Here is a 57,671-nt window from a genome sequence, read left to right as displayed (position 1 = left end):
ACTCAGCATCAGCGAGCTGACGCTGACCTGCTCCGCTATCAGTAAATCCCATTACGGACGTGCCGAAGATGAGAGTTTCACCTTCGATGACTGGCTCGGTTCGGTACTGATCGAAGACCAGTCGGCGATGCAATTGGCGTTGCACAACAGCCTGAAAACCGGTGATGACTTAATCATCGAGTACCGCAATGTCTGGCCCAACGGTTCTATCAACTGGGTCGATGTACGCGCCAGAGCCATTCGTGACCAACAGGGCGCCGTGCATTCATTGGCCGGCGTGACCTCGGACATCAGTGAGCGCAAGCACGGCGAAGCGCAACTTCACCGGCTTAACGAAACCCTTGAGCAGCAGGTAGAAGAGCGCACCTCACAACTGCGACACAACGAGGAAGCCCTGCGCCAGTCACAGAAAATGGAAGCCGTTGGACAGCTCACGGGCGGCATTGCCCACGACTTCAATAACATGTTGACCGGAATTATCGGCAGTCTTGAATTATTGCGTAGACGATTATCCCGCGGTCGCACCGAGGACCTCGACAGCCTGATCGACCTGGGCGTGACGTCGGCTAACCGTGCCGCCGCCCTGACCCACCGCTTGCTGGCGTTTTCCCGTCGCCAGTCCCTCGACTCCAAACCGGTGCATATGAACCAACTGGTTGACTCCATGGGCGAACTTATTCATCGCAGTCTGAACGAAAGCATTCGCCTGGACGCGCAGATGGACGAGCAATTGTGGACCGCAGAAGCCGATCCAAACCAACTTGAAAGCGCCTTGCTCAACCTGGTATTGAACGCCCGTGATGCCATGCCTGAAGGTGGCCAACTCACCATTAGCACCTACAACCAGCGGCTGGATAAAAACTTCACCAGCACCCAGGAAAATTTGCAGCCTGGGGAGTACGTGGTCCTCAGTGTGAGTGACACCGGTTGCGGCATGCCACAAAGCGTCATCAGCCGCGCGTTTGACCCGTTTTTTACCACCAAACCGATTGGCCAAGGCACCGGCCTCGGGCTGTCAATGATCTATGGCTTTAGCAAACAGTCCCACGGCCATGTGGCGATTCAAAGCGAAGTGTCTGTAGGCACCACGGTCCGCCTTTATCTACCCCGCTTCCCCGGCGAGGAGCAGCAGGATGAACAGGTCTATCAGAGCAACGCTCCGTATGCCAAAGAGGGCGAAACGGTTCTGATCGTCGAAGACGACCCAGCGGTAAGAGTGCTGGTCAGCGAGGTGCTCAGCGAACTTGGTTACGCCTTCGTCCAGGCCAGCGATGCACACAGCGCCGTCCCCATACTCGAATCCTCACAGCGCATCGACTTGATGATCAGCGACGTTGGCTTACCGGGGATGAACGGGCGGCAATTGGCTGAGATAGGCCGGCAACTGCGTCCGGCATTGAAGGTGTTGTTCATCACCGGTTATGCGGAACACGCAGCGGTACGCGCCGGGTTCCTCGACTCAGGCATGCAACTGATCACCAAACCCTTCGTTTTTGATCACTTGACGGCCAAGGTGCGGGAAATGATTCAAGCCTGAACGCGCTGTGCGCAGTCCCGGCTTATCAGCGCCCTCTTTATCCTGAAATCAACGCAACAAACTTTTAATCTGATTATGCAAGCTGTCCATCGTAAACGGCTTGGCCAATATCGGCGCCTTAAAGGCCAGAGGACTGCCCGACTCGGTGATTTCCGCAGGGTAGCCACTGATAAAAATAACTTTCAGTTCAGGCCGTAATTTAATCGCTGGTTCGGCAATCATCACGCCGGAAATACCACCGGGCAGGCGGTAATCAGTGATCATCAAGTCCAAATGAGGTTTGGTTGCAAGAATTTCAAACGCTTGCTCGCCATTCTCAGCCTGCAACACCTTATAGCCCTCGCCCGATAGATAATCGGCCAGCAGCATTAAAATCAGCGGCTCGTCTTCGACAATAAGTACGACGTTTTCTGCATCTGAGCTCATGGGTATGCCTTTGACTTTAATTCGCTGCCATTACGACCATGCCCCGGGGCGGAGGTTGCGTCGCCTGTCAGATAATTCGTACCAAGCGTCAAAGTGGCAGGCAGACCCGAAACAAAGCCCCGGCGCCCTCCTCGCTTTCCACGCTAATGGTGCCGGCGTGGGCGGTGACGATCTGTTCGGAAATGAACAAGCCCAGACCCAAGCCAGCAATGGCGTGCTTGGCCGACACTCGTTCAAATTGCTGGAAAATTCGCTTCTGATTCTCTTTGCTGACGCCGATGCCGTGATCAAGGACATCCACTCGCGCCTGCCCATCCTGGCTATAAACCCGGATATCGATGGGTTTGCGTGCACCATAGCGCAGGGCGTTGGTCAGTAGATTGGCAATCACTTGTTCGATGCGAAACTCGTCCCATGTGCCCACCACCGGTTGATCACCGGTCAGTGAAACACTGGTTTCGGCGGCGGCGATCTGCGCCGAGAAGCTTTCCAGCAGGTTACTCACCAGTTGCGCCAGGTCGAAACGACTGGGACGGATCGACAACTTGCCGGTACGGATTCGCGACACATCGAGCATGTCCTCGATCAACCTGATCAAGCTTTGAATCTGCCGCTCGTCACGGTCGACCATCGCCCGGAGCTTGTCCAGCGTGAACGCCGCAGTATTGTCTTTGGCCAGATGCAGCTTGCGCAACTGGGTCTCCAGAATCAACCCGTTGAGTGGCGTACGCACTTCATGGGAGACGATCGACATAAAGTCATCGCGCATACGTACGGCGTGTTCCAGTTCGTTCTGCGTGGCCTGCAGTTGTTTAAGCAAAGCTTCTTGTTCCTGGCGGCTACGCTCCAGCGCCTCAACCTGACGATTCATAGCCTTGCGTTGGCGATAAAGGTCCACGAAGACGTTGACCTTGCTTTTCACCGCATGGATATCCAGCGGTTTGTGCAAAAAATCCACCGCACCACTTTCGTAACCCTTGAAGGCATAGTTCAGCTCGCGACCGGCAGCGCTGACAAATACGATGGGGATGTTTTTGGTTTTTTCTGTGCCGCGCATCAGCTCGGCCAGTTGGAAACCGTTCATCCCCGGCATCTGCACGTCAAGGATGGCCATCGCAAATTCATGTTGCAGCAGCAACGACAGCGCCTCGTCGGCGGACAGCGCCTTATAGACGGCGCGGTCTTCGCGCTTGATCAGTGCTTCAAGGGCCAGTAGGTTTTCTGGCAGATCGTCAACGATCAGCAGTTTGGCTTGGACTTCACTTAGCATGCGATTCTTTCCAACTCGACAAGCATTTGGCCAATGTTATTCAAAGACAGGATGTAATCGGGAGCGCTCAGAGCCAACGCGGCTTCGGGCATGATCGATGCCTGGGCAGTCCCCGGGTCTTGGACGATAGTGAATCCGCCTCGCCGTTTGATCTGAGCCAAACCCTGCGCGCCATCCGCGTTGGCGCCCGTCAGCAGCACGCCCGCCAGGCGTCGACCGAAGGCATCGGAGGCCGACTCGAAGAGGATGTCGATGCTGGGGCGAGAATGGTGCACCCGGTCCTCCAGGCTCAACGACAAGCTCAGATCATTCTCTACCGACACGTGATAACCGGGAGCGGCAAAATACAGCGTGCCGGCTACGATGACTTCTTTGTCATCCACTTCCTTCACCGGCATTTTCAGGTGCTGCTGAAAAACCTCAGCCAAGCGGCTATGGCGCTCGTTTGGCAAGTGCAGGACAACAATGATTGGCAGAAGAAAGACAACTGGCAGCTCTGAGAAAACCTTCAGCAAGGCCTCAACGCCGCCCGCCGATGCGCCAATGACAATCGCGTCGACAATCGGTAACGGCTTGCGCGGCAAAAGCGACGCGATCTCAGGGCTGTTCATGATTTACGGTAGATCCGTTCTTGCTTGACCAAGGCCTCGAAGTCATTGCTATAGGCCGAAAAATCGAGCGTCTCTTTACTGCCCAACACCAAAAACCCCCGGTGGCAGAGCGAGTCGTGGAACAGACCGAAAGCACGGTCCTGTAATTTTTTATTGAAATAAATCAAGACGTTACGGCACGATATAAGCTGCGTTTCGGAGAAAACACTGTCGGTGGCGAGACTGTGGTCAGCAAATGTCACATTCTCGCGCAGGGTTTTATCGAAAATGGCAAAGTCATAAGCGGCCGTGTAATAGTCCGAAAAAGCCCGCTGGCCGCCGGCCTTCTGATAATTTTCGGTGTACGCACGGATATTTCCCAGGGCAAAAATGCCCTGCTTGGCTTTTTCCAGAGAGCGAGGGTTGATGTCTGTCGCGTAAATAATCGTGCGCTCAAGCAAGCCCTCCTCGCGCAACAGGATGGCCATGGAATAGACCTCTTCACCGGTACTGCACCCCGCGATCCAGATCTTGATCGACGGATAAGTTTTAAGCAAAGGCACGACTTCTTGACGAATTGCCAGGAAATGCGTCGGATCGCGAAACATCTCACTGACCGGAATCGTCAGGAACTGCAACAACTGCAAGAACGCCGACGAGTCGTGCAATACCCGCTCTTGCAGAGCTGAAATCGTTTTGCAATCGAACTGGAGCAAGGCATGGTTCACCCGACGCTTGATTGAAGCACCCGAGTAATCGCGGAAGTCATAGCTGTACTTGAGATAAATGGCCTCAATCAACAGACGCAATTCAATCTCAGCGTTTCGTTCATGAGGCATGACATACATCCAGTGGCACAAGACTGAGGTCCATCTTAGTAGCTGCCAAATCGTAGACGTTCAATTCAGATCCGCTCCATTTTTGGCAGCCACACGCGGATCAGCGAGAACAGCCGATCAAGGTCGATGGGTTTGGCCAGATAATCGTTGGAACCCGCTTGCAGGCAGCGCTCCTGGTCATCTTTCATGGCCTTGGCAGTGACCGCAATGATCGGCAATTTACGCCAGCGTGGGTCTTTGCGAATTTCGATGGTGGCTTCATACCCATCCATTTCCGGCATCATCACGTCCATCAGGACCAGGTCGATATCATCGACTTCACCGAGTTTCTTGATCGCCTCGATGCCATTGCGGGCTATTTCAACAACAGCGCCTTTATGCTCCAGGGCACTGGTCAGGGCAAAGATGTTGCGCACGTCGTCATCGACAACGAGGATTTTCCGCCCTTCAAAGACTTTGTCCCTGCTACGAGCGGTTTTAAGCATTGACTGGCGTTCGCTGGAGAGTTTGGATTCGACTTTGTGCAGGAACAACGTCACTTCGTCGAGCAGTCGCTCCGGTGAACGGGCGCCTTTGATGATGATTGAACGGGAGTATTTGAGCAGCTCCGCTTCTTCATCCCGGGTCAGGTTGCGCCCGGTGTAGACAATGACGGGTGGAAATGCACAGATATCATCGGTTGCCATGCGCTTGAGCAAGTCGTTGCCGAGCATGTCAGGCAGTTTCAGGTCGATGATCATGCAGTCATAAACATTGTCCCGCAACAAGGCCAACGCATCCTGAGCGAAGCCAACGGCGGTGATTTCGATGTCGTCATCGCCGATCAGGCGGGCAATGCTGTCGCGTTGCAGGGCATCGTCTTCCACCAACAGGATGCGTTTGACCTTTTGCGTCAATTTCGCTTCGAGCTTGGCGAACACATCCTTGAGTTCTTCACGGGTGGTCGGTTTAACCGCATAACCGATGGCACCCATGTGCATGGCCGCTTCCTGACGATCCTCTACCGAGATCACGTGCACCGGGATATGCCGGGTGGGCGCTAGCTCTTTCAGGCGCTGCAGCACGGTCAGGCCCGAATGATCTGGCAAGCGCATGTCCAGCAAAATAGCGTCGGGTATGAATTGCACCGCGAGATCGAAGCCTTCATCTGCCGCGTGGGCCACCAGGCATTGGTAGCCCAGTTCATGGGCCAGGTCGAAGAGGATTTGCGCAAACCGCACTTCGTCTTCAATCACCAAAATACAACGTTTGTTGAACGGCGCGTTGTTTCGGTCGTCGGCGAACACCGGGATCGGCTCTTGCATCGCAACGGGAAGCACGACCGGCGTCATCACGACGGAAAGCATCGGCGCTTTGACCACTGCCGGCTGCTCGCCGTACTCAAGTTGCACCTGCTCGACGTATTGCTCAGGCAATACCAAGCTGAAGATGCTGCCTTGCTCAGGGGCGCTGGTCACGGTGATGGAACCGCCCAGCAGCTTCGCCAGGTCCCGTGAGATCGATAAGCCGAGGCCGGTGCCGCCGTAACGCCGGTTAGTGGTGCCGTCTGCCTGCCTGAACGCCTCAAAGATGCTCTGCTGCTGTTCTTCGGCAATCCCGATGCCTGAATCGCGAATGGTAAACGTGATGCCTTCGCCAGGCTGCCGGGACACGATCAAACCGACACTGCCGCGCTCGGTGAATTTGATTGCGTTGGATAACAAATTCTTGAGAATTTGCTCAAGACGCTGGCGGTCCGTGTACAGGATGGTCGGCGTACCCGCCTGCAAATCGACCTGGAAATCGAGCTTTTTGTCGTTGGCCATCGGTTGAAACATGCTGCGCAGGCCTTCGACCAGACGCGCGACGCTGGTATTTTCCGGGCGCATATCGAGCTTGCCGGCTTCGACTTTAGAGATGTCGAGAATGTCGTTGATCAGGTTCAGCAAGTCGTTGCCGGCGGAATAAATTGATTCGGCGAATTTGACCTGCTCACCGGTCAAGTTATCCAGTGGGTTCTCTGCCAGCAGCTTCGCCAAAATCAACGAACTGTTTAGCGGTGTACGCAGCTCGTGGGACATGTTGGCGAGGAATTCTGACTTGTACTTACTGGAGCGTTGCAGCTCATCGGCACGTGCTTCCAGCTCGACCTGGGCGACACTCAGTTTTTCATTGTTACGGTCCAAGGCATCACGCTGGTCTGCGATGGCCTGGCTTTGCGCTGCCAACTGTTCGTTGGTCTGTTCAAGTTCTGCCTGTTGAGTTTCCAGATGGACCTGGGACTCCTTGAGAATCCGCGACTGCTCCTCAAGCTCCTCGTTGGCGGTTTTCAGCTCTTCTTGCTGAACTTGCAATTCTTCGTTCAATTGCTGGGTTTCAGCCAACACTTCCTGTAACCGCTGACGGTAGCGCGCCGCCTCCATGGACGTGCCGATGTTGTCAGAAATAACCTTGAGAAATTCCACATCACGGTCGGTCAGTGGTCGCAAAAATCCCAGTTCGATAATGCCGTTGACCTGATCGTCGTTACTGGTAGGCACTATCATCACGCTGCGTGGCGAGGCGTCGCCTAAACCTGAACTGACCTTGAAGTACTCGTGGGGCACATCGTCCAGAGTGATGATTTTGTCTTGCTGCGCCGCTTGACCGATCACACCTTCGCCGCTGTAGATCGATTGTTCGTGCTGCTCCTGATCCCGCGAGAATCCGTAAGAAGCCACGCGCCGAAACCCGCCGTGCTCCTGCCGCACGTACATCGCCGCCACCACAGACCCGAGGTATTGAGCAAAAAACTGCAGGACATTGCGCCCTAGCAGACTCACCGTTAGTTGGCCAAGAACCTGTTCGGCCAACTCGCTCTGGCCGTTACGCAACCAGGCCACATGCTCCAAGCGCTGGGCATTGCTCACCTGCAGCTTGAGGTTCTCGCTGTAATTGTTTGATAACGTAAGCATATCGCGACGACCGATATAGGCGATCAGGCCGCTGATCAAGAGCACGAAGATCAAGTAGAGCGTGACGGTAAAAATGGTAGTCCGCGTGACGTCTTCGTTGCGCGTGGTCCGCAACTGTTGTTCGGTCTGCACCGCGACTTCGTACTGGCTACGAATCTCATCGGACAAACGCTTGCCGCGACCCGCCAGGATTGCACTTTGGTAGTCGCCGTTTTGTCGCCGCAGGGTGATCATTTCCTGGGCGAAGTCGTTCCAGTCGTTTTGCAGCGCAGACAGGCGCTGAAAGCGGTCGACCTGGGTGGGATTATCCTGGACGAGTGCTTCAAGGCCTTTCAGCTCGTTTCTTATGGCTGGCTTGGCCACTTCATAGGGGTCGAGAAAATGCTCATCGCCGGTCAGCAAGAAACCGCGCATGCCTGTTTCCATATCGACTGACAACTTGAGGGCGCGATCAGCGTTGTTGATGACCCGATCGGTGTGCTCAACCCATTGAATAACCGACAGTAGATAACTGATTAAAACGATAAAAAACACCGCACTCAACACCCCCACGCCTAATGGCAAGGCGATGTTGCGGGTCAACATTTTACGGAAGCGTTGTTCGTCAATCGAAGACGGATGGTTCATCGGGGAGGTCCGGGCGAATTCATCGAAACCGCAGAGTTTGCCGCAAATGTCAGAAAAAGACTTGATTAGTAACGTAAAAAACAAATATTTCAGCTACCAATTCCACGGTCCGGTCGATTTGCAAGGCATTAACCCATAAAACCCATGAACAACCACTCATTTGAATACAAACTCGTCTATTTTTGAACTTGTTCTCATCTTTTACTCACTGATGAATAGGCTAAACAGAGACAATTGACCACCCACTAGGCCGCCATCATCAGGAGCAACCCCATGTCCCCAGCAACCAGCACCATTCTCGTAGTGGAAGATGACAACATCGTGCGTATGTTGATAGTGGACGTGCTTGAGGAACTGGAATACACCGTGTTCGAAGCGGCCGACGCCGAATCCGCCCTGGCGCAGCTGAGCGATCAGGAAAAAACGTTCGATTTGCTGATGACTGATCAAGGCTTGCCCGACATGAAAGGCGTTGATCTTGCGCAACGGGCATTGGTATTGCGCCCTGCATTGCCAGTGCTGTTTGCCAGCGGCTATGCGGAGAATATCGACGTCCCGAAAGGGATGCATGTGATCGGCAAGCCGTTCTCGATTGATCAACTGCGTGACAAGGTCCGGGCGATTTTGAGTCAGGTGCATTGATGTCCAGGGGATTGCTCGAGACGTCGCTGTTCCGTGATTGCCAGCTAGCTGTTTGTGCGAGGGAAATGCCCTACAGGCGTTGCGCAGACTGAGACTTGTTAGTGCGCTGAAGCCTGCGCAACTTGGCACAAAAATCATGATTTCAGGGCTGAAAGTTGTGACACAACGGCCTTAGGCTACTGTTTTTGTTGGTAAAAAATTGATTGGCATGACTCTTGATGAAGACACGTCGCCCACGCAGTAGTGCATCAGGCGTGGGACCGTGTATTTATTAGTCAGGAGAGCTCCATGCCAACACCCGCATATTTGACGATCAAAGGTTCCAAGCAAGGCCTGATCACCGAAAATACATTCACCGCCCAGTCGGTTGGCAACATCTATCAAGAAGGTCATGAAAACCAGATTCTGGTTCAGGCCTTTAATCATCAAATTATCATTCCACGTGACCCGCAGTCCGGCCAACCAACCGGCCAGCGTGTTCACAGGCCGTTGATGATCACTAAAGTTTTCGACAAGTCTTCGCCGCTGATTTTCAACGCATTAACGTCTGGCGAGATGCTGGAAGAATGCAATCTGCAATTCTTCCGAACTTCTTCCACGGGGGCTCAGGAACACTACTTCACCATCGCGTTGTTCGATGCGATCATCGTCGAAGTAAACTCGCATATGCCTAACTGCCAGGATCCAGGCAACTCTCATTTCACCCACCTGGAAGATGTCTACTTCAGCTATCGCAAAATCACTTGGGACCATGAAGTCAGCAAATCTACTGGTTCTGACGATTGGCGCACTCCAGTCGCGGGCTAACCTCGACAGACGTAACGCAACGGCCGGGTTCCTGGCCGTTGTTGACAGCGTCCTGTGCTTTAATTGCCTCCCGCGTTTTCAAGAAGTTTATGTCCATGCTCTCCCTTCTGCCAAGCACTCCCACCCATGTGCTCATCATTGGTTACGTCTGGCCCGAACCGCGTTCATCCGCGGCGGGTGGGCACATGATGCAGCTGATCGAGTGTTTTCAGGAGCAAGGGTGGCAGATTACCTTCAGCAGCCCGGCAGCAGCGGGCGAACACAAGGCTGATCTTGTGGCCTTGGGGATCACCGAAGTCGGCATTGAGCTTAACAGCAGCAGTTTCGATACCTTTATTACCGAGTTGAATCCTGACATCGTGCTGTTTGACCGCTTCATGATGGAAGAGCAATTCGGCTGGCGCGTGGAGAAATTTTGCCCCAACGCCCTGCGCATTCTTGAAACAGTCGACTTGCACAGCCTGCGCGAAGCTCGTCATCAGCTGTTAAAAAATCACCTTAACAACGCCCCCCAACCCGATGATCTTACGGATTTTTTTGCCGCGTCAGAACATGCCATGTTCCAACCTATGGCTAACAGTGACGCAGCGCAGCGTGAAATAGCGGCCATCTACCGGTCTGACCTCAGTTTGATGATCTCTGACAAGGAAATTGACCTGCTGGTTGAGCAGTTCAAAGTGCCCAGCGCCTTGCTGCACTGGTGTCCATTGCTGCTGGCAACCGTGCCCACCACATCGCCCTCCTTCGTTGAACGAGCGAACTTCCTCAGCATCGGTAATTTCCGCCACGCCCCCAACTGGGACGCGGTGTTGTGGATGAAGACAGCCATTTGGCCGCTGATCCGTCAACAGTTGCCAACAGCGCAGTTACATATTTATGGGTCCTACACGCCGCCGAAAGCTACTGCGCTGCACAACCCGGCGCAGGGGTTCCATGTCATGAACTGGGCCGAAGACGCGCTTCAGGTAATGTCTACTGCGCGGGTTTGCCTGGCGCCGTTGCGTTTTGGCGCTGGAATCAAGGGCAAGCTCGTTGACGCCATGATCTGCGGCACACCCAGCGTGACCACACCCATCGGTGCCGAAGGCATGCACGGCGACCTGCCGTGGCCCGGCGCAATCGCAACCAGTGCCCGACACCTTGCTGACTCAGCCGTTGAACTCTATCGAAACGAAGCGCTGTGGGACAAAGCGCAAAGCGACTGCCGGGGGATATTGGCCGATCGCTATCCATTCAAACCGCATTGCGCGAGCCTGATTGCCAAAATTGAAGCCTGCCGAGCAAACCTGGCACACCACCGCACCGACAACTTCACCGGCGCCATGCTCCGTCACCATCACCATAAAAGTACCCAATACATGGCACAGTGGATTGAGGCAAAGAATCGGGTTTCATAATGAGTCTTGAGTTGGGCGTTTGCGGTGGCACGTAAGAAGCTGGAGGTTCCCGCGTAGGGGAATCTCCTGAAATCTGGCTCAACGCCGTACCGAATATCCTGGATTGATAAGATTACTGTGCTTTCAATCCAAGGACAGATGCTCATGCCAATGCTCCAAAGGGCATTATGCTGACTAAACGGCTGTTTATTTACTTATTGCTTGCGTCCTCGCTGCTCTGTAACGGCTGGATTTGGTTTATCAGCCCGAATCCACCTCGGCTCGACAAGGTCGTCCTTAAATATCCGATTGGAGACCAAGAAGTTATCTACGGCATCCGCACAGATGGCGGCGGCGCGACCGGCGGGTTCAGTTACCGATATTATTTGAGAAACGGTGGATCCAGTAACGATGATGAGATTCTATCGTCACTCGTCAACGCCTCCCCGTTCCTCATCACAAAGGACCCGAAAATAAGGATTGAATCCCGTGGCGCGGAATTGAAACTTTGGTTGGCCGGACGCATTGATCGGTTTCACAGCCAAGTCATTGTCCGCCGTAGCAGCGATGACTACCACGTGATGAATACCAGCCTGACATCTATCAGCGGTGAATTAGGGTCGATGCAGTAAGAGAGGCCGCGTCGGGCTTTGCCGATCAGCGGCCTTCTACTTGGCCGACGCGTCAGTCAGGTTTGCGCAGTAAATAAGTGTCCATTATCCAGCCTTTTTCACGCCGGACCGTTTCGCGAACACGCTGGATTTCTGCGCTGACATCTTTTAGCTTACCTGCGATCAGGATTTCATCTGGCGTGCCCAAATAGGCGCCCCAATAAATGTGCAGATCAGTCTCCGCGAACGCCTCAAACCCGCAGTTCGCATCAAGCATCACCACGACATTAGTGATCTGGTCCTCGCGACACTCTGCCAAACGCCGTCCAGTGGTGATCTGGATCGGCTCTCCGATACGATTCAGTGGTATTCGATGCTGTGCCACCAGTGCCTGCACGCTGGTGATCCCGGGAATGACCTGATAATCAAACAGCTGAGCGCCGCGGGCCAGTACCCGGTCAAGAATGCGCAAGGTGCTGTCGTAAAGCGACGGGTCACCCCAAACCAGAAATCCCCCCACCTCGCCCTCGCCCACTTCATCAGCAATCAATTGCTCGAACAGCACCGCGCGCTGTTCATGCCACGCCTCAATTCCTGCCTCATAAGACTGCGGGTTGCCGAGCCGCTTAGGGTCAAGTACCTGAACGATCCGGTAGTCATCATGGGTGATGTAGCGTTCACAAATGTCCGTTCTCAAACGCAGCAGATCGTCGTTTGCGTAGCCCTTATCGAGCAAAAAGAACACGTCAGTCCGATTAAGCGCATTCACCGCCTGCACCGTGATCTGCTCGGGATGCCCTGCGCCAATGCCAATTAGCAGGATTTTTTTCATTAGTAACAACTCCCTAAGTGACGCCAACCGCGAGCGTGTGGATATTGGACCACTGCTCAAGCGTACGCAAAGCAGCAGATTGACTTTATCCCCAAACAGGTATAATTTCACCCATGCCATACGGAAATGACAAGCGCCTGTACTGGGTCGCAAGCAGTAAAAAGGATTTAACCAACATGCCCGAAGCAGTCCAAGACACATTTGGTTTTGCCCTTCACCTTGCCCAGCAAGGCGGCAAGCATCCAGATGCAAGTGGTCGAGAGTCAGGACACCAACACGTATCGCGCGGTATACACCGTTCGTTTCGGCGGCACGGTTTATGTGCTGCATTGTTTCCAGAAAAAGTCCGTCAAGGGTATCCAGACGCCTCAACCGGGAACCTCCTTGATCAAGGCTCGCTTCCTGGCGGCAGAACTCCATTCAAAAGGATGCACCCATGACTGAGATAGAATCCGGCAGCGGTAACGTCTACGCCGATGTTGGCCAGACCGGCGCCAGCGAGATGCTGGTCAAAGCCCAACTGGCGGCAAAAATAGGTAGCATCATAAAGGCCCGGCATCTGACCCAGGTCCAGGCCGCCGAAATTCTCGCCATGCCCCAACCCAAGGTTTCTGAAATGCTGCGGGGCAAGTTTCGCGGCATCAGCGAATCAAAAATGATCGACTGCCTTGCACGTTTGGGCCGCGACGTACAAATTGTCGTCAAGACTGCACCGAAATCCCGGGGTGAAGGACGTGTGGTAGTAATATTTGCCTGATCGACCGTCCTGACTGTTACATCAACACGACGACCTAATAATGACAAAAACGACGAGAATCACCGATCCGTCCTACGAGCTGATGGACGACCACAATGGCCTCTCGATCATCTACCGCGAGCATGGTTTCCCGTGCCCGTTGGTGCGCTGGCATTTTCACAAGGAATACGAGCTACATTTGATTGTGGCCAGTTCAGGAAAGGTCTTCGTCGGCGATTACATTGGTAACTTTTACCCGGAGAGCCTGTTTCTGACTGGCCCTAACCTGCCACACAACTGGATCAGTCAGGTCGATGAGCATGAAGTGGTGCCCAAGCGCGATATGCTGGTGAATTTCACCGATGAGCTGTTCGAAAGCGGGAATTTGGTATTCGCTGAACTCAAAACGCTAACCCCGTTGCTGGAGCGCGCCCAGTACGGTGTGGAATTTCGCTGCAAGCGCACCATTCGTCAGGCCATGAAGTTGATGCAAAAGATCGCCGACAGCAAAGGCATTAGCCGTTTGGGGCATTTTTTCATCCTGCTGGAGCTGCTGGCCGCCAGCGACGATATTCAACTACTGTCTGGCACCCAGTCACCGCAGTTGCCCGACGAACACAGCGTCGACCGCACCAACCGCGCCGTGGATTATATTTTTGCCCACTACGCTCGCGAGTTGCCCCTTGAAGAAGTTGCCGACTATCTGGGCATGAAACCCACCTACTTTTCCCGGGTGTTCAAGCAGGCCACGGGGCGTTGCTTCGTTGAGTTCGTCAACCGGTTACGCATCAGTAAATCCTGCGAACTGCTGACAGTAGGCGATAAACCGGTGACCGACGTCTGTTTCGAATCGGGGTTCAATAACATTTCCAACTTCAACCGGCGCTTCCAACAACTCAAAGGCATGACGCCGTCCCACTACCGCCGATTGGCGGTGCAACGCATGACTGAACAAAACCTGTACTGAATTACCCCGCCCCGACGCCCTTCAAAAATGCTGAAACCGCTCTATGCTATGCAGGGGCGGTATTTCAGTGCGTTTACATTTACGTACCCAGTGCAAAAAAGTATCGGTTTGAGTGCTGCGCAGGATTTGTCATTGCGCGCTGAGACCGTTGTAATCAGTTCACAGTTTCCGTACCTCCGGAAGCTACAAAAACAATAACCGACCCTCTGTAGCCCCTGGGCACAGAAGAGGAGTAATCGATGAAGACCCCCGCAAAATTGCTACTGGCAAGCACCTGTCTGGTTCTCAGCGGCGTCGCCTCAGCTGGCACTGTGACCATCGCCACGGTCAACAACAGTGACATGATCCGCATGCAGCGTCTCTCCAAAACCTTCGAGCAAGAACACCCCGACATCAAACTCAATTGGGTAGTGCTGGAAGAAAACGTCCTGCGTCAACGCTTGACTACTGACATCGCCACCAAGGGCGGACAGTTCGATGTGCTGACGATCGGCATGTACGAAGCCTCACTCTGGGGTCAGAAAGGCTGGCTGCAAGAGATGAAGGATTTGCCGGCCAGCTATGCCCTGGACGACGTCTTCCCTTCGGTACGTGACGGCCTGTCCGTCGACGGTAAACTCTTCGCCCTGCCGTTCTACGCTGAAAGCTCGATGACGTATTACCGCACCGACTTGTTCAAGGCTGCCGGGTTGACCATGCCTGAGCGCCCCACCTGGACGCAGATAGCCGAGTACGCAGCAAAGCTGACCGACAAGACCAAAGAACAGTACGGTATCTGCCTGCGCGGTAAAGCGGGCTGGGGCGAAAACATGGCGCTGATCAGCACCGTCGCCAACTCGTTTGGCGCACGCTGGTTCGACGAACAGTGGAAACCACAGTTCGACCAGCCGGAATGGAAAAACGCGCTGAATTTCTACGTCAATACGATGAAAGCGTCTGGTCCTCCTGGCGCCTCCAGTAACGGTTTTAATGAAAACCTGGCGCTGTTCAACAGCGGCAAATGTGCAATCTGGGTCGATGCTACCGTTGCCGGCTCGTTCGTCACCGACAAGACCCAAAGCAAAGTGGCTGACAATGTAGGTTTCACCTACGCGCCCCATGAAGTGACCGATAAAGGCTCTGCCTGGTTGTACTCGTGGGCTCTGGCGATTCCAACCAGCGCAAAAAACCAGACTGACGCTAAGGCCTTCAGTCAATGGGCGACTTCCAAGGAATACGCCGCGTTAGTCGCCAAGACTGACGGCGTCGCCAACGTGCCACCCGGCACCCGTGCGTCGACCTACAGCGACGCGTACATGGCCGCTGCACCTTTCGCCAAAATCACCCTGGAATCGCTCAAAGCGGTTACGCCAAAAACGCCGACTCTCAAGCCGGTGCCGTATGTTGGCATTCAGTTGGTGACCATCCCTGAGTTCCAGGCGATCGGTACGTCCGTTGGGCAACAGTTCTCGGCGGCGCTGGTCGGTTCGAGCACGGTTGATGCAGCGCTGGCTACCGCGCAGACCGCTACCGAGCGAGACATGAAGCGCGCGGGCTATCCAAAGAAATAATCACGATTGACTGTTGTCTGTGCCGAGCGGCTTGCCCCTCGGCACCTTGTCCAGGCTTGCACCGAGTTTCGGAGTCACCATGAATACTTCTGCCATCAATCCTCATCTGGATACGTCCAGCCCGACCCCCAAAGCAAAAAGTCACCTGACTAAACCGGGCTGGTTTCTGGTGAGCCCCTCGGTGTTGTTGTTGCTGGTATGGATGATCGTACCGCTGGGCATGACCATCTACTTCTCAACCATTCGTTACAACCTGCTGTCGCCCGGTGACGAAGAGTTCGTTGGCATAGAAAACTTCGTCTATTTCGTCACCGACAGTGGTTTTATTCCAGGTGCAACCAACACGCTGTTGCTGGTGGGCAGCGTACTGGCGATCAGCGTGATCCTTGGCGTATTGATTTCCGCCCTGCTGGAGGCCAGCGAATTCCTCGGCCGCGGCATTGTGCGTGTGATGTTGATTTCACCGTTTTTCATCATGCCAACCGTCAGCGCTTTAATTTGGAAAAACCTGCTTTTCCACCCGGTCTCGGGAATTCTCGCGGCCGTATGGAGAGCGTTCGGTGCCCAGCCAGTGGATTGGCTCGCCAACTACCCACTGATGTCGATCATCATCATTGTCTCTTGGCAATGGCTGCCCTTCGCTATCCTGATCCTGATGACCGCCATGCAATCCCTGGATCAAGAACAGAAAGAAGCAGCGCGGCTGGACGGCGCCGGTCCTATCGCGATTTTCTGGTATCTGACCCTGCCGCACCTGGCGCGCCCAATTGCGGTGGTGATCATGATCGAGACGATTTTCCTGCTCTCGGTGTTCGCTGAAATCTTTACGACCACCAACGGCGGCCCGGGCTTTGCCTCGACCAACCTGGCGTACCTGATCTATAACCAGGCGTTGCTGCAATTCGACGTCGGTATGGCATCGGCTGGCGGCTTGATCGCCGTGGTCATCGCCAACATTGCCGCGATTATCCTGATTCGGATGATCGGCAAAAACCTCACCGACAAGTCATGAGGGCCTTGCCATGATGACGCTAAAACAATCTCGTCGTATGCAGAGCGTGTTGCTTGGCGCGCTGTCGTGGGCGATTGCGGCACTGATCTTTTTCCCGATTTTCTGGATGGTCTTGACCAGTTTCAAGACCGAGATCGACGCTTTCGCCACGCCGCCACAGTTCTTCTTCACCCCTACCCTGGAAAATTACATTCACATCCAGGAACGCAGTGATTATTTTCACTTCGCCTGGAACTCGATAGTCATCTCGTTCAGCGCAACCATCCTTTGCCTGATCATCGCGGTGCCGGCAGCCTACTCCATGGCCTTCTTCGAGACCAAGCGTACCAAAGGCACACTGTTGTGGATGCTCTCGACCAAAATGCTGCCGCCCGTTGGCGTACTGATGCCGATCTACTTACTGGCCAAAACCTTCGGCCTCCTGGACACGCGTTTTGCGCTGATCGCCATCTATACCCTGATCAACCTGCCGATTGTGGTCTGGATGATTTACACCTACTTCAAGGACATTCCACCGGACATTCTCGAAGCCGCACGTCTGGACGGGGCCACCACCGCCCAGGAAATCTTCCGGGTGCTGGTGCCGATCTGTAAAGGCGGTCTGGCATCGACCGCGCTGTTGTCATTGATCCTGTGTTGGAACGAGGCGTTCTGGTCGCTGAACCTGACCTCATCCCAAGCCGCCCCATTGACGGCTTTGATCGCGTCCTACTCAAGCCCCGAAGGTCTGTTCTGGGCCAAGCTGTCCGCCGTCTCGACGCTGGCCTGTGCACCGATCCTGATCTTCGGCTGGATCAGCCAAAAACAACTGGTTCGCGGCCTGTCTTTCGGCGCCGTCAAATAACAAGTTTCAGCCTCTTCAACGAGCGCAGAACGGAGGCCATATGGCTAACCTGAGCATCAGAAATTTACAAAAAGGCTTCGACGGCCATTCCATCCTCAAGGGTATTGACCTGGATGTTCGCGACCGCGAGTTCGTGGTCTTCGTCGGCCCGTCCGGCTGTGGCAAATCCACCCTGCTGCGGTGCATCGCCGGGCTTGAAGACGTCACTGGCGGCACTATCGAACTGGATGGCCGCGACATCACCGAGGTGTCCCCGGCCAAGCGCGACCTGGCCATGGTGTTTCAAACCTACGCCTTATACCCGCACATGACGGTGCGCAAAAACATGTCGTTCGCCCTTGACCTGGCGGGCGGAAAGAAAGCCGAGGTTGATCGTAAGGTCGGCGAAGCAGCGCGCATCTTGCAATTGGAACCGCTACTTGACCGTAAACCGAAGCAGCTTTCCGGTGGGCAACGCCAGCGTGTCGCCATCGGCCGTGCCATCGTGCGCAACCCGAAAATCTTCCTGTTCGATGAGCCGCTGTCCAACCTCGACGCCGCCTTGCGTGTGCAAACCCGCCTAGAGCTGTCGCGTCTGCACAAAGAACTGAAAGCGACGATGATTTACGTGACCCACGACCAGGTCGAAGCCATGACCCTGGCCGACAAAGTCGTCGTGCTGAACGCGGGCAAAGTGGAACAGGTCGGCACACCGCTGGAGCTGTATCACCACCCGGCCAACCTGTTTGTCGCGGGCTTTCTCGGCACGCCGAAAATGGGCTTTCTCAAGGGCAAAATAAGCCGCGTCGACAGCACGGGCTGTGATGTGTCGCTGGATGCCGGGGCAATTGTCAGCCTGCCATTGAATGGCGCCAGCGTCAGCGTCGGCAGCCCGGTAACACTGGGTATTCGTCCGGAGCACTTGAACATCGCCAACACCGGCGATTGTCAGATGCAGGTGATTGCGGACGTCAGCGAACGCCTGGGCAGTGACACCTATTGCCATGTCCGCACTCAATCCGGCGAAGCCTTGACCATGCGTATCCGTGGCGATCTTGCGAGCAATTACGGCGAAACGCTGCACCTGCACCTGGATAGCGCCCATTGTCATTTGTTCGACGCCCAAGGCCTGGTTATCGCCAACGCCTTGCAGGTCGCCGCTTAAGTACCCGGGAACCCTGACCATGAAGCTTAACAAGCAAAACCTGTCGCAACTGGATCCGCACATTGCTCGCCCGGCCTATTCGCCGAAGGATACCAGCCAAGGCATCGCGCACATCGGTGTCGGTGGTTTCCATCGGGCGCATCAGGCGTTTTACACCGATGCGCTGATGAACAAAGGCCAAGGCTACGACTGGTGCATCTGCGGCATTGGCCTGCGCCCGGAAGACCTTGGGGTGCGCGACGCACTGCAAGATCAGGATTATCTTTATACGCTGTATGAACTGGGTGATACCGACGACACAGAAACCCGCGTCATCGGCTCCATCAGCGAGATGTTGCTGGCCGCCGACGGCATTCAGGCGTTGATCGACAAGCTCGCCAGTCCGCAGATTCGTATCGTCTCGCTGACCATCACTGAAGGCGGTTATTGCATCGATGACAGCAACGGCGAATTCATGGCGCACCTGCCCCAGATTCGCCACGACCTGGCGCACCCTGGCGAACCAACCACCGTGTTCGGCCTGCTGTGCGCAGCCTTGGCCAAACGCCGGCAAAACGGCACGCCCGCATTTACCTTGATGTCGTGCGATAACCTGCCGCACAACGGTGCTGTCGCCCGCAAAGCCCTGCTGGCTTTTGCCGCACTGCGCGACGCTGATTTGCACGACTGGATTGCTTCCAACGTCAGCTTCCCTAACGCCATGGTCGATCGCATCACGCCCATGACCAGCACCGCTCACCGTCTGCAACTGCATGATGAAAAAGGCATCGACGATGCCTGGCCAGTGGTCTGTGAACCGTTTGTGCAATGGGTGCTGGAAGACAAGTTCGTCAATGGCCGTCCAGCGTGGGAAAACGTCGGCGTGCAGTTCACCGACGACGTCACGCCCTACGAAGAGATGAAGATCAAATTGCTCAACGGCAGCCATTTGGCGTTGACCTATTTGGGCTTCTTGCAGGGTTATCGTTTCGTTCACGAAACCATGAACGATCCGTTGTTCGTGCGGTACATCCGCACCTACATGGACCTGGACGTCACGCCACAATTGGCGTCGGTGCCAGGTATCGACCTGGAAACCTACAAGGACACGCTGATTCAGCGCTTCTCCAACCAGGCCATTGCCGATCAACTGGAGCGCGTATGCTCCGACGGTTCGTCGAAGTTTCCCAAATTCACCGTGCCGACCATTAATCGGCTGATTCTTGATAAGGGTAACCTCGACCGCGCCTCCCTGGTAGTTGCCGCTTGGGCGCTGTACCTCAAGGGCGAAGACGAGAACGGCGTGACGTTCAAGATTCCCGACCCGCGTGCCGAGTTCTGCCAGGCATTGGTGGCCGATGATGTATTGATCACCCAGCGCTTGCTAGCGGTCGAAGAAATTTTCGGTGCAGCTATTCCGCAGTCGCCTGAGTTCGTCGCGTCGTTCGAACATAACCTGAACAGCCTGCGTGAACTGGGCGTGCAAAAAACCCTGGAAAATCTGCTGGCCAAAAGCGCCTGAGGTGACCCTATGTTTCTCGGTATTGACTGCGGCACCCAAGGCACCAAAGCGATTGTGCTCGATGCCGAGAGCGGGAAGGTCCTTGGCCAGGGCTCAGGCCCACACACGTTGATCAGCGCCGCCAATGGGCGGCGCGAGCAAGACGTGTCGCAATGGCTGGCTGCCTTCCAACAGGCAACCCGTGAGGCGTTGGCTGAAGCGGGCGTCAGCGGCGCGCAGATCCAGGCCATCGGAGTTTCCGGGCAGCAGCACGGGCTGGTACTGCTGGATCAGAGTGGCGAGGTATTACGCCCCGCCAAACTCTGGTGCGACACCGAAACCACCCCTGAGAACGATCGACTGCTGGACTATTTAGGCGGCGAGAAAGGCTCATTGGAACGTCTCGGCGTTGCTATCGCACCCGGTTATACGGTGTCTAAGCTGCTGTGGACCAAGGAACAGCACCCGGATGTGTTCGCCCGCATCGACAAAATCCTGTTACCCCACGATTACCTGAATTACTGGCTCACTGGCCGCTGCTGCAGCGAATTTGGTGACGCCTCTGGCACGGGTTATTTCAACGTGCGCACCCGCAGCTGGGATTTGGCCCTGCTGGACTATATCGACCCCAGTGGTCATTTGAGTCGGGCCTTGCCGCAATTGCTGGATGCTCAGCAAAGCGTCGGCAAGATTCGGTCAGAGATTGCTCAACTGTTGGGGCTCAACCCCGAGGCGATTGTCTCCAGCGGCGGCGGTGACAACATGATGGGCGCCATCGGCACCGGCAATATCGGGCCGGGTTCGATCACCATGAGCCTTGGCTCCTCCGGCACGGTTTACGCCTATGCCGACGAAGCCCGGGTCAGCGATCAAGCCTCGGTGGCGACTTTCTGTTCGTCATCGGGCGGTTGGTTGCCGCTGATCTGCACCATGAACCTGACTAACGCCACCAGCGCCGTCCGCGAGCTATTCGCGCTGAATATCGGCGAATTCAACCTGGCCATCGCCGAGGCACCCATTGGTGCGCAAGGGGTGTTGATGTTGCCGTTTCTCAACGGCGAACGCGTACCTGCCCTGCCCAACGCTACGGGCAGTATCCTGGGGCTCGACAGCACCAACCTGAATCAAGCCAATCTTTGCCGCGCGGTGGTCGAAGGCACGACCTTCGGTTTGCGCTACGGACTGGATTTGTTGCGAGCCAGCGGAATCAAAAGCCAGGCGATCCGGTTGATCGGCGGCGGTGCAAAAAGCGCGATTTGGCGGCAAATTGTCGCTGACATCATGGATACTCCAGTCGTTTGTACCGACCATAGCGAAGCGGCAGCCCTAGGCGCAGCCATTCAGGCTGCATGGTGCTGGGGCGAAGAAAACGGACAAACATCCGGGCTCAAGGAGTTGTGCCAACGTTGCGTCAGCCTTGATGCCGCCAGCGAGACCCAGCCGATAGCTGAAAACGTGTTGGCGTATCAGCAGGTTTATGATCATTACCGTTTGTGTTTGCAGGCCCTTTGAGGCCGTTTAAGTTTTGGAGCTTTTATGTTTTTAGTGTGTGGCGAAGCGCTGTTCGATTTTTTCAGCCAGCCGGAAGGCGGCAATCACAGCAATCGGGTGGACTTCCAAGCCGTTGCCGGCGGCTCGCCATTTAACGTCGCGGTCGGATTGAGCAGACTGGGCATTGACTCGGCGCTGTTTGCTGGTCTTTCCTCTGACTATTTGGGCCATCGCCTGCGCACCGTACTTAAAGACGAAGGTGTGCGGCCTGATTACCTGGTTGATTTCGAAGCGCCCACGACATTGGCCATGGTCGCCGTGGGCGATGACGGGTCGCCACAGTACAGCTTTCGTGGTGAAGGCTGTGCAGACCGTCAGTTACGGCTCGAGCATTTGCCGGTGCTGGACGAACAGGTGCGTGGCCTTCACATTGGCTCGTTTTCCTTGGTGGTGCGCCCGATAGCGGATACGTTGCTGGCCTTGGTCAGGCGCGAAAGCTCACAACGGCTGATCAGCCTGGACCCTAATATTCGCCTCAACCCAGAGCCGGACATTCAACGCTGGCGCGAGCAGATCAGTGCCTTTGCCGAGCACGCGCACTTGATCAAAGTCAGCGACGAGGACCTTTCGTTGTTGTACCCGGACCTTGACCCACAAACCGTCGCCGAAGGCTGGTTAAACCAACGCTGCCAATTGGTGTTCCTCACCCGCGGCGCTCAAGGGGTCAGCGTTTTCACCCGCCAGCACGGCACGTGGTCGGTTCCCGCCCGAGAAGTCATCACCGCCGATACCGTCGGCGCGGGCGACACTTTTCAAGCCGCCTTGATCACCTATCTCACCGAACACCAACTCGACAGCCCGTCCGGCCTGGAAGCCCTGTCACGGGAACACATCACCGAGATGATGCAATTCGCCGTGGCAGCAGCGGCGCTGACCTGCACCAAGGTCGGACCGGACCTGCCGTATCGGGATGAATTGGTTGGGGTCGACATGCCAGAAAATCGCGGATAACCCGGCCTCATGGCGGCATTTGGGAATGGGGCGTACCTGACACACCGCCTTCGCGAATGAATTCTCCCATTACAGTCAGTTGCGCGATGCCTAAGACCCGGAGGACGATGCACGTCCTTAAACACCCTGTTGAATCTTTCGAGGAACCAGCATGAGCCTGTCTTATTACCAATTATCCGTCCCGGTTTTTTTGCGCGGCCTCGATAACCTGTCGAAGTTGCTGGATAAGGCTGTTGAACATTGCGCCGCTAATGGCGTGGCGATGGAAGAACTGTTACTGGCCCGTCTCGCTCCGGACATGTTCACCCTTACAGGCCAGATCCAGACCGCCAGCGACGCCTCTAAACTGTGTACCGCACGTTTGGCTGGCGTATCCGCGCCGAGCTATCCGGATACCGAAACGACCCTTGAGCAGCTGCGTGAGCGTATCGTCAACACCCAAGCGTTTATCCGCAGCGTGACGCCAGAACAGTACGAAGCCAATGCGGGCAAGACCATCACCCTGAAAACTCCGGGTCGGGACATGATCTTCAGCCAGCAGGATTACCTGCTGCATTTCGCCCACCCGAACTTCTACTTTCACCTGACCACGGCTTACGACATCCTGCGCCATAAAGGCGTAGCGATTGGCAAGATGGATTTCCTCGGTGGAATTTAACGCCCAGGGTAAGACTCAACAGCGACACATAACAGAATCAGGCAAGAACCGGGCAGCATTCAGATAGCATTGCTAACCGCCCGGTTTTAAGCTGAGTCCGTGCCAGTAGCAACGCTGCTGCCGTTGGCAATCGGGTCCTCAGCGCCGCTGGTTTTTTTGCTTGCTGCAGCCACTGCCGCACTGACCTTCCCGAACCTTCTTCAATGAATGTAAGGGAAGTCAACTGATGAAAAGCTTCTTGGCGGTAATCTTTACTTCGATGATCCTGGCCATCAGCGCCAGCGCCTGGGCAATGCCCAAAACGGCTATGCATAGCCGTAGCAGCGGCCAACATCTGATGCCCATCTACCTCACCCAAGTCGACAACGAACCTCTCAGCAGGCTGCTGATCAGCTGATTACCGTCGACAAATTCAGACGTTTTTGAAAGAAGAAACGCTGATGTCCCGGCGGAAAATCCTCGACTTTGGCAAACTCGACGAACCCATGCTTGCGATAGAACTCGGGCGCCTGGAAGCTGAACGTGTCCAGCCAGATTCCGATACATTCGTTTTTGCGCGCGTGGTCTTCGGCCATATGCATCAATCGCGAACCCATGCCCTGCCCTCGGCACTGGTCAGGCACGGCCAATAACTCGATAAACAGCCAGCTGTACAAGCTCCGCCCATAGAGGCCGCCGATGACCTCGTTACTTAACTCGTCACGGATCAATAGCGCGAATCGCTCGGGTTTGGCGTCACCCGCCTGGGCAACGTTATAAGCCCGCAATGGCTTGAGAATTGCCAAATACTCAGCTTCACCAGGCGCTTGCGAAACGTCTATTCGAACACTCATCAGCAATCCCTCTCGGCGGCAGTTAGCACTCAGTGTTTTACCTTGCGACGCATGAAGCCATTGATCACCACTACCACGACGGCAACCGCAATCGCGATGTATTGAAAGGTTTGTTCAGTGATCACACCGGTATTTTGCAGGTGCGACAGACCCAGCATAATAGCCAGCACCACAAGGGCGATCACAATCGAATAGCTCAAACGTTGTTTGTTAGTCATTGCGGCTTCCTGAATGTGCGTAGAAATCATCTGCTCTAAGCAAATGCGCGCTCATGGTAACGCCGTTGATCTGACCTGTCAGTCTGGCAACGCCGTGACTGCTGCTCCCTCGATCAAATCTGCCTCGGTGGAGACCGTAGCGTTTCATCTAATCAGTGCCAGACGACATTCAATGAGTCACCGTTGCATGGTCTAATGCCAGCCGTTTCCAGTAACGGAGAATCTTTCAAGGAATAAACAATGCCCCACGAAGCCAACTTGTTGCAGGCCGCGGTTGTATTTTTACTCGCCGCAGTTCTGACTGTGCCGCTAGCTAAACGTCTGCAATTGGGTGCGGTGCTGGGGTATTTGTTTGCCGGAGTCATCATCGGCCCCTCGGTTCTGGGCTTGATCGGTAACCCGCAAAGCGTCAGCGATATTTCCGAGTTGGGCGTGGTGCTGTTGCTGTTCATCATTGGCCTTGAACTGTCACCGCGACGATTGTGGGTGATGCGCAAGGCAGTGTTTGGTGTCGGCCTGGCCCAAGTGCTGGTGACCGGATTGGTGATCGGCGGCGTGGCGTTGTTCTTTTTTGACCAGCCGCTAAACAGCGCTGTGGTGCTTGGGCTTGGTTTGGCCTTGTCGTCCACAGCGTTTGGTTTGCAAAGCCTGGCCGAGCGCAAGGAGCTTAATAGCCCACATGGGCGAGCGGCCTTCGCAATCTTGTTGTTTCAGGACATCGCTGCTATTCCGCTGATCGCCATTGTGCCCTTCCTGGCCGGAGTCAATGACCACGTCAGCCAGGCCGATAAGCTGACCCATGCCGCCCAGGTGGTCGGCAGTATCGCGTTTTTGGTCGTTGGGGGTCGCTACCTGCTAAAACCGGTATTTCGCATCGTGGCCAAAACCGGCTTACAGGAAGTCTCGACCGCAACCGCATTGCTGGTGGTGATTGGCACCGCATGGCTCATGAGTCTGGTGGGTGTATCGATGGCGCTTGGCGCCTTTCTCGCCGGAATGTTGCTGGCCGATTCCGAGTACCGCCACGAACTTGAATCGCAAATCGAACCGTTCAAGGGTTTGTTGCTCGGGTTGTTTTTCATTAGCGTGGGCATGGGTGCCAACATCGCACTCTTGTTCAGTATGCCCGGCTTGGTGCTGGGCCTGATGGTGCTGTTGATTCTGCTGAAACTGCCGCTGTTGTACTGCATTGGCCGGCTGGCGGGTGGCCTCGGCAAACAGAGCGCCTTGCGCCTGGGCGTGGTGCTGGCGGCAGGTGGGGAGTTTGCCTTTGTGGTGTTCAAGATCGGCCGCGATCAAGGGCTGTTCGAGCCGCAGCTGTACGACCTGCTGATATTGACCATCACTTTATCCATGGCCCTGACGCCGTTGTTGTTGCTGCTGATTTCACGCGTACTCAAGCGCAAGGTCGTCCCTCAAGTCGTGCCTGATGAATATCGGGATATTGAAAGCGATGCACCACGGGTGGTGATTGCAGGGATGGGTCGTATGGGACAGATCATTGCGCGGATTCTGCGGGCGCAAAAGATATCGTTTGTGGCGCTGGACACTTCAGTGGAGTCCATTGAGTTCTCGCGCAGCTTTGGCCATATGCCGGTGTTTTATGGTGATCCATTGCGCCCGGAGATATTGCGCGCAGCCAAGGTCGATCAGGCTGAATTCTTCATCATTGCCACCGACGACCCCGATACCAACATCAAGACCGCTGAACTGGTACGCAAGCTGTACCCACAAATGAAAATCCTCGCCCGCGCCCGTAACCGCCAGCATGTGCATCGTCTGATGGAAGTGGACGCGCAGGCGGTGCGCGAGACGTTCTACTCCAGCCTGGAAATGAGCCGCCGCACCTTGGTCGGGCTTGGTTTGAGCCAAGCCCAGGCCGATGCGCGAATCAGCCGCTTCAAACGCCATGATGAGCAACTGCTTAACGCGCAGCATCTGGTGTACGACGATGCGGCGAAAGTCATGCAGTCCGCCGTAGAGGCACGAACTGAGCTAGCGAAGCTATTCGAGGCGGATCGATTGGAAGAGGAAAAGGCAGCGGATTAACGGGTTGATTGATAGGCTTTGGCTTTGGCTTTGGCTTTGGCTTTGGCTTTAACCCAACACTTCACTCAGTGGAATGAAGTTCAACCAATCGCCTTCAGCCACGGTGGTGCCTTCACGCACTTCAATGAGGCCTTCAGCCCAGGCCGCGCTACGCAACACGCCTGAACTTTGGTTGCTGTAATACACCACCCGCCCCTGTTCGAGTCGTCCGCGCAAATACTCTCGGCGATCGCCCGGCTTGTTCCAGGTGAATCCGGCGGGAACCGGAAACTGCATGGGCGCAACGTCCATTACTCCCTGGCGGCGCAGTAGATAAGGCCGAGCCAGCAGTGCAAACGTCACCAGGGTAGAGGCCGGATTACCTGGCAGGCCGATCACCGGTACGCCGCGAAAATGGCCAAAGGTCAGGGGTTTTCCGGGTTTGATCGCCAGTTTCCATAGCGACAATTCACCGTCTTCGCGCAATGCATGCCCGAGATAGTCCGCTTCGCCCACCGACACGCCACCCGTCGACAAAATCAAGTCAACATGGCCGAGGCTGCCCAGTGTGCTACGGGTTTTTTCCAGGTCGTCTGGCAAGATACCTGCGTCCACCACCTCGCAACCCAGACGCTGTAACCAACTGCACAGCAGGATCCGATTACTGTTGTAGATCTGCCCTGGGCCCAATGGCAGGCCTGGCTCAATCAGCTCATCGCCGGTAGACAGTACCGCCACCCGCACACGCCGAATCACGCTCAGCTCAGCCAGACCCAACGAAGCGGCAAGCCCCAATTCGATCGGCCCCAAGCGCGTACCCGCGGCCAACACCTGCTCGCCGACGGTGGTTTCCTGGCCTTGCGGACGGATGTTTTGCCCGGAACTCATTTTCTCAGTGAAACGCACCCGCTGATCGGCCCCAACCTCGGCATTTTCCTGCATCTCCACACAATCGGCCCCGGCCGGTACCGGAGCTCCCGTAAAAATGCGCGCACAGGTGCCGGGGGTAAGTGCTTCCGGGGCTTGACCGGCAAATATTCGCTGACTGACCACGAGCGGTTCGCCCGTCCAATCCGCCAGGCGCACCGCATAACCGTCCATGGCGCTGTTGGGCCATGGCGGTAAATCCAGGGTAGAGACCAACCCGTCAGCCAGCACACGCCCTTCTGCCTGTGCCAGTAAAACCCGCTCGCGCTCAAGGATCGGCGTCGCTGCAGCCATCTCCAACAAGCGCGCCATGGCGGCTTCAACCGGCATCATTGGTCGCGATTTAGTGTCGCTCATGTTCGTTTACCCGCGCGTTGCGCAGGGCTCTGCCTGCTTGAGATGAGAAACGAAGTTGCACGGACGAAACCTTGAATCAAGCTGTTCGGCGAGAATGCCGTCCCAACCGGTACGGCAGGCGTTGGTCGAGCCCGGCAGACAACACACCAATGTGCCGTTGGCCAACCCAGCCAGGGCGCGGGATTGCACGGTAGAAGAACCAATATCTGCCATGGAGATCTGCCGGAACATTTCACCGAAACCGTCGACTTTTTTGTCAAGCAAACAGCTCACCGCTTCGGGGGTACTGTCACGGCCAGTAAATCCTGTGCCGCCGGTAATCAACACCACCTGCACTTCATCGTCGGCGATCCAGGTAGCGACTTGTGCGCGGATTTTATACAGATCATCTTTGAGCAACACGCGCTCTATCAGGCTATGGCCCGCTTCGGTCAGGCGATCGACGAACACTTGGCCCGAGGTATCGGTTTCACGTGTGCGGGTGTCGCTGACGGTCAACACGGCGATATTCAGCGGAACAAAAGGTGTATCAGCCTTGGCTTTCATAGGCTCAATCCAAAGAGAGAGAAATAGCCCGCTGTTATATCACAGCACCGTTTTCCCGGCCTTCGGGTTAGCCCGTTATCGCGATTGACCTGCCGCGGTACTATTCAGGGAACTTGCCAGTGATGTATACGTCTCAAGGACGTAAGCTTCAAACCCAGCATTCCCTGACGGAGATTTGTAATGACTCAACGGACCCTAACCGCCGCCTTCCTGCTCGCGCTGAGCATGGCCAGCCTTGCCGGTTGCGCTTCGCCGACTGTAATAACGCTGAATGATGGTCGCGAAATCCAGGCTGTTGATACGCCGAAGTTCGATGAAGACACTGGATTCTACGAATTCAAACAGCTCGATGGCAAAGAAACCCGCGTCAACAAAGATCAAGTTCGCACCGTTAAAGAATTGTAAGAGTTAGCGGCTTCATGCTTTTGCAGTAGCGATCGCGACCTGCCGCGAGTGGGTGGCGGCAACGATCGGATTCATCGCCAGTTGATTTCGGGGTGTAGCGCAGCCAGGTAGCGCGTCTCGTTCGGGACGAGAAGGCCGCAGGTTCGAATCCTGTCTCCCCGACCACCATGGCAGGTCTCGACTCGCGCTGTTCAGGTCGAAACAGCGAAAAACCCGCCAAGTGCGGGTTTTTCCATTTTGCGCCAGCGCTGACGGGGCTGTGGCTTGATCAATTAGACCACTCGGGGCACCGGAATACTGAAACTGAAGGTACTGCCATGCCCCAGTTCGCTTTGCACCCACATCCGACCGCCATGCGCCTCGACAATCCCATGGGAAATGTACAGGCCAAGGCCGCTGCCCGTCGGGTTGCCTTCACGACTGGCCCAATACCGGTCAAAGACGTAGGGCAACTGTTCCGGACTGATGCCAGCTCCGGTATCCCGAACCGTGAACACCACGTCGTCATTGACCCGTTCGGCTGATATGTCGATCTTGCCGGTCATAGGGGTGAATTTAAGCGCATTACCCAATAAGTTCGAAAACACCTGAAACAGTCGATCAGGGTCAGCCAGGATCGTCAGGTTGTCTTGCGCCCTGTAGGCAAACTCGATGTGTTTGGCCGCAGCCAACGGCGATAGAATCGTGCATATCTGCTCAAGCATCACGTTGGCGTCGGTGATATGCAACGTGACCGAGTAACGCCCGGCTTCGAGCTTTGAAGTATCGAGCAAATCGTCCAGCAGGGTATTCATCCGCGAAGTGGCCTGGCGCATGGTGTCAATGGCCGAGCCCATGCGACGGCTGGCCTTGCTGTCGTCAACGACCACCATGTTTTGCATCACGCCACACTGCAAGGTAATGATGGTCATCGGTGTGCGCAGGTCATGAGACACCACTGCCACCAAGTCGTCGCGTTCGCGCACCGCCTGATGCTCACGCTGAACCTGGCGCGACAGGTCATTTTCCAGCGCAGACCTGCGCAGGTTCTCCACGGCATAAAGATCGCCGGAACTCCAGCGTCGGCAGGTGCCTTCAACCTGTTGCTTCCAGATTTCGAACGATAAACGTGGGTGCAGACGTCGGGGCCCTGAGGTCGGTTGGTCGGCATTTTTATCGGGATTACCGCTCCATTCAATGGTTGCCTTCACTTCCTCCCGGAACCACATGACTGCGTTATCCACCGGTTTGGGCAAGGTAAACCCGAGCATTCCACTGGCGACCCCCTGGTAAGCCAGCGCTGGGGGAAATTCCAGTCCCAGGCTCGTCGAATAGAAGATGCCTTTCCCTTGCTGACGCACCCAGCGGTACAACACACGGATCTCCTTGATGCTGGGGCACTCTCCGAACAGATGGAGTTGGTGGCCAATCAATACCGCCGCGCCCGTGGCGCCAGTCAATGCCATCAACTCTTCGGGATTATTGATCAAGCCCTCCAGCACATCATGGGCGGCACCGGCCATGGCCGCGACTAACTGATCGACCAAAACGGCTTTTTGCGACTGCTGCCGCCGAGTGTCCAGGTCCTCTAGCATGCTGATCTGCATGGACAGCAACTGACCAATGGATTTACACGCTATGCGCAGCTCATGGGGGACTTCCAGGGGCAACCGATTGCCGCACGTAATCAAGCCCCACAACATATCGTCCTTGAGCAACGAAATACTCATGGACGAACGCACACCCATATTTTGCAGATACTCGCAATGCCAGGGCGAAACACTGCGCAGCACCGCAAAACTCAAGTCCAGTGGCTGCAACGTGTCCGGACGAAGGGTGGGCAGGATCAAGACGGGCTTATACCGCGCGTCTGGGATTACCCGAATCCAGTTCGAGCGATACAGTTCGCGGGCCTGGGGCGGAATATCCGATGCCGGAAAAAAGTGCCCGAGATAAGGTGCCATATCCGGCGCCAGGGCCTCACCAATGACTTGCCCGTGCCCTTCATCCTCGAAGCGGTAAATCATGACCCGGTCATAACCCGTCAGCGCCTGAATCTCACTGACACTGACCTGATACAGGGCTTCAAGGGTTTTCGCCGCTTGCATTCGCCGTAACGCACGGGCGATAAGCTTCTGCTGATCAACCACTGCCGGACGTACCCGTTCCAGCTCTAGAATCAACACTTGCTGATGGCGATGCAGAAGACCGTCGAATATCCGGCCATTCAGCGTGAGTACAAGCGGCTCGTTATCATCTCCATCGAGGTCTTCCAGCCCATGCCGCAGGCTGCGCAGTTGCGTATCGCCAAGCACCGTGATCAGCGATTGACCCAGCAACAGGTCAGGAGGCAGACCCAACACTTCAAGGCTGTTGGCGCTGACCTGCATGATGGTGAGGTCAGGTTCAGCCAGCGTCATGAGCAAGCCATGGGGCTGAATCGAACCCGGGATTCGGATCGGTTCATCGGCGCATGCTTCCAGCGCAGCAGGCGGATTGTCTAACTCCATGTCGGTCATTGCAGAACCTCCGATGTTTCCAGCCATTGTTCGAAGCAGATAAACGTCTGCTGGGCGACTGCCACCGCTTGTGCAATGTCTTTGGGTTCTTGCAAAACCGAGAGGCACGCTATAAACCCTTGCCACAACGTGCGGGTTTCAGCGCCATAAACATCCATGAATTTCCCGCCGCTGGCGGAGTCGATGTGGAGTTTTTTCTTGATGATGCCGCGCAGAGCTTGTCCACCGAGGGTTGCACCCTCGACGACGTACAACGCCCCCAGCGCCTGGGCCTGGGTTTCAATGACGGGCAGGTATAAACAGCGCGGCAACGCGTCGATGCGCGCCGCCGTCAAACCTAAGGCCATTAAGTCCTGGGTTAAAGCGGAAGTCTTCAGGCGCCCCGCCCAGCCCAGGCCCGGAATGACAGACGCCGTTGCCGCCAGCAAATCCTCGAATGCCAGATAAAACCCGTAATAAGCCTGCATCATGCGGCGGTACACGGCGACATCGGTCGTAGAGAAAGGTAGACGTGCATCCAGACGTCGATGCAGGTGCGAGGTAGCAGCACGCAAATCACTGTGGATCGGCGGCACAGGTAGCGGCTGAATATTCATATGCGGTGTAAAGTAACAGCAAGTTGCCAAACAATGTAACTTCGTTCAACACATACCTAAAATAGCTGTTCAGCTCGCGTAGCCGGGACCGAAACCGAATCAGGCAGCGCTGAAAATACTTCGTTTCGCTACCATTTGAGCTCAATTTTACTCTCGAAATGCCGAGCTTCACCGGACAGCGGATCAACGAAACGCAGGCCTTGCGCCAATAGTTTCAATGGCAGGTTGAAGTCGTCCGCAGCGCTATTGATCACGTCCGGATAAAACGGGTCGTTGCAAATAGGCGCTCCCAACGCCGCCATGTGCACGCGCAGTTGATGCTTCTTGCCAGTTACCGGGTACAGGCCATAACGCCACCAGTCGCCTTGCCGTTCACTGACTTCAATTCGTGTTTCGGTATTACTGGCGCCAATCCCTTCGCACATACGGAAAAACGGTTCGCCTGCCACCAGGCGGCTTTTGTGCACCTGGGGAAATTCAACCTCTGGCAATGCTCGGGCGATGGCCTCATACCGCTTGTGGATTTCGCGGGTTGGGAACAGCGATTGATAGGCCGAGCGACTGCTCTTGTTGGCCGAGAACAACACCAGCCCCGCCGTGTGTCGATCGATGCGGTGCAGCGGCACCAGGTCAGGATTGCCCAGTCGCCGGATCAGGCGCCGCAGCAACGTCTGCTCGACATATTCGCCCGCTGGCGTCACCGGTAGAAAGTGCGGCTTGTCAGCCACCACCAAATGCTCGTCTGCATACAAGATAGTTTCCACAACCGGAATCGGTGTTTCATTCGGCACTTCGCGAAAGTAGTGCACGCGCAGGCCTTCCTTATAAGCCAGCGCCGGGGTGATGGCTAAACCATTAGCGTCCAGCACCCGCCCCCTGGCGATTCGACTCAGCCATTGCTCCCGACTGATCGCCACGAAATGCGCGCACAGACAGTCCAGAACGGTCGCCCAAGGCCCGGCGGGAAGGTACAACGTGCTGGCTTGGCTTTGAGCGGGAGAAAAGGCGGATTCAGACATAAACGGGCTCAACAACGTGACCGGCCTTGATTGGCCGGTTGCGCATTATCACGCAACGCTGGGCAGGAACCTAATGGGTGGCACGACTCGCGGTCAACCGCGAGCCAGTATTGGATTTTGTGCAGCAGCGGCATCGGTAAACTCTTTTAGCCAACGCAACACGTCGACTGCCTCCCACCGGCCAGGATCGTAAAGTGCGTAAAGCAAGCCCTGATAACCGACCACGTCAAGTTGACGGTGGTAACCAGCCCGTTGAAACAACGCTTCGATTTCCGCAAAACAGGTATTGAAATGCACTTTGGTAAACGGGGTTTTGCCTTCGGTGACCAAACCATCCATGCGCAGCTCCAGCACGGCCTCGCTGACCACCTCGGCCGACATCCGATTTACGCTGTTTTTCAGTTGTTCGACGTTGACCATATCGGTTGCTCTCTGTGTGTTCTTTACATCTGTTCAATAACGGTTTGGCTGCGTTGTCAACCGCTGGGCTGTATCAAATGCGCACAGCGCAACCACCAGGAAAACGCCGAATGCATCGCTGATGCATGGGAATGCCCTGGCTGACTGTATATGCGTACAGTAACCGAATAGAGGACTGTTGACCATTGGATTGTGGCCAGCGTGCGACCGATGGGGGACGCACATCCTGTTTAGCCAACCTGGTTGGCGAAGATCCCCGCGGTCTGCCTGGCCACCGCCTCGACCATAAACGGTCTTCAGCCGATGCAGTGAGAGGTGCCTGATCGATGTGCCTAGCGCAAAAAATGCACCACCTGTGCAGCATCGAACGGCCAGTCCAGCTCTTCACCGGTATCTACACGCCGCAGCACGGGTATCCGCAACCCATAGACGTCGTACAACGCTTCCGTCTCGCCAATGTCGATCAGTTCCACCATCAAACCGTGTTCGACCAAAGGCAGCAGTTCAGCTTCGGCGACTTCACACAAGTGACACCCGAGGGTGCTGAACAGTTGGCATTCAGGAGGCATGGATACACCTTTGCACAGCGCGTTGAGCGTGAGAAAAACCATAGTTTAGGCCGCTGCGGCCTGACGCGTCGAGATCAATCCCGCACCGGATTCAATCCTGACTGACCGAGCCGATCTTGTGAATCGACAGGTCAGCACCGTAGTACTCTTCCTCTTGACTCAAGCGCAGTCCAGTCACCATCTTGATTGCGCCATACACCACAAAACCGCCAAGCAAGGCCACTGCAACGCCCGATGCGGTGCCTATCAGCTGACTGATAAGACTGACTCCACCGAGTCCGCCCAACCCGCTTTGACCAAAGATTCCGCAGGCTACACCACCCCAGACGCCGCACAACCCATGCAAAGGCCAGACGCCAAGAACGTCGTCGATTTTCCAACGTACCTGCGCCGCCGTAAAACACCAGACGAACAGCCCGCCGGCGATGAGTCCAGTGACCAATGCGCCCACGGGGTGCATCAAATCCGACCCGGCACAAATCGCCACTAGCCCGGCTAACGGGCCGTTGTGTAAAAAACCAGGATCGTTGCGACCGACGACGAGTGCTGCGACCGTTCCGCCCACCATTGCCATCAATGAGTTGACCGCCACCAGCCCGCTGACGTTTTCCAGGGTCTGCGCACTCATCACGTTAAAACCGAACCAACCTACGATCAAAATCCATGACCCCAGCGCCAGAAACGGGATACTCGATGGCGGGTAGGCAACCAGCCGCCCATCCCGGTAGCGACCATCGCGCGGCCCCAGCAACAGCACTGCTGCCAGCGCCAGCCAGCCGCCCATGGCGTGGACCACGACCGAGCCGGCAAAGTCGTGGAAGCTGGCGCCAAAGTGCGTCAGTAACCAGGTCTGCAGACCAAAATTGCCGTTCCAGACAATACCTTCAAAAAACGGATAAACGAACGCCACGATCAATACGGTTGCGCACATCTGCGGCGCGAATCGAGCCCGCTCCGCAATGCCACCGGAAATTATCGCGGGAATTGCTGCGGCAAAGGTCAGCAAGAAGAAAAACTTCACCAACCCGTACCCATGATCAGCACTGATCACTGCGGCAGGCTGAAGAAAATTCACCCCGTAGGAAATCCAGTAGCCTATAAAGAAATACGCGAGGGTCGACATGGCGAAATCGCTGAGAATCTTGGATAACGCATTCACCTGATTTTTATGGCGAACCGTACCGACCTCAAGGAATGCAAAACCGGCGTGCATGGCCAGAACCATTACGGCGCCGAGTAATATAAAGACGGTGTTGGAGCTTTGGACTAAATGGTCCACAGCGCTGTTCAAGTTTTCCATCGATGGGCAGGCCTGCAAATATGCTTAAAAGCACCAGAACGGGTCATCCTCTTAAAATACGCCCCTAAACAGAGCCACCCCCACTCGAAAGCTGCAGGCATGAATCTATTTGGCGCGGACGAATAAGCGTGGCGATAATCCGTTCAGGGGTTTTTTAAATGATTTTTAGTGTGAGCGACAGGTCTGCGACAGGTTCGCCACCGCCTTCGCCCTTATTAAGCGCATCAACCCTCCATGGCGCACCATCTGGAAGCAAAACCTATACCAAGTGAGGTTTACACGGGAATGGCGGATGAAATGAACCTTCAGCAAACCGGTAGACTCGAAAGATCGCAAGCCACTAAACGGAGATAACCATGGCCCGCACTACAGCGCAGAACGCTCAGGAAATACTGATGGCCGATTTTCAGACATTGGTCAGCGACACGGAAAAGCTGCTCGCCCATACCGCAACACTGGCCGGAGATCAGGCCGACGAGCTAAGGGGGCAGATTCACGAAAGCCTGCTCAAAGCGCGGGAAACACTGAAACTCACCGAAGAATCCCTGAAAGAACGCGGCAAGGCTGCGGTAGTAGCCACCGAAGACTACGTGCAGAGCAATCCATGGCAGTCCGTTGGTATTGCGGCTGGCGTAGGGTTCCTGCTGGGCCTTCTGGCTACCAGGCGCTAACGGATATGGCCTTGGGCACAGAGTCAGGTCCGTCAGCTGCGGACCCTACGTCTTCACCTCGGCGCCTTGGAGCAGCGTTCCTTGGCTTGTTGCACAGTCATGTCGAGCTATTCGGCATTGAATTGCAGGAGCAAAAGTCGCGTACCGTCAGCCTGTTGTTATTTGCCGGGCTGTCGCTGGTGTTTGCCTTGCTGCTGTTCATTGGTTTATCGACACTGGTGCTGATCCTGGTATGGGACACCTACAGGCTTGCGGGCATTATTGGCCTTTGCCTGTTTTATATATTGGCGGCTGCGTTCTGCGGGATGCGTTTGAAGGCGGCAATTTTCGATGAATCCTCGCCCTTCAGCGCGACACTTGAAGAGCTGGCCAAAGACCGGGAGCGACTGGCGCCATGAGCCTGACCGAACCGCAACCCAACTCTCGCCGCGAGCTGCGCAAGGCATTGATCCGCCTGCGCATGGAGATGCACCGTCAAGAGATTCGCCATGAAACCGGCCAATTGATGCAGCCGCTGCTGCGCGTACGCGGCATGAGCCAAGACTGGCAAGGTACGCTGGGCATCAAGCATGCGCCGCTGTGGGGCATGGGCATCGTTACCCTCCTCGGCTTTCTTGGCGGCAAAGGTACCAAAGCCGGCGGACTCAATAGCGTTTCGCGCCTGGTCAAATTAGGGACGACCCTTATGCCGTTGATAAAACTGGTATTACAGGGCTCCCCGCGCAAACCCTGATTATTCTATCTGGCTGCATTCTTGCAGAGCGTTATTGACTGTTCACTTTATGGTTCGCCATGGAGTGAGCAGTCCTGCCTGCCCGGCAGACTCATTCCGGTTCTACTAAGGAGGCTCCGTGATCGATGGGCAACCGCTAGCCTGCTTTCAGCCGTTCATCGATACCGCTACAGGTCGCATTGCCGGGGTTGAGGCGCTGGGCCGCCTGCGCCAAAGTGATGGTCAGCTTCTATCCGTCGGCCCGTTGTTCGCCGACCCAAAAATCTCGCCTGCGATACTCCGCCGTCTGGACCGGGCAATTCGCGACAACGCCCTTAGCCGGATGCACGAAGTCCCCGCTGACTGGTTTCTTAGCCTCAATATCTCCCCTCGTTGGATCAGTCGTTTACGTCCGGCGCAACCTTTACCGAGCCTCAAGCAATTGCAGCGCCATGGAGTGGCGCCACAACGTATCGTTTACGAAATTACTGAACTGGTGGGTGACACTCAGCGACTGGCCGGCGTTGTAGCGCGTTATCGCGAAGCGGGCGCGCGCATCGCCATCGATGATTTCGGTGCGGGTTATTCCCAGTTGGAACGGGTACTGGCATTGCAGCCAGACATTTTAAAACTCGATATGCGCCTGTTTCAGGCCGCCGCCCGCGGTGGCCCCAGCAGTGACGTGGTCAAAGCCCTGGCGCAAATGGCGGAAAAAACCGGCTGCTGGATTATTGCCGAAGGTGTCGAAACCGAAGCCGAGCTAGACTTTGCCCTGGAATGTGGCTCGCGATACGTTCAGGGTTTTTTGTTTGCCAAAGGCGAGCTGGATTTCCCGCCTGCGGACGCATTTGTCCAACGCTTCGCCGAGTTGCGCGACCGCTACGTGCTGAAAAAAGTTGATGAGCGTGCTCGACTCATGACCCTTCGCAAGCAGTTGGGCAAGCTCATGAACCTCCTTCAAGCTTGGGCAGAAAGTAGCGCGCCCCTTTGTGACCTGCCAAAACTGCACGACTACCCCTGGTTTCTGCGCTTTTATCAATGCGACCGGCACGGCACTCAACTGACGCCCAATCTGGAGTGGCGTGACGGAGCCTGGAACGCTGACTCCAGCTACCTTGGCCATAACTGGTCGTGGCGCCCCTATTTCTATCAACTCCTGGCTGAAGGATGGGATGACCGCCGTCTGACTTTGTCCAATACGTATCGCGACGCAACCAGCAACCAATATTGCCTGACTGCCGGGCAGTTTTTCGACAATGGTCAACGCCTGCTGCTGATCGATATCGATGCCGCTGGATTGTGATACAGAGTCGCCCATCCAGCACTTGCAGCCGAAGGACTGAACCGGGAAGCTAGGCGTCTTCAACAGATGGAGTAAACGCCTTGGATTGGCACACCCTGCTTAACCGTGAACGACTTGGCAAACCTATACACAGCCCGCAAGAGCTGGGGCGCAGCCCTTTTCACAAAGATCATGATCGCATCATCTTCTCCGGCGCCTTTCGCAGGCTGGGACGAAAGACCCAGGTGCATCCGGTTACCAGCAACGACCATATTCATACCCGTCTTACCCACTCGCTGGAAGTCAGCTGCGTCGGCCGCTCCTTAGGGATGAGGGTGGGCGAAACCATCCGTGATGCCCTGCCCGACTGGTGCGAGCCGAGCGATTTGGGCATGGTCGTGCAGTCGGCGTGCCTGGCCCACGACATCGGCAATCCGCCGTTTGGCCACTCGGGCGAAGACGCGATCCGGCATTGGTTTCTGCAAGCGGCAGGACGTGGCTGGCTGGACGCCATGAGCGACGTCGAGCGCAACGACTTTTTGAATTTCGAAGGCAACGCTCAAGGCTTTCGAGTGCTGACGCAACTGGAATACCACCAGTTTGACGGCGGCACTCGCCTGACCTACGCAACCCTTGGCACCTATTTGAAATACCCGTGGACTGCGCGGCACGCGGACTCGCTGGGCTACAAGAAGCACAAGTTCGGTTGCTACCAGAGCGAGCTGCCAATCCTCGAGCAGATCGCCCATAAGCTCGGCCTTCCGCAACTGGAAGAACAACGTTGGGCACGTCATCCCTTGGTGTACCTGATGGAGGCAGCCGATGACATCTGCTACGCCTTGATTGACCTCGAAGACGGTCTGGAAATGGACTTGCTTGAGTACGCCGAGGTGGAATCCTTGCTGCTGGGTCTGGTCGGCGATGACATTCCGGAAACCTATCGACAGTTGGGCCCCACCGATTCACGTCGGCGCAAGCTGGCCATCCTGCGCGGCAAAGCCATCGAACACCTGACCAATGCCGCTGCACGTGCATTCGTCGAGCAACAGGACGCGTTGCTGGCGGGCACCCTGACTGGCGATCTGGTGGAACACATGCACGGTCCCGCCAAGCGTTGCGTTCTGGACGCGAAGGACATGGCGCGCAAAAAAATCTTCCAGGACAAACGTAAAACTCTGCATGAGATCGGCGCCTACACCACCCTTGAGGTTTTGCTCAACGCGTTTTGTGGGGCCGCGCTTGAGCAATTCGGCGGACGCACGCCGTCGTTCAAGCATCGCCGCATTCTCGACCTCCTGGGTAATAACGCCCCGGACCCACATTGGCCGCTGCATACCTCGTTCCTGCGCATGATCGACTTTATCGCGGGTATGACTGATAGCTATGCCAGTGAGATGGCAGGCGAAATGACCGGCCGTTCGAGCTCGGTTTAACCCTGTCGACAGAGGTATCGGACGCTCCGCAGATCCTCTGACGGAGCCGACGTGTTGGCGCATCTGGATCCCAGCACGACGATGAATCCGGATCGGTACAACGACCCGATGCAACCCTGGGAATGAAAGACGAGATGTAGCGCCAACATTACGTGGCTCTTGCGGCGACTTGCCTGTATTTACACGTCCTCTCATTGCAATTAGGGACGGGGACTACACACAGCTCGGAAATTTCCTATCGCCCGTGAAGCTCGGCTGCCGAATAATCGGACCTGTTTTCTGGCCCCTACCGGTCGGACTTGCGCGTATCGCGCCATCGCTTTAGCCCGGAATACCCAGATGCCAAAAAACACCCTGCGAATCCTCTTGGTGGAAGACCACCCTTTTCAGCTTATCGCTACGCAAATACTGCTTAACAATCACGGCTATTACCTATTGACCCCGGCGCTGAGCGCTGCCGAGGCAATGCTAGCCCTGGAAAATGCCATAGAGCCGTTCGACCTCTTGCTGTGCGACCAATGCCTGCCTGACCTGACGGGATTGGAATTGATTGGCCTGACCAGCCAGCGCCGCTTGATTGACCGTGCAGTGATCCTCAGTGGCCTAAGTGACGATCACCTGCTGGAGCTACAACAGCAGGCCGAACTACTGTGCCTGCCCCTGCTGGGCTGCTTGAGCAAGCCTCTACGGGTTCAGGCGCTGGTCGAGCTGCTGCTAACCAGCGTCGAGCCCGCCTCCCCGCAAGCCTTATAAACTCAATAAACGGCGATTAAACATTTCATAGAGCCGACGCACGTTAATAAACATAATCGCAAAGTAAGTTAATACCTAATTGCATGTAGGAATATTCCGAAACGCTATAAAGCGACTGTGATTTCCTGTCGATTCCACACAATATGGGCGCTCAAGATTAAACATCAGCCGTGGATTTCTGAACACTTACGTACGGAAATACGTTAATTTTTGTAGGAAACTTCCTATATCCACTTAGCGGCCCCGCAGGTTCATGTGCCAACCCAAGCTTCTGAGCTAAGGTGCGCGCATTATTCTCTACGTGTATGGAACTGAATTATGAACACCGTTTTTATCATCGACGATCACCCCGTTATTCGCCTCGCGGTGCGGATGTTATTGGAAAACGAAAATTATGAGGTCGTTGGCGAAACGGATAATGGCGTCGACGCCATGCAAATGGTCCGCGAATGCATGCCTGACCTGATCATCCTTGATATCAGCATCCCCAAGCTTGACGGCCTGGAGGTACTGGCTCGCTTCAACGCTATGAACCTACCCTCGAAAATTCTTATATTAACGGCCCAGACGCCGAATCTTTTCGCTATACGCTGTATGCAGTCCGGAGCGGCCGGTTATGTGTGCAAACAGGAAGATTTGAGTGAGCTGCTCAGTTCGGTAAGAGCGGTATTATCGGGCTACAATTACTTTCCGAGCCAAGCCCTGAGCCCTGCTTCTCGCCAAGAGGGCCCACCGTCCGAAATCGAATTATTTAAATTGGTCAATGATCGTGAATTAATGGTATTGCAGTTGTTTGCTCAAGGCCGGACCAATAAGGAAATTGCCAAGGGTATGTTTCTCAGCAACAAGACCGTCAGCACCTACAAAACACGCCTGATGCAAAAGCTCAAGGCAAAAACCTTGGTAGAACTTATCGAGCTGGCAAAACGCAACGCGCTAGTGTGAGAGGCCGGATGTCGACGCGCTTAATGGATTATCTAAAGCTGACTGCAGGCATGTGCCTGAGCATCAGTGTGCAGGCAGCAGACCTTGCGTCACAAAACTACACCTTGCTCAGCCGGTCCAGTCCCAGCCACATGGACACCCGGCTGGACAGGTCGCAATGGCAGTGGCTGCAAAACAAGCGTGAACTCAGGCTGGGCACCTCAGCCCCGGATTACCCGCCGTTCGACATGACCCTCACCGGTCACGACTACGAAGGATTCACAGCAGACTATGCCGGCATTCTCAGCCACGCCCTGGATATGCCCATCAAGGTGCTGCGCTTCGAATCAAGGGAAGCGGCGATTGAAGCCCTGACCGAGGGGCAAATCGACTTGCTGGGCAGCGCCAACGGGTTCGAGGCACAAGGCAAGAACATCACGTTGTCCCTGCCCTATGCCGTAGATCAACCGGTGCTGGTCACCCGGACCGGAGAAACCCGCGCGCTTACCGATGGTCTGGCGGGTATGCGGGTGAGCATGGTTTATCACTATCTGCCCCGTGAAGAAGTCGAAGCGCTTTACCCCGATGCTCTTCTTCAAACCTATCCGTCGTTTCAAAGCGCGATTAACGCGGTGGCCTTCAATCAGGCCGATGTCTTTCTGGGCGACACGATTTCCACCCACTATCTGATCAACAAGGGCTATCTAAACAATGTGCAGATGGCCAATTTTGGTAAACATGAAGCTGACGGCTTCAGTTTTGCCATGCGTAACGATGACGTCGAATTACTGGACATAGTCAACAAAGCGCTGAAAGCAATACCCATCTCCGAACGAGTGGACATCTCCAAACGCTGGAGCGCTGGTAGCGACTTGCTTCTCACTGACCAGAAACTGCAACTTACTCAGCGCGAGGAACGCTGGGTAGCGCAACATCCGGTGGTGCGCGTGGTGATGAACGAGGCCTATGCGCCACTGACCTTTCTGGACGCCAGCGGCAATTTTCGCGGAATTACCGCAGACGTGTTCGACCTGATACGCCTACGTACTGGCTTGAACTTCGAGGTCAGACGCGAACCGAGCATGGCCGACATGATGAAGCAGGTCAGTGAAGGTCACGCCGACGTAATCGGCACGATGATTCCGAGTGAGGAACGGGAGGCACGCTTCAGTTTCAGCCGTCCTTATCTGGACACCTCGTTTGTTCTGGTTACCCGTCAGGAGCCCTCGAGTCCGAGCCAGCTGGACGAACTCGATGGCAAGCGTCTCGCGGTCACCCGAAACAGCCCGACTCTAGCTTTCATTCGACGCGAGCACCCCGGTATTGAGCTGGTAGAAACAGACAATCCGTTTCAGGCGCTGGATGTGCTTGCCCAGCAACAAGCGCAGGGTGCCATCGTGTCGCTTCCTAGCGCCAATTACTTTCTGTCATCGCAACTGTTCGAAGACCAGTTGCGAATGAGCGCCACCGTTGGCGACGATCAGGCCCGTATTTCCATTGCCACAGCTCGGGATGCCACCGAGCTGAGTTCGATTCTCGACAAGGCGCTTTCAAGCATTGCCCCAGAAGACCTCGCGGTAATCAATAACCGCTGGCGTGCCTATGTGCCGCCTAGCGGGGGGTACTGGCGTAATTACCATGAACTGATTTCGCAAATCGTCATGGGCACCGGTTTGCTGCTGTTGGGCTCCCTGGCGTGGAACGCCTATATGCGCCGGCAGATTAAACAACGTGAGCTGACCGAGCGTGCATTGAATGACCAGTTTGAATTCATGCGCACCTTACTCAACGGCACACCCCACCCCATCTATGTACGTGATTGTGATGGACTGCTGCAAACCTGTAACGACAGTTATATAGCTGCTTTTGCCGTTACCCGAGAACAGGTTATTGGCAAAAGCGTAGCTGACGGGGTGCTGGATAACGTGTCCGAGGCGCGCGAGTTCGCGGCTGATTACGAGCGTGTCATGGCCCAGGGCACTTCGCAGATTGGTGATCGGGAGCTACAGATCGGTGATCGCCACCTGACCATTTACCATTGGATTCTTCCTTTTCGCGATTCGCTGGGCGAGGTACAAGGCATCATCGGTGGCTGGATCGACATCAGCGAACGACGCGAACTTCTGGAGCAACTACGCGGCGCCAAGGACCGCGCCGATGAGGCCAGCCGCGCTAAAAGTACCTTCCTGGCCACCATGAGCCATGAAATTCGCACCCCGATGAATGCAGTTATCGGCATGCTCGAACTAGCGCTCAAGCACGCCGATCAAGGTCATCTCGACCGGCCCGCCATTGAAGTCGCTTATAGTTCGGCCCGAGATCTGCTTGAGCTGATCGGTGACATTCTCGACATCGCCCGCATCGAATCCGGTCGCCTCAGCCTATCCCCGGAACGAACCAATCTTCGAGCACTTATTGAGTCCGTGGTCCGCGTTTTTGACGGCCTTGCGCGACAGAAAAACTTGATCCTGCTGCTTGATCTAGACAGCCGTATTAATGTCGACGTCCTGCTCGACCCTTTACGTTTCAAGCAGGTTTTGTCCAACCTACTAAGCAACGCCATCAAATTTACCGAGCATGGCCAGGTCAAGATCAGCTTGATCGTCGAGGACAGTCCCGATCCGCTGCAATTACGTGTGCAATTGCACGTTCAAGACAGCGGGATCGGCATCAGCGAGGATGATCAGCAACGCTTGTTCGAGCCTTTCGCTCAAGCCGACAATTCCGGCCAGTTGGCCAGAAGTGGCGCTGGACTTGGCCTGGTCATCTGCCGAAACCTGTGTGAAATGATGGGCGGACAGTTGAGCCTGAGCAGTCAGCCAGGCCAAGGCACGCAGGTGATGATTGCACTGACACTGACCACCCTCGAGCCGCTCAGTATTATTGCGCAACACAGCGAAACGTTAGCTGAAGGCCTCGGGCCGTTGAAGGTTTTGATCGCCGATGACCATCCGGCCAATCGATTGTTAATGGGTCAACAGCTTGGCTTCCTCGGCCACCACTTCCAGTCCGCTGAAAACGGTGCGCAGGCCTTGCAGCTTTGGCTGGACCAGCCATTCGACCTGGTCTTGGCCGATTGCAACATGCCGGTTATGAATGGCTACGATCTGAGCCGTGCAATTCGCGCACATGAACATAGCCACTCGCTATCACCCTGCTCCATCTTCGGTTTCACGGCAAATGCGCAACCGGAAGAGTATCAGCGCTGCCGTGATGCCGGAATGAACACGTGCCTGTTCAAACCCATAGGCCTTAATGCCTTGGCTGAAACGCTGGCCACGGTTGAATCGGGCGAAGCGTCTGAACCGCCACCCGCCGTTAGCCTGGCGGTGTTCAGTGTAGATGGCGTTAACGCCCTGACGGGGGGCAAACCGGAATTGGTTACACGTCTACTCACGCAATTGCTCGCTAGCAGCCAGGAGGACCGTATAGAACTTGAAGCAATCGTGAGCAACGATCTCAAGCGACTGGGTGACTTGGCGCACAAGATCAAAGGTGCCGCTCAAATCATCCAGGCATGTAATGTCATTACCCAATGTGAAGCGCTGGAACAAGCCTGCCTCGAAGCAGCCTCAGTCGAGGTTATCGACACACTTCGACGCGCCATTGACGCCGCAATGAAAGAACTGGAGCAAGCGCTTCGCCTGCAGCAAGCAAGCAAGGACGGGCCATTATTCAAGTGATTCCAATCCCGGCGTCTACAGCCGCAACAAATCGTGGCTATCGATAAAAACCGGTTGTTGATGAAGGGAAGGTCAGGGGCATATCGACGGGATGAATCAGGGCGTAAGCGTTGCGCGCGCCCAAAAAAAAGCAGGCCCTGGAGCCTGCTATTTTTGTATCAAGCTACATCAAGCAACCGGATTGATCGGCTTTTCCGGATACCAGACGTCGATCAACGGGCTGACAGTCACTTCTGTCAGTTCGCTTCGGGCTTTAAGCCAGCCTTCAACAACTGCACGCTGCTCTTCGTTGACCGAGCCGCGCTTTTTCAAGCAGACAAGACCAAAATCTTCACCGCCAACGTAGTTCAGGTTGTTGGCATCCATGGCTTCGGTCAGGAAGGCATCGAGGAAGGCGTCAATAGCGTCATCATCCAGGTCTTGTTTGAAGTCCAGGTTGAGTTCGAAACCAACCTCTTGGAATTCATCGACGCAGAGTTTTTTGCGCAGACGCTGGGAGCGGTTAGTGGCCATGGAACAATCCTCATAAGTAATAACGGGCGGCACTTTACCAGCTTGGCCCATAAAATGCCCGTACCGGCACCCATGTTTGTCTGTACCAACGGGCACAAAACCGAAATATAACCGCCCATCGATAAAAAATTCCAGCCTGGGAGCTTCGGAGCCGGGCCAAGTCACCTGCGGTTGGGGCATAATGCCGCTCAATTCTGACGCGATTCATACTCGCTGACACCTTGTTCGTCAGCGCATCAGCGTGTTGAATGGCCGTTTTGATGTCGGCATTTGTCACTATTAACGAGGGAATCCATCCATGCCCTCACATTTTTCCCCTTCGCAGCAGTAGGGTCCTACTTCAATGATCAAATCTTTACGCCCTTTGTTATTCGCCAGCCTTTTTTTCCCGCTGGCAATGCCTGTCTCCGCAGCCCCCATCAACACCTCGTTACCGCCCAAAGTTCAACAAGCCATGCAGGCTGCCAAGCTGCGCAGCGACGCCCTCTCCCTCGTCGTACTGCCGCTTACCGGCCCTGGCATTGCCACTGTTTATAACGCTGATGTCTCGGTCAACCCGGCATCGACCATGAAACTGGTCACCACCTACGCCGCGTTGGAAATGCTCGGACCCAATCATCAATGGAAAACGGAGTTCTACACCGACGGCACCGTCAGCAACGGTGTGCTGCACGGCAACCTTTACCTTAAGGGCGGCGGTGATCCCAAGCTGAATATGGAAAAGCTCTGGCTGCTGATGCGTGACCTGCGCTCCAACGGGGTATTGCAAGTCACCGGCGATCTGGTGTTGGACCGCAGTCATTTCATTCGACCGTTGTTGCCGGAGTTCAATGACGACGGCAACGACGAAAACGCGCCGTTCCTGGTCAAACCAGATGCTCTGATGGTGAACCTCAAGGCGCTGCGCTTTATCGCACGCAATGACAGTGGCAGAGTTGTAGTCGCCGTCGAACCACCGATTGCCAGTATCCATCTTGATAATCAGGTCAAGGCATTGGCGTCGGACAAATGCGATGGCGAGGTCCGGTACACCCCAACCCCCCAAGTGGACGGCAGTATCTCCGTGGTCATCAGCGGCCAGTTGGGACAGGGCTGCAGCTCACAGACCTACCTGTCGTTGCTGGACCATCCGACCTACACCGCAGGGGCAGTTCGCGCAATCTGGCAAGAACTGGGCGGCACGATTCTGGGCAAGGACCGCGAAGAGGCGGTACCAAGCAACGCGAAGTTATTGGCTAAAGCCTTTTCCCCCGATTTGGCAGAGATCATTCGCGACATCAACAAATTCAGCAACAACACCATGGCTCAGCAGCTGTTCCTAAGCCTGGGCGCAAAATTTCGTAGCGATGCCGATGGTGACGACGCCAAGTCAGCGCAGCGTGTGATTCGCCAGTGGCTGGCCAAAAAAGGCATTATCGCCACGCATTTAGTGATGGAGAACGGCTCTGGCCTGTCCCGCGCCGAACGGGTCAGCGCCCGAGAAATGGCGCAGATGCTGCAATCTGCCTGGCAAAGCCCTTACGCCGCGGAATACATCAGTTCCCTGCCGCTGGCCGGGGTTGACGGCACCATGCGCAAACGCCTGAAGACCACCCAAATGCGTGGTGAAGCTCACGTTAAAACGGGCACCTTGAACACCGTACGTGCCATCGCAGGCTTCAGCCGCGATAGCAATGGCAACACCTGGGTAGTGGTAGCCATCCTCAACGGTACCAACGTGGGCGGCACAGCTTCAGTGCTGGATGAAGTGCTGCTCGACCTGTATCGCCAACCGAAACTGCCGACGACCTCGATTTCACTGCAACAGCCTCGATGAACGGCAGATCGCACCCGGGGGCTGCATATTTTCTGTGGGAACTGCCTCACGGCAGCTCCGGCATCACCCGATCACGCCCGCTCTGTTTTGCCCCATAAACCCCAGAATCCGCCCGTAGCAGCAACGCATCTTCACTTTCGCCAGTGCGCCAACTGGCAATACCGAAGCTGGCGCTGACGGCGCCTACGCCATCAATAGGTTCGCGACGTAAGGCGTCCCACAGCTCCACCGCCAAGGTGTAAGCGTTTTCGCCATTGGTATCCGGGCACAACACCATGAACTCTTCGCCACCGAGCCTGCAGAACACGTCATCGCGACGTAAACGCTGGTTGATACGCTGACACAACCCCTGCAACGCCTGGTCGCCTGCTGCGTGACCGAATTGATCGTTGATACGCTTGAAATGATCAATGTCCAGCATGATCACGGACAACGCGCCGCCGTGCCGTTGTGCACGAGACAATTCCGCTTTAAGCCGCTCCTGAAAAAAGCGGCGGTTATAAACACCCGTTAGCACGTCCGTTACCGACAGGCCGCGCAACTCTTCTTCAACCCGTTTCAAATCCGAGATATCAGAAACAAAGCCATGCCACAGCACCCCGCCATCGATCAGTCGCTCCGGCGTGGCTTCACCTCGCAACCAGCGAAGGCCCTGGCGCGGTAATTCGACACGGTATTCCTCGCACCAATGAGTCAAATTCTGAGCAGAAAAGTCGATGGATTTTATAATTCGGTCCCGGTCCTCTGAGTGAATCCGATTCAATACCGCTTGGGTTTCGCCTTGCATTGACTCTTGAGACAGTTCGTAAATCCTCCACATCCCGGAGTTGGTGTAGTTAAACCACGAACTGCCATCGCTATTCACTTGATATTGATAGATACCGCCCGGAACCTGCGCGCTGAGTTTTTCCAGCATCAAGTCACGCGCGGCCAACGCCTCATGGACGCGCTTGCCCTCCGTCACATCAATGCAAATGACCAGAAAACCTGTCCACTGGTCCTGATCGTTGCGCACGGCGGTCACTAGCATATTAACCATCAATGAACTGCCGTCTTTACGTACAAACGTCCATTCCCGAGTGGGATGACCGCCCTCTTCCAGCGCCTCAAACAACATCACTTCGGCAACGGCGACATCGCGGCCATAACGCCGGCTTAAATAACGACCATGGGTTTGCAACTCAGCCAATAGATGCAAGTCCCTTAGGGCCAGTTGTCCCAACACTTCATCGCCGTTATAGCCGAGCATCTGCTGGGCACCCGCATTGAAGGTACTGATGGTGCCGGTCAGATCGGTGGCAATAATCGCTACTTGAGTCGTGGCATCCAGCACGCTACGCAACTCGATGGTGCGCAGCTCAACCAGTTTCAACGCCCGCTGACGCCTGCTGACCAGGCTATACAACAGCGCACTGAGGATCAGGCTGAATAAGCCGCCCATCACCACCACGCTCGCCACCGACTGATTGGCCACCAGAAACGCGGCGGCCGGACGGATGACCAGGCTGTATTCCCGATCAGCCAGGCTCACTCGCGCAATCAGCCGCAGATGGCTGTGGGCGGCGGTATTGCTCGACTGATACAGCAGGTCTGGAACCCCAGGCGAAGAAGCATCGAACAACTGCAACGCAAGGTTATCGCTGATCTCACCGGGCAGGCCGTCAGACATCAATCTGCTGAAGCTAATCACTGCCATGACATAGCCAGACAGGGCTTGATTCTGGCTGTCGCTGTTGCTCGCTGGATGCAGCACCGGAGCGACCAGCAGCACTCCGCTGGCGATATCGGGCTCGATCCCTACAAGCGTCATCCTGGTGGACACCGCCATGCTTCCCGTTTGAGTTGCTCGCTTCAGCGTGGCGTCGCGAATGGACTCGGAGCTGAGGTCAAAACCCAGCGGCAGCGGTTGCGTGCTGCGTGACTGAGTGAAAAGCACCGGGAAATACTCAGAACGCTCGGCAGCGGTCTTTAGCCCGCCGGTCGCCGTGTCGATCTCGCGAACGGTATAACCGCTCAACCCCTCGTCCCGCGCGTGCTGTTCAAACCGCCCCCGCTCGGCCCCTGCGACTTTCGGCGCCCAGGAATAAGCCTGGGTCAACACCAACAGCGGCGCAGCATAACCGTCGAATTCGGAGCGCAGGACTTCATCGGAGTAAACAAAAAACCGTCGCAGGCCATCCAGCCGCTGGACCTGATCGTCGAGGCGTTCCTGAACACGGCTGAGGCGCTCGTCCGCCAACATATTGAAGCGCAGTTGCACTTGACGCTCATGGCGCTGGTTGCTGGACATCACCAATACGGTGGTCAGCACAGCGCCCGCACCGAAAGCCACGACGGCAGCGAGCCATGCGCGAGCATTCTCGTTGATCGTGTCGGGAATCTTGGATTGAGGGCTGTTGGAGGGCATCAATAAAACTCATAACGCCAGTGTGTTTCAGCGTCACCGTGGCAATAACTCCGTTATAGCTATTTGCCACTAATTTGACCAGTCATACTCGTGTCTACACCTGACTAATTCAGACAGGTGTAGACACGGCTCCATTTCAGCGTGCAGTAATGCGCCAGGCGCGGTGAATCCTGGTATTGCGGGCAAAATCCGGATCTACCGTTTGTGCGGTGATTTCCTCGATCGCATAACGCTCGCTCAAATTCTCATCCAACTGGAATTTGCGGAAGTTGTTGGAAAAGTACAACACGCCGCCCGGGGCCAAACGCGCCATGGCCAGATCCAGCAACTGCACCTGGTCTCGCTGCACATCGAAGATGCCTTCCATGCGCTTGGAGTTGGAGAACGTCGGCGGATCGATGAAGATCAAGTCGTATTCGTCGCGGCAGGCATCCAGCCAGGCCATGACATCACCCTGCTCCAGGCGATTTTTATCCGAGAAGCCGTTAAGTGACAGGTTACGCCGCGCCCAGTCCAGATAGGTCTTCGACAGGTCGACACTGGTGGTAGTGCGAGCGCCACCTTTGGCGGCATGCACGCTTGCGGTGCCCGTGTAGCTGTACAGATTGAGGAACCGCTTGCCAGCCGCTTCGCGCTGGATACGCATGCGCATCGGGCGATGATCGAGGAACAGGCCGGTGTCCAGGTAGTCAGTCAGGTTGACCAGCAACTTGACGCCGCCTTCACTGACTTCGCGAAACTGACCCTGGGCGCTTTGACGCTCGTACTGTTTGGTGCCGCTCTGGCGTTCGCGACGCTTGATCACGACACGACTCTTATCAATGTTTAGCGCCTGAGGGATGGCTGCCAATGCATCGAACAAGCGGGCCGAGGCTTTTTCCGGGTCGATGGACTTGGGCGCCGCGTATTCCTGGACGTGAACCCAGTCGTGATACAGGTCGATGGCGAGGGAATATTCCGGCATATCGGCATCGTAGACGCGATAACAGTCGATGCCCTCGCGGCGCACCCATTTGCCCAGCAATTTGAGATTCTTCTGCAGACGGTTAGCGAACATCTGCCCGCCTTCGCTCAGGCGCGCCAGCTCGACGACCGGCTCAGGCGTTTTGATCGGATTACCGTTTTTGTTGTACTTCTCATATTTGCCCGGTGCTTCGACTTCGGTTGATTCGGCAGCTTGCGCTTCAACCTGCTCACGCTCCACTTGACGCTGCTCAGCGGTACGGCGCTCGCCAGTGACGAATTGATCAGGCAATACCTTGATCAACAGCAGTTTGCAGGGTAACGCACCGTTCCAGAATGCATATTGCTTGTGGCTGCGGATACCCATGCGCTTGCCCAGGTCAGGTGCGCCGGTGAACACCGCGGCTTCCCAGTTCAAGCATGCCTGACGCAAACGCTCGCCGAGGTTCTGGTAGAGATAAAGCAAGCTTGCTTCGTCGCCCAGACGCTCCCCGTACGGAGGGTTACAAATGACCAGGCCTTTCTGATTCTGGTCTGGACGCGGTTCAAACGTCGCGACTTCCCCTTGATAGACCTTGATCCACTCACTCAAACCCGCACGCTCAATGTTGTTGCGCGCAGGCTGGATCAGGCGTGGGTCGGCTTCATAACCGCGCACCCACAATGGTGGCTTGGCCAGACCGATATCGGCTCGGGCCTGCGCTTCATCATGCAGCTTTTTCCAGATCGCCGGGATGTGTCCCAGCCAGGCAGAGAAGCCCCAACGCTCACGCTTAAGGTTTGGCGCGATGTCCGCCGCCATCATTGCGCCTTCAACCAGGAACGTACCGACGCCACACATAGGGTCGGTCAGTGCCCCACCCTGGGCGGCGATGCGCGGCCAGCCGGACCGCACCAAAATCGCGGCTGCGAGGTTTTCTTTCAGCGGCGCGGCCCCCTGCTGCAGACGGTAACCGCGCTGGTGCAAGCTGTGGCCCGATAGATCAAGGGACAAAATGGCTTCGCCGCGATCCAGGCGCAAATGCACGCGCAAATCCGGATTAAGCTTGTCCACCGAAGGACGCAAGCCTGACGGGGTACGCAGCTTGTCGACGATTGCATCCTTGACCTTCAGCGCACCGAAGTGGGTGTTGTCGATACCCGAACCGTTACCGCTGAACTCCACTGCCAGGCTGCCTTCGGCGTCCAGATGGTCTTCCCATTCAACATCGAGCACGCCGTGGTACAGGTCCTCGGCGTCTTTCATGGGGAAACGCTTGATAACCAGCAACACGCGGTTGGCCAGGCGCGACCAGAGGCACAGCCGGTAGGCGGTTTCCATGTCCGCCAAGCCACGGATAGCTGACGTGTGTTCGCGGGTTTCCTCAAGGCCAAGCCCAGTGGCTTCCTCAGCGAGCAAGCCTTCAAGGCCCTTAGGGCAAGTGAGGAAGAGTTCAAAACGGTCCGACATGGGTAATCCAACGCCTTAGGCGATCAGCGGCAGGGCAACGCATTGCCCCACCTGATTTTAAACAGGCGCCTTTCTTGGAGAACGCCTGCGTGGCACGCAGAGTGTGCCAGTCCAACAGTACAAACGTCGCCTGTAGAAGCCAACGTGTTGGCGAGGCAGGCGACGCGGTTCATCTGAGTATCTGTGGTGCTGCTGATATTGCCAACAAGCTGGCACACAGCTATCAAGCCCGACGAGATTTCGGCATCACCGAAAAAGTTGCAACAATAAGTCACATTCCATGACCCTTCGTCGATTAACGGTTGACGTCATTCAGCCATCTTTAGGTTCAGTAAATCGATTCCATTCTCAACCAAACCCTCGGTTCAGGAGGGTTGTGGGAAAAACACCCCTCCAAATGCCTGTGCTGCTTATGGCCTTAACGCGCTAATTGTGACGTCGTTATGACAAATTGATCATTCACAGCGTCCAGCGCATTGGTTAGAACTTCACTCAGGTTGTTACCGCAATGGCGACAACATGAAGCCCGCGACGCCGGCAGCGGGTACTCACGGCAGAAGATTCTGCCCGACCTCGACATGAGGTCTCCAGGGACATAACAGTCAACAAACGAGGGCAACACCCTATGAGAAGACTTAAGCGTGATCCGTTGGAAAGAGCATTTTTACGCGGATATCAATTTGGTGTTCATGGCAAATCCCGTGAGCTTTGCCCCTTTACTCTACCGTCGGTGCGCCAAGCCTGGATCAATGGCTGGCGAGAAGGACGCGGCGACAACTGGGACGGTATGACCGGCACTGCGGGCATCCACAGACTCAACGAACTTCACGCGGTCGGCTAACCAGGTAATCACCGACCAGCTTTTTAAAGGTTCTACATTCGATTAAACATGCACGCCCCATCCGGGCGGCGGGCTAGCGCCCAGGGGCTCCTTTTCAGGGGCCCCTTTTTTTGAAACAAAAAGCTTATTTGCGATTCATTGCAGCGATGGCATCAACCGAATGCCTGATCAGCCCAGGGCCTTTGTAGATGAAGCCCGAATATACCTGCACCAAACTTGCACCCGCCGCGATTTTTTCCGCCGCGTGCTTGCCCTCGGTAATCCCACCAGCAGCAATGATCGGCAAACGCCCGGCCAATTCCCCGGCCAGCACTTTGACCGTGTGCGTACTCTTTTCCCGAACCGGTGCACCCGACAGGCCACCCGCTTCGTCGGCATGCGGCATGCCTTCGACGCCCTTGCGGCTGAGCGTGGTGTTGGTAGCAATCACCGCGTCCATGCCCGAGTCGATCAGTGCAGCGGCGACCTGAATGGTTTCTTCATCGGTCATGTCCGGTGCGATCTTGATCGCCAGCGGCACACGGCGACCGTATTTCTGCGCAAGGTCTTCCTGGCGCAAACGCAGCGCCTCCAGCAGTTGCTTGAGCGAGTCACCAAATTGCAGGCTGCGCAGGCCTGGGGTATTGGGCGAGCTGACGTTAACCGTCACGTAACTGGCGTGTTCGTAGACCTTATCCAGGCAGATCAGGTAGTCGTCCACGGCCCGCTCCACCGGCGTGTCGAAATTCTTGCCGATGTTGATCCCCAGGATGCCGCTGTACCGCGATGCTTGCACACGGGTGATCAAGTGATCGACGCCGAGGTTGTTGAACCCCATGCGATTGATGATCGCCTCGGCCTGGGGCAAGCGGAAAATCCGTGGTTTCGGATTGCCCGGTTGCGGCCTGGGGGTCACGGTGCCGACTTCAACAAAACCGAAACCGAGCTGCGCAAAACCATCAATGGCCGCACCGTTTTTGTCCAGGCCCGCTGCCAACCCGACCGGATTCGGAAAATCCAGGCCCATGACCTTGACCGGCAAGTGCGCAGGCGCCTTGCTCAACAAGCCATTGAGTCCCAAACGCCCGCCCGCGCCGATGAGATCCAGCGACAGGTCATGGGACGTTTCCGGGGAAAGTTTGAACAATAACTGGCGGGCCAGGTTATACATGGGCGGGCATGGCTCGTAAGCGGCTGAATTCAGGGCGGCGATTATAGACGGACCGAGGCATTGGAGGCGAGACATGCTGTAATCTTTGCCGACGCCCGCGCCAGGTTTGGAATAGACATCGCCTACCGACGCCTTATAAGTAAAGAGCTGCTCATGATCATTTCACCGAACAATGCGCTGGACTGGGTCGGAGGCAGTGATGCTCCGGAGAAAAATGTCATTAATCTGGGCTTCATGGCCCTGACCGATAGCGCGCCACTGGTGGTGGCCGCCACCCAAGGGTTTGGCCAGCCTTATGGATTGACTCTGAATTTAAAACGCCAATCTTCCTGGGCCAATCTTCGTGACAAACTGGTTAGCGGCGAACTGGACGCGGCTCACAGCCTGTATGGAATGATCTACGCCGTGCAGTTGGGCATCAGCGGAACCGGCGCAGTGGATATGGCGGTGTTGATGGGCCTGAATCAAAACGGGCAAAGCATCAACCTGTCTAAAGCGTTGCAAGATGTCAACGTCACCAACCCACAAGCCCTCGATCGACTCGTGCAACACAGCAGCACCAAGCTGACGTTCGCCCAGACCTTTCCCACCGGCAATCACGCTATGTGGCTGTATTACTGGCTGGCGAGTCAGGGTATTCACCCGTTGAACGACGTCGACAGCGTGGTCGTTCCACCGTCACAAATGGTTGCGCACTTGCAGGCCGGGCGTATCGACGGCTTTTGCGTTGGCGAGCCTTGGGGCGCCAGTGCGGTCAGTCAAGGCCTGGGGTTCACCTTGGCGACTTCCCAGGCGATCTGGCCCGACCACCCGGAAAAAGTCCTGGGCTGCACTCGGGAGTTCGTCGAGCAAAACCCGAACACCGCCCGCGCACTGGTAATGGCGGTGCTCGAAGCCAGTAAGTTTATTGAACAAAACGACGAAAACCGCCGCAGTACCGCGCAACTGCTCAGTGGCAGCGATTATTTGAACACCCCGGTGGGCTGCATCGAACCGCGCCTGCTGCGCGATTACAGCGATGGCCTGGGCAACCACTGGCAAGACCAACATGCCGTGCGCTTCCACGGTGCGGGAGAGGTCAACATGCCTTACCTGTCCGACGGCATGTGGTTCATGACCCAGTTTCGCCGCTGGGGCCTAGTGCGAGAAGACCCGAATTACCTGGCGATTGCCGGGCAGGTCCAACAGCTTGAACTCTATGGTCGGGCCGCCGAGGCTGTCGGGATTTCCGTGCCCGCCTCGGCCATGCGCAGCAGCCGGCTGATCGACGGCAAAATCTGGGACGGCAGCAACCCGGCGGCCTATGCGCGCAGCTTTAAATTGCACGCCTTGGCCGACGCCTCCCCCTCTCGTCTCAGTCGCTGAAGGAGCCTGCGAATATGCTGCGTATCCTGTTGATCAACGACACGCCGAAGAAAGTCGGTCGGCTCAAAGCGGCCCTGATGGAAGCCGGTTTCGAGGTCATTGACGAATCCGGGCTGATTATCGACCTTCCGGCACGGGTCGAGGCGGTTCAGCCTGATGTGATTCTGATTGACACCGAATCCCCCGGCCGCGACGTGATGGAGCAAGTGGTGCTGGTCAGCCGCGATCAACCACGGCCCATCGTAATGTTCACCGATGAGCATGACCCACTGGTCATGCGCCAAGCGATAAAGTCCGGGGTCAGCGCCTACATCGTCGAGGGCATTCTCGCCCAGCGGCTGCAACCGATTCTGGACGTCGCAATGGCACGGTTTGAGAGCGACCAGGAACTTCGTGCCCAATTACAGGCACGGGATCAACAATTGGCCGAACGCAAACGCATCGAATTGGCCAAGGGTCTGCTGATGAAAATGAAAAACTGCAAAGAGGACGAGGCCTACACCCTGATGCGCCGGCAAGCCATGAGCCGCCAGCAGAAACTGATCCAGGTGGCGGAGCAAATCATTGCTATGAGTGAATTATTGGGGTAGAGATAAGCCCTGTAAGTGATTGAAATTTCTATTGAACTAAGAGTCGGCTTGCTCGCCATGGATCGCGAAGCGGTCCCAAACGTTCAAAGCGGTACCACTCCAGAAAAATTGCGACGCCCATTCCGCGACTGCTTCGCAGCCGATCACAAGCAAGCCCGTTCCTAAAGGATTTGTAGTTGTGGCGCGGTACTTGCTTATAGCATTGCACCGGTAGCCAAAGGCGGTTACCCCGTACACGACAAAGACGTCGCACACCCTTCTCGCTCAGGCGAATGGGGTTGCGGCGTTTTTGCGTTTGGGCTGTTTCTAAATGTGCAGAATATGCAGGTGGGGTGCTCTATGAATGCAAGCTTCTGGAAGGCCGGCCACAAACCGACGCTGTTCGCAGCCTTTTTGTATTTCGACCTGAGCTTCATGGTCTGGTACCTGCTCGGCCCAATGTCGGTACAAATCTCTGCCGACTTGCACCTGACCACCCAACAGCGAGGCTTGATGGTCGCCACGCCGATTCTGGCGGGCGCCTTTTTGCGGGTACTGATGGGTCTGCTGGCCGACAAGCTGTCACCGAAAACCGCTGGAATCATAGGCCAGGTCATTGTGATCGGCGCCCTGTCCGCGGCTTGGCAGCTTGGCATTCACAGCTACGAACAAGCGTTGATACTTGGCATCTTCCTCGGCATGGCCGGTGCCTCGTTCTCGGTCGCGTTGCCCTTAGCCTCGCAATGGTATCCGCCAGAGCACCAGGGCAAAGCCATGGGCATCGCCGGTGCCGGTAACTCGGGCACCGTGTTCGCTGCGTTGATCGCTCCGGCACTGGCCATGGCATTTGGCTGGACCAACGTGTTTGGCTTCGCCCTGATCCCACTGGTACTGGTGCTGATCGCCTTCAGCCTGATGGCGCGCAATTCCCCCCAGCGGGCAAAGGCCAAATCCCTGGCTGACTATTCAAAAGCCTTGGGCGACCGCGACACCTGGTGGTTCATGTTCTTCTACAGCATGACGTTTGGCGGCTTCATTGGTCTGGCCAGCGCCCTGCCCGGCTACTTCAACGACCAATACGGATTGAGCCCGGTCACCGCCGGCTATTACACCGCAGCCTGCGTGTTCGGCGGCAGCATGATGCGCCCCTTGGGTGGCGCCCTGGCTGACCGCTTTGGCGGCATTCGTACCTTGTCCGGCATGTACGCGGTAGCGGCTGTCTGCATCGCGGCGGTGGGTTTCAACTTACCAAGCTCCTGGGCGGCGCTGGCGCTGTTTGTGGCAGCCATGCTCGGTCTTGGCGCAGGCAACGGCGCAGTCTTCCAACTGGTGCCACAGCGTTTTCGTCAGGAAATCGGTGTCATGACCGGACTGATCGGCATGGCTGGCGGCGTCGGCGGATTTCTATTGGCAGCCGGTCTGGGTGCGATCAAGCAGAATACCGGCGGCTATCAAATGGGCTTGTGGTTGTTTGCCAGCCTTGGGGTCTTGGCCTGGTTTGGTCTGCATAACGTCAAACGTCGCTGGAGAACCACCTGGGGCTCGGCCGCTGTGACTGCTGCTCGGGTATAAATCGGTCGATGAGCCTGCAACTGAGCTTCGCCCACTTTAGCGCCAACGGCCCCCGCGCCGAGAATCAGGACGCGAGCCGTCAGGTGACACCGATGCCCGGGCTGGCTGCGAGCAAAGGTTATTTGTTCGCCTTGGCTGACGGCGTCAGCCACTGCCTCGACGGCGGACTGGCGGCGCGTTCGACCTTGCAGGCCCTGGCCCTTGATTACTACGCAACGCCGGAAACCTGGGGCGTCGCGCAATCCCTGGACCGCTTGTTATTGGCGCAGAATCGCTGGCTGTTGGCCAACGGGTTGCTCACCACGTTGAGCGCCCTGGTGGTTCGCGGACGTCGTTTTACCCTGGCCCATGTTGGCGATTGTCGGGTGTATCGCTGGCACGCCGGAGCGCTGCAGCGGGTCAGCGAGGACCACGTCTGGGAGCAGCCGGAAATGCAGCACGTGCTAAAGCGCGCGTTGGGGCTGGATC

General features: G+C 56.0%; 53 protein-coding genes and 1 tRNA gene (2 of these 54 running past the window's edge). 34 read left to right on the top strand and 20 right to left on the bottom strand.

Going from position 1 to position 57,671, the window contains the following annotated elements:
• Positions 1–1,537, top strand: the 3' portion of a protein-coding gene (locus JWR17_RS23345) for a response regulator (RefSeq protein WP_299835283.1). The gene continues 491 nt to the left of window position 1, outside the view; the window shows 1,537 of its 2,028 coding nt (coding positions 492–2,028); the start codon falls outside the window, past its left edge; its stop codon occupies positions 1,535–1,537.
• Positions 1,538–1,585: 48 nt separating this feature from the next.
• Here JWR17_RS23345 and JWR17_RS23340 read toward each other — a convergent pair whose 3' ends face one another.
• The 5 genes from JWR17_RS23340 to JWR17_RS23320 all read right to left on the bottom strand — a co-directional run bounded on the left by JWR17_RS23340 (position 1,586) and on the right by JWR17_RS23320 (position 8,222).
• A complete protein-coding gene (locus JWR17_RS23340; RefSeq protein ID WP_299835282.1) occupies positions 1,586–1,963 on the bottom strand; it encodes a response regulator in 378 nt (125 codons plus the stop codon).
• 88 nt (positions 1,964–2,051) lie between these two features.
• Positions 2,052–3,233 (bottom strand): hybrid sensor histidine kinase/response regulator, encoded by a 1,182-nt coding sequence (locus JWR17_RS23335; protein ID WP_299835280.1) that lies wholly within the window; start codon positions 3,231–3,233, stop codon positions 2,052–2,054.
• Positions 3,227–3,844 carry a chemotaxis protein CheB gene (locus JWR17_RS23330; protein WP_299835278.1) on the bottom strand — a complete coding sequence of 206 codons (618 nt, stop codon included), beginning with the start codon at positions 3,842–3,844 and terminating at the stop codon, positions 3,227–3,229. The genes JWR17_RS23335 and JWR17_RS23330 overlap by 7 nt, the downstream gene beginning before the upstream one ends.
• A complete protein-coding gene (locus JWR17_RS23325; RefSeq protein WP_299835276.1) occupies positions 3,841–4,662 on the bottom strand; it encodes a protein-glutamate O-methyltransferase CheR in 822 nt (273 codons plus the stop codon). The genes JWR17_RS23330 and JWR17_RS23325 overlap by 4 nt, the downstream gene beginning before the upstream one ends.
• A gap of 65 nt (positions 4,663–4,727) precedes the next feature.
• Positions 4,728–8,222 (bottom strand): response regulator, encoded by a 3,495-nt coding sequence (locus JWR17_RS23320; protein ID WP_299835274.1) that lies wholly within the window; start codon positions 8,220–8,222, stop codon positions 4,728–4,730.
• Between the two features lie 273 nt (positions 8,223–8,495).
• Here JWR17_RS23320 and JWR17_RS23315 point away from each other — a divergent pair, with 273 nt between their 5' ends.
• From JWR17_RS23315 to JWR17_RS23300, 4 genes are all read left to right on the top strand, one after another.
• Positions 8,496–8,864: a response regulator gene (locus tag JWR17_RS23315; protein WP_299835272.1), complete on the top strand. Its 369-nt coding sequence runs from the start codon at positions 8,496–8,498 to the stop codon at positions 8,862–8,864.
• Positions 8,865–9,152: 288 nt separating this feature from the next.
• Positions 9,153–9,671, top strand: coding sequence for an Hcp family type VI secretion system effector (locus tag JWR17_RS23310; protein ID WP_299835270.1), 519 nt, complete (start codon positions 9,153–9,155; stop codon positions 9,669–9,671).
• Positions 9,672–9,766: 95 nt separating this feature from the next.
• Positions 9,767–11,068 (top strand): glycosyltransferase family 4 protein, encoded by a 1,302-nt coding sequence (locus JWR17_RS23305; protein WP_299835269.1) that lies wholly within the window; start codon positions 9,767–9,769, stop codon positions 11,066–11,068.
• Between the two features lie 167 nt (positions 11,069–11,235).
• The gene (locus tag JWR17_RS23300) at positions 11,236–11,679 is read left to right on the top strand and encodes a hypothetical protein (RefSeq protein WP_299835267.1); all 444 of its coding nucleotides are present in this window, start codon (positions 11,236–11,238) and stop codon (positions 11,677–11,679) included.
• Between the two features lie 52 nt (positions 11,680–11,731).
• Here JWR17_RS23300 and cobF read toward each other — a convergent pair whose 3' ends face one another.
• Complete coding sequence (cobF, locus tag JWR17_RS23295) at positions 11,732–12,490, bottom strand: precorrin-6A synthase (deacetylating) (protein WP_299835265.1); 759 nt, start codon at positions 12,488–12,490, stop codon at positions 11,732–11,734.
• A 246-nt stretch (positions 12,491–12,736) separates the two neighbouring features.
• On the opposite strand from cobF, the gene JWR17_RS23290 reads away from it, so the two are divergent.
• The 12 genes from JWR17_RS23290 (at position 12,737) to JWR17_RS23235 (ending at position 23,780) form a co-directional block, all read left to right on the top strand.
• Positions 12,737–12,934, top strand: coding sequence for a type II toxin-antitoxin system RelE/ParE family toxin (locus JWR17_RS23290; protein ID WP_299835352.1), 198 nt, complete (start codon positions 12,737–12,739; stop codon positions 12,932–12,934).
• Positions 12,927–13,247, top strand: a complete 321-nt coding sequence (locus JWR17_RS23285) for a helix-turn-helix domain-containing protein (protein ID WP_299835263.1) — start codon at positions 12,927–12,929, stop codon at positions 13,245–13,247. The genes JWR17_RS23290 and JWR17_RS23285 overlap by 8 nt, the downstream gene beginning before the upstream one ends.
• A 40-nt stretch (positions 13,248–13,287) precedes the next feature.
• Positions 13,288–14,193, top strand: coding sequence for an AraC family transcriptional regulator (locus JWR17_RS23280; RefSeq protein ID WP_299835261.1), 906 nt, complete (start codon positions 13,288–13,290; stop codon positions 14,191–14,193).
• Between the two features lie 239 nt (positions 14,194–14,432).
• The gene (locus JWR17_RS23275) at positions 14,433–15,743 is read left to right on the top strand and encodes a sugar ABC transporter substrate-binding protein (protein WP_299835259.1); all 1,311 of its coding nucleotides are present in this window, start codon (positions 14,433–14,435) and stop codon (positions 15,741–15,743) included.
• A 79-nt stretch (positions 15,744–15,822) separates the two neighbouring features.
• Positions 15,823–16,755, top strand: coding sequence for a carbohydrate ABC transporter permease (locus tag JWR17_RS23270; RefSeq protein WP_299835257.1), 933 nt, complete (start codon positions 15,823–15,825; stop codon positions 16,753–16,755).
• A 10-nt stretch (positions 16,756–16,765) separates the two neighbouring features.
• Positions 16,766–17,599, top strand: a complete 834-nt coding sequence (locus tag JWR17_RS23265) for a carbohydrate ABC transporter permease (protein WP_299835255.1) — start codon at positions 16,766–16,768, stop codon at positions 17,597–17,599.
• Between the two features lie 40 nt (positions 17,600–17,639).
• A complete protein-coding gene (gene ugpC, locus JWR17_RS23260) occupies positions 17,640–18,743 on the top strand; it encodes a sn-glycerol-3-phosphate ABC transporter ATP-binding protein UgpC (protein ID WP_299835253.1) in 1,104 nt (367 codons plus the stop codon).
• Positions 18,744–18,762: 19 nt separating this feature from the next.
• Complete coding sequence (locus JWR17_RS23255) at positions 18,763–20,244, top strand: mannitol dehydrogenase family protein (RefSeq protein WP_299835251.1); 1,482 nt, start codon at positions 18,763–18,765, stop codon at positions 20,242–20,244.
• Positions 20,245–20,253: 9 nt separating this feature from the next.
• Complete coding sequence (gene xylB, locus JWR17_RS23250; RefSeq protein ID WP_299835249.1) at positions 20,254–21,735, top strand: xylulokinase; 1,482 nt, start codon at positions 20,254–20,256, stop codon at positions 21,733–21,735.
• Between the two features lie 24 nt (positions 21,736–21,759).
• Complete coding sequence (locus JWR17_RS23245; RefSeq protein WP_299835247.1) at positions 21,760–22,725, top strand: carbohydrate kinase; 966 nt, start codon at positions 21,760–21,762, stop codon at positions 22,723–22,725.
• A gap of 151 nt (positions 22,726–22,876) precedes the next feature.
• Positions 22,877–23,383, top strand: a complete 507-nt coding sequence (locus tag JWR17_RS23240; RefSeq protein ID WP_299835245.1) for a DUF1993 family protein — start codon at positions 22,877–22,879, stop codon at positions 23,381–23,383.
• A gap of 226 nt (positions 23,384–23,609) precedes the next feature.
• Positions 23,610–23,780, top strand: coding sequence for a hypothetical protein (locus tag JWR17_RS23235; protein WP_299835243.1), 171 nt, complete (start codon positions 23,610–23,612; stop codon positions 23,778–23,780).
• Here the strand turns inward: JWR17_RS23235 and JWR17_RS23230 are convergent.
• Both JWR17_RS23230 and JWR17_RS23225 read right to left on the bottom strand, forming a co-directional pair.
• Positions 23,773–24,216: an N-acetyltransferase gene (locus JWR17_RS23230; protein ID WP_299835241.1), complete on the bottom strand. Its 444-nt coding sequence runs from the start codon at positions 24,214–24,216 to the stop codon at positions 23,773–23,775. The genes JWR17_RS23235 and JWR17_RS23230 overlap by 8 nt on opposite strands.
• A 29-nt stretch (positions 24,217–24,245) precedes the next feature.
• Positions 24,246–24,434, bottom strand: coding sequence for a hypothetical protein (locus JWR17_RS23225; protein WP_299835240.1), 189 nt, complete (start codon positions 24,432–24,434; stop codon positions 24,246–24,248).
• 240 nt (positions 24,435–24,674) lie between these two features.
• On the opposite strand from JWR17_RS23225, the gene JWR17_RS23220 reads away from it, so the two are divergent.
• A complete protein-coding gene (locus tag JWR17_RS23220) occupies positions 24,675–26,483 on the top strand; it encodes a monovalent cation:proton antiporter-2 (CPA2) family protein (RefSeq protein ID WP_299835238.1) in 1,809 nt (602 codons plus the stop codon).
• A 48-nt stretch (positions 26,484–26,531) separates the two neighbouring features.
• On the opposite strand, the gene glp is transcribed toward JWR17_RS23220, so the two are convergent.
• On the bottom strand, positions 26,532–27,746 hold the full coding sequence (gene glp / locus JWR17_RS23215) for a gephyrin-like molybdotransferase Glp (protein ID WP_299835236.1): 1,215 nt from the start codon (positions 27,744–27,746) through the stop codon (positions 26,532–26,534).
• 6 nt (positions 27,747–27,752) lie between these two features.
• Complete coding sequence (moaB, locus tag JWR17_RS23210; protein ID WP_299835234.1) at positions 27,753–28,292, bottom strand: molybdenum cofactor biosynthesis protein B; 540 nt, start codon at positions 28,290–28,292, stop codon at positions 27,753–27,755.
• 180 nt (positions 28,293–28,472) lie between these two features.
• On the opposite strand from moaB, the gene JWR17_RS23205 reads away from it, so the two are divergent.
• On the top strand, positions 28,473–28,697 hold the full coding sequence (locus tag JWR17_RS23205; protein ID WP_299835232.1) for a YgdI/YgdR family lipoprotein: 225 nt from the start codon (positions 28,473–28,475) through the stop codon (positions 28,695–28,697).
• 88 nt (positions 28,698–28,785) lie between these two features.
• Positions 28,786–28,862 (top strand) — tRNA-Pro (locus JWR17_RS23200).
• Positions 28,863–28,969: 107 nt separating this feature from the next.
• On the opposite strand, the gene JWR17_RS23195 is transcribed toward JWR17_RS23200, so the two are convergent.
• From JWR17_RS23195 to JWR17_RS23170, 6 genes are all read right to left on the bottom strand, one after another.
• A complete protein-coding gene (locus JWR17_RS23195; protein WP_299835350.1) occupies positions 28,970–31,186 on the bottom strand; it encodes an ATP-binding protein in 2,217 nt (738 codons plus the stop codon).
• 5 nt (positions 31,187–31,191) lie between these two features.
• Entirely contained in the window at positions 31,192–31,791 is a 600-nt protein-coding gene (locus JWR17_RS23190; RefSeq protein WP_299835230.1) for a biliverdin-producing heme oxygenase, read from the bottom strand.
• A gap of 128 nt (positions 31,792–31,919) precedes the next feature.
• On the bottom strand, positions 31,920–32,810 hold the full coding sequence (locus JWR17_RS23185; RefSeq protein WP_299835228.1) for a pseudouridine synthase: 891 nt from the start codon (positions 32,808–32,810) through the stop codon (positions 31,920–31,922).
• 93 nt (positions 32,811–32,903) lie between these two features.
• A complete protein-coding gene (locus JWR17_RS23180) occupies positions 32,904–33,230 on the bottom strand; it encodes a transcriptional regulator (RefSeq protein WP_299835226.1) in 327 nt (108 codons plus the stop codon).
• 332 nt (positions 33,231–33,562) lie between these two features.
• Entirely contained in the window at positions 33,563–33,799 is a 237-nt protein-coding gene (locus JWR17_RS23175) for a glutaredoxin family protein (RefSeq protein ID WP_299835224.1), read from the bottom strand.
• A 91-nt stretch (positions 33,800–33,890) separates the two neighbouring features.
• Complete coding sequence (locus JWR17_RS23170; protein ID WP_299835222.1) at positions 33,891–35,099, bottom strand: ammonium transporter; 1,209 nt, start codon at positions 35,097–35,099, stop codon at positions 33,891–33,893.
• A 356-nt stretch (positions 35,100–35,455) separates the two neighbouring features.
• Here JWR17_RS23170 and JWR17_RS23165 point away from each other — a divergent pair, with 356 nt between their 5' ends.
• From JWR17_RS23165 to JWR17_RS23130, 8 genes are all read left to right on the top strand, one after another.
• On the top strand, positions 35,456–35,770 hold the full coding sequence (locus tag JWR17_RS23165) for a YqjD family protein (protein WP_299835220.1): 315 nt from the start codon (positions 35,456–35,458) through the stop codon (positions 35,768–35,770).
• A 5-nt stretch (positions 35,771–35,775) separates the two neighbouring features.
• Complete coding sequence (locus JWR17_RS23160; protein WP_299835218.1) at positions 35,776–36,168, top strand: phage holin family protein; 393 nt, start codon at positions 35,776–35,778, stop codon at positions 36,166–36,168.
• Complete coding sequence (locus JWR17_RS23155; RefSeq protein ID WP_299835216.1) at positions 36,165–36,503, top strand: hypothetical protein; 339 nt, start codon at positions 36,165–36,167, stop codon at positions 36,501–36,503. The genes JWR17_RS23160 and JWR17_RS23155 overlap by 4 nt, the downstream gene beginning before the upstream one ends.
• Before the next feature lie 118 nt (positions 36,504–36,621).
• The gene (locus JWR17_RS23150) at positions 36,622–37,785 is read left to right on the top strand and encodes an EAL domain-containing protein (protein ID WP_299835214.1); all 1,164 of its coding nucleotides are present in this window, start codon (positions 36,622–36,624) and stop codon (positions 37,783–37,785) included.
• Positions 37,786–37,865: 80 nt separating this feature from the next.
• The gene (locus tag JWR17_RS23145; protein ID WP_299835212.1) at positions 37,866–39,197 is read left to right on the top strand and encodes a deoxyguanosinetriphosphate triphosphohydrolase; all 1,332 of its coding nucleotides are present in this window, start codon (positions 37,866–37,868) and stop codon (positions 39,195–39,197) included.
• A gap of 339 nt (positions 39,198–39,536) precedes the next feature.
• Positions 39,537–39,950, top strand: a complete 414-nt coding sequence (locus JWR17_RS23140) for a response regulator (RefSeq protein WP_299835210.1) — start codon at positions 39,537–39,539, stop codon at positions 39,948–39,950.
• Between the two features lie 318 nt (positions 39,951–40,268).
• Complete coding sequence (locus JWR17_RS23135) at positions 40,269–40,895, top strand: response regulator transcription factor (RefSeq protein ID WP_299835208.1); 627 nt, start codon at positions 40,269–40,271, stop codon at positions 40,893–40,895.
• Positions 40,896–40,945: 50 nt separating this feature from the next.
• On the top strand, positions 40,946–44,557 hold the full coding sequence (locus JWR17_RS23130) for a transporter substrate-binding domain-containing protein (RefSeq protein ID WP_299835348.1): 3,612 nt from the start codon (positions 40,946–40,948) through the stop codon (positions 44,555–44,557).
• Positions 44,558–44,725: 168 nt separating this feature from the next.
• On the opposite strand, the gene JWR17_RS23125 is transcribed toward JWR17_RS23130, so the two are convergent.
• Entirely contained in the window at positions 44,726–45,070 is a 345-nt protein-coding gene (locus JWR17_RS23125) for a YggL family protein (protein WP_297831703.1), read from the bottom strand.
• Positions 45,071–45,413: 343 nt separating this feature from the next.
• On the opposite strand from JWR17_RS23125, the gene dacB reads away from it, so the two are divergent.
• Positions 45,414–46,886, top strand: a complete 1,473-nt coding sequence (gene dacB / locus JWR17_RS23120) for a D-alanyl-D-alanine carboxypeptidase/D-alanyl-D-alanine-endopeptidase (RefSeq protein WP_299835206.1) — start codon at positions 45,414–45,416, stop codon at positions 46,884–46,886.
• Between the two features lie 46 nt (positions 46,887–46,932).
• On the opposite strand, the gene JWR17_RS23115 is transcribed toward dacB, so the two are convergent.
• Together JWR17_RS23115 and rlmKL are read right to left on the bottom strand one after the other, a co-directional pair.
• Complete coding sequence (locus JWR17_RS23115) at positions 46,933–49,293, bottom strand: diguanylate cyclase (protein ID WP_299835204.1); 2,361 nt, start codon at positions 49,291–49,293, stop codon at positions 46,933–46,935.
• A 136-nt stretch (positions 49,294–49,429) separates the two neighbouring features.
• Positions 49,430–51,706 carry a bifunctional 23S rRNA (guanine(2069)-N(7))-methyltransferase RlmK/23S rRNA (guanine(2445)-N(2))-methyltransferase RlmL gene (gene rlmKL / locus JWR17_RS23110; protein ID WP_299835202.1) on the bottom strand — a complete coding sequence of 759 codons (2,277 nt, stop codon included), beginning with the start codon at positions 51,704–51,706 and terminating at the stop codon, positions 49,430–49,432.
• Positions 51,707–52,331: 625 nt separating this feature from the next.
• Here rlmKL and JWR17_RS23105 point away from each other — a divergent pair.
• Positions 52,332–52,547 carry a ribosome modulation factor gene (locus JWR17_RS23105; protein ID WP_080290409.1) on the top strand — a complete coding sequence of 72 codons (216 nt, stop codon included), beginning with the start codon at positions 52,332–52,334 and terminating at the stop codon, positions 52,545–52,547.
• Between the two features lie 124 nt (positions 52,548–52,671).
• Here the strand turns inward: JWR17_RS23105 and JWR17_RS23100 are convergent, their stop codons facing one another.
• The gene (locus JWR17_RS23100; protein ID WP_299835345.1) at positions 52,672–53,697 is read right to left on the bottom strand and encodes a quinone-dependent dihydroorotate dehydrogenase; all 1,026 of its coding nucleotides are present in this window, start codon (positions 53,695–53,697) and stop codon (positions 52,672–52,674) included.
• A gap of 153 nt (positions 53,698–53,850) precedes the next feature.
• Here JWR17_RS23100 and JWR17_RS23095 point away from each other — a divergent pair, with 153 nt between their 5' ends.
• From JWR17_RS23095 to JWR17_RS23080, 4 genes are all read left to right on the top strand, one after another.
• On the top strand, positions 53,851–55,062 hold the full coding sequence (locus tag JWR17_RS23095) for a CmpA/NrtA family ABC transporter substrate-binding protein (protein ID WP_299835200.1): 1,212 nt from the start codon (positions 53,851–53,853) through the stop codon (positions 55,060–55,062).
• Between the two features lie 14 nt (positions 55,063–55,076).
• Complete coding sequence (locus JWR17_RS23090; protein WP_299835198.1) at positions 55,077–55,652, top strand: ANTAR domain-containing protein; 576 nt, start codon at positions 55,077–55,079, stop codon at positions 55,650–55,652.
• A 339-nt stretch (positions 55,653–55,991) separates the two neighbouring features.
• The gene (locus tag JWR17_RS23085) at positions 55,992–57,203 is read left to right on the top strand and encodes a nitrate/nitrite transporter (RefSeq protein ID WP_299835196.1); all 1,212 of its coding nucleotides are present in this window, start codon (positions 55,992–55,994) and stop codon (positions 57,201–57,203) included.
• An 8-nt stretch (positions 57,204–57,211) separates the two neighbouring features.
• Positions 57,212–57,671: the 5' portion of a bifunctional protein-serine/threonine kinase/phosphatase gene (locus JWR17_RS23080; RefSeq protein WP_299835194.1), read on the top strand. The gene runs 1,199 nt beyond the window's last position; 460 of the gene's 1,659 nt are visible here — the first part of the coding sequence; the start codon lies at positions 57,212–57,214; its stop codon lies beyond the right edge, outside the window.

The organism is Pseudomonas sp., assembly GCF_028293835.1.
GTDB lineage: Bacteria > Pseudomonadota > Gammaproteobacteria > Pseudomonadales > Pseudomonadaceae > Aquipseudomonas.
This window is presented reverse-complemented; position numbering and strand designations above follow the sequence as displayed.

Excerpts from the sequence above, each read along its gene's own strand:
- JWR17_RS23340 (WP_299835282.1), bottom strand. The coding sequence starts at position 1,963 with ATGAGCTCAGATGCAGAAAACGTCGTACTTATTGTCGAAGACGAGCCG.
- JWR17_RS23335 (WP_299835280.1), bottom strand. The coding sequence starts at position 3,233 with ATGCTAAGTGAAGTCCAAGCCAAACTGCTGATCGTTGACGATCTGCCA.
- JWR17_RS23330 (WP_299835278.1), bottom strand. The coding sequence starts at position 3,844 with ATGAACAGCCCTGAGATCGCGTCGCTTTTGCCGCGCAAGCCGTTACCG.
- JWR17_RS23325 (WP_299835276.1), bottom strand. The coding sequence starts at position 4,662 with ATGCCTCATGAACGAAACGCTGAGATTGAATTGCGTCTGTTGATTGAG.
- JWR17_RS23320 (WP_299835274.1), bottom strand. The coding sequence starts at position 8,222 with ATGAACCATCCGTCTTCGATTGACGAACAACGCTTCCGTAAAATGTTG.
- JWR17_RS23315 (WP_299835272.1), top strand. The coding sequence starts at position 8,496 with ATGTCCCCAGCAACCAGCACCATTCTCGTAGTGGAAGATGACAACATC.
- JWR17_RS23310 (WP_299835270.1), top strand. The coding sequence starts at position 9,153 with ATGCCAACACCCGCATATTTGACGATCAAAGGTTCCAAGCAAGGCCTG.
- JWR17_RS23305 (WP_299835269.1), top strand. The coding sequence starts at position 9,767 with ATGCTCTCCCTTCTGCCAAGCACTCCCACCCATGTGCTCATCATTGGT.
- JWR17_RS23300 (WP_299835267.1), top strand. The coding sequence starts at position 11,236 with ATGCTGACTAAACGGCTGTTTATTTACTTATTGCTTGCGTCCTCGCTG.
- cobF (WP_299835265.1), bottom strand. The coding sequence starts at position 12,490 with ATGAAAAAAATCCTGCTAATTGGCATTGGCGCAGGGCATCCCGAGCAG.
- JWR17_RS23290 (WP_299835352.1), top strand. The coding sequence starts at position 12,737 with ATGCAAGTGGTCGAGAGTCAGGACACCAACACGTATCGCGCGGTATAC.
- JWR17_RS23285 (WP_299835263.1), top strand. The coding sequence starts at position 12,927 with ATGACTGAGATAGAATCCGGCAGCGGTAACGTCTACGCCGATGTTGGC.
- JWR17_RS23280 (WP_299835261.1), top strand. The coding sequence starts at position 13,288 with ATGACAAAAACGACGAGAATCACCGATCCGTCCTACGAGCTGATGGAC.
- JWR17_RS23275 (WP_299835259.1), top strand. The coding sequence starts at position 14,433 with ATGAAGACCCCCGCAAAATTGCTACTGGCAAGCACCTGTCTGGTTCTC.
- JWR17_RS23270 (WP_299835257.1), top strand. The coding sequence starts at position 15,823 with ATGAATACTTCTGCCATCAATCCTCATCTGGATACGTCCAGCCCGACC.
- JWR17_RS23265 (WP_299835255.1), top strand. The coding sequence starts at position 16,766 with ATGATGACGCTAAAACAATCTCGTCGTATGCAGAGCGTGTTGCTTGGC.
- ugpC (WP_299835253.1), top strand. The coding sequence starts at position 17,640 with ATGGCTAACCTGAGCATCAGAAATTTACAAAAAGGCTTCGACGGCCAT.
- JWR17_RS23255 (WP_299835251.1), top strand. The coding sequence starts at position 18,763 with ATGAAGCTTAACAAGCAAAACCTGTCGCAACTGGATCCGCACATTGCT.
- xylB (WP_299835249.1), top strand. The coding sequence starts at position 20,254 with ATGTTTCTCGGTATTGACTGCGGCACCCAAGGCACCAAAGCGATTGTG.
- JWR17_RS23245 (WP_299835247.1), top strand. The coding sequence starts at position 21,760 with ATGTTTTTAGTGTGTGGCGAAGCGCTGTTCGATTTTTTCAGCCAGCCG.
- JWR17_RS23240 (WP_299835245.1), top strand. The coding sequence starts at position 22,877 with ATGAGCCTGTCTTATTACCAATTATCCGTCCCGGTTTTTTTGCGCGGC.
- JWR17_RS23235 (WP_299835243.1), top strand. The coding sequence starts at position 23,610 with ATGAAAAGCTTCTTGGCGGTAATCTTTACTTCGATGATCCTGGCCATC.
- JWR17_RS23230 (WP_299835241.1), bottom strand. The coding sequence starts at position 24,216 with ATGAGTGTTCGAATAGACGTTTCGCAAGCGCCTGGTGAAGCTGAGTAT.
- JWR17_RS23225 (WP_299835240.1), bottom strand. The coding sequence starts at position 24,434 with ATGACTAACAAACAACGTTTGAGCTATTCGATTGTGATCGCCCTTGTG.
- JWR17_RS23220 (WP_299835238.1), top strand. The coding sequence starts at position 24,675 with ATGCCCCACGAAGCCAACTTGTTGCAGGCCGCGGTTGTATTTTTACTC.
- glp (WP_299835236.1), bottom strand. The coding sequence starts at position 27,746 with ATGAGCGACACTAAATCGCGACCAATGATGCCGGTTGAAGCCGCCATG.
- moaB (WP_299835234.1), bottom strand. The coding sequence starts at position 28,292 with ATGAAAGCCAAGGCTGATACACCTTTTGTTCCGCTGAATATCGCCGTG.
- JWR17_RS23205 (WP_299835232.1), top strand. The coding sequence starts at position 28,473 with ATGACTCAACGGACCCTAACCGCCGCCTTCCTGCTCGCGCTGAGCATG.
- JWR17_RS23195 (WP_299835350.1), bottom strand. The coding sequence starts at position 31,186 with ATGGAGTTAGACAATCCGCCTGCTGCGCTGGAAGCATGCGCCGATGAA.
- JWR17_RS23190 (WP_299835230.1), bottom strand. The coding sequence starts at position 31,791 with ATGAATATTCAGCCGCTACCTGTGCCGCCGATCCACAGTGATTTGCGT.
- JWR17_RS23185 (WP_299835228.1), bottom strand. The coding sequence starts at position 32,810 with ATGTCTGAATCCGCCTTTTCTCCCGCTCAAAGCCAAGCCAGCACGTTG.
- JWR17_RS23180 (WP_299835226.1), bottom strand. The coding sequence starts at position 33,230 with ATGGTCAACGTCGAACAACTGAAAAACAGCGTAAATCGGATGTCGGCC.
- JWR17_RS23175 (WP_299835224.1), bottom strand. The coding sequence starts at position 33,799 with ATGCCTCCTGAATGCCAACTGTTCAGCACCCTCGGGTGTCACTTGTGT.
- JWR17_RS23170 (WP_299835222.1), bottom strand. The coding sequence starts at position 35,099 with ATGGAAAACTTGAACAGCGCTGTGGACCATTTAGTCCAAAGCTCCAAC.
- JWR17_RS23165 (WP_299835220.1), top strand. The coding sequence starts at position 35,456 with ATGGCCCGCACTACAGCGCAGAACGCTCAGGAAATACTGATGGCCGAT.
- JWR17_RS23160 (WP_299835218.1), top strand. The coding sequence starts at position 35,776 with ATGGCCTTGGGCACAGAGTCAGGTCCGTCAGCTGCGGACCCTACGTCT.
- JWR17_RS23155 (WP_299835216.1), top strand. The coding sequence starts at position 36,165 with ATGAGCCTGACCGAACCGCAACCCAACTCTCGCCGCGAGCTGCGCAAG.
- JWR17_RS23140 (WP_299835210.1), top strand. The coding sequence starts at position 39,537 with ATGCCAAAAAACACCCTGCGAATCCTCTTGGTGGAAGACCACCCTTTT.
- JWR17_RS23135 (WP_299835208.1), top strand. The coding sequence starts at position 40,269 with ATGAACACCGTTTTTATCATCGACGATCACCCCGTTATTCGCCTCGCG.
- JWR17_RS23130 (WP_299835348.1), top strand. The coding sequence starts at position 40,946 with ATGTGCCTGAGCATCAGTGTGCAGGCAGCAGACCTTGCGTCACAAAAC.
- JWR17_RS23125 (WP_297831703.1), bottom strand. The coding sequence starts at position 45,070 with ATGGCCACTAACCGCTCCCAGCGTCTGCGCAAAAAACTCTGCGTCGAT.
- dacB (WP_299835206.1), top strand. The coding sequence starts at position 45,414 with ATGATCAAATCTTTACGCCCTTTGTTATTCGCCAGCCTTTTTTTCCCG.
- JWR17_RS23115 (WP_299835204.1), bottom strand. The coding sequence starts at position 49,293 with ATGCCCTCCAACAGCCCTCAATCCAAGATTCCCGACACGATCAACGAG.
- rlmKL (WP_299835202.1), bottom strand. The coding sequence starts at position 51,706 with ATGTCGGACCGTTTTGAACTCTTCCTCACTTGCCCTAAGGGCCTTGAA.
- JWR17_RS23105 (WP_080290409.1), top strand. The coding sequence starts at position 52,332 with ATGAGAAGACTTAAGCGTGATCCGTTGGAAAGAGCATTTTTACGCGGA.
- JWR17_RS23100 (WP_299835345.1), bottom strand. The coding sequence starts at position 53,697 with ATGTATAACCTGGCCCGCCAGTTATTGTTCAAACTTTCCCCGGAAACG.
- JWR17_RS23095 (WP_299835200.1), top strand. The coding sequence starts at position 53,851 with ATGATCATTTCACCGAACAATGCGCTGGACTGGGTCGGAGGCAGTGAT.
- JWR17_RS23090 (WP_299835198.1), top strand. The coding sequence starts at position 55,077 with ATGCTGCGTATCCTGTTGATCAACGACACGCCGAAGAAAGTCGGTCGG.
- JWR17_RS23085 (WP_299835196.1), top strand. The coding sequence starts at position 55,992 with ATGAATGCAAGCTTCTGGAAGGCCGGCCACAAACCGACGCTGTTCGCA.